At 42.2% G+C, this 57,671-nt stretch carries 56 protein-coding genes, 2 pseudogenes and 1 riboswitch (1 of these 59 running past the window's edge); of the genes and pseudogenes, 18 read left to right on the top strand and 40 right to left on the bottom strand.

Annotated elements, in window-relative coordinates; translation table 11 throughout:
• Positions 1–114 (top strand): pentapeptide repeat-containing protein (locus HUS61_RS21895; protein WP_175092368.1); only part of this gene is annotated, 114 nt, incomplete at its 5' end.
• Positions 115–193: 79 nt separating this feature from the next.
• Here the strand turns inward: HUS61_RS21895 and recA are convergent.
• Together recA and HUS61_RS10635 are read right to left on the bottom strand one after the other, a co-directional pair.
• Entirely contained in the window at positions 194–1,240 is a 1,047-nt protein-coding gene (recA, locus tag HUS61_RS10630; RefSeq protein WP_054560894.1) for a recombinase RecA, read from the bottom strand.
• Positions 1,241–1,298: 58 nt separating this feature from the next.
• The gene (locus HUS61_RS10635) at positions 1,299–1,796 is read right to left on the bottom strand and encodes a CinA family protein (RefSeq protein WP_175082407.1); all 498 of its coding nucleotides are present in this window, start codon (positions 1,794–1,796) and stop codon (positions 1,299–1,301) included.
• Positions 1,797–1,817: 21 nt separating this feature from the next.
• On the opposite strand from HUS61_RS10635, the gene mutS reads away from it, so the two are divergent.
• On the top strand, positions 1,818–4,391 hold the full coding sequence (gene mutS, locus HUS61_RS10640; RefSeq protein ID WP_055021014.1) for a DNA mismatch repair protein MutS: 2,574 nt from the start codon (positions 1,818–1,820) through the stop codon (positions 4,389–4,391).
• 87 nt (positions 4,392–4,478) lie between these two features.
• Here the strand turns inward: mutS and rpoS are convergent, their stop codons facing one another.
• Genes rpoS through HUS61_RS10695 form a run of 11 tightly spaced genes read right to left on the bottom strand, consistent with a single transcriptional unit; the run spans position 4,479 to position 12,055 of the window.
• Entirely contained in the window at positions 4,479–5,462 is a 984-nt protein-coding gene (rpoS, locus tag HUS61_RS10645) for an RNA polymerase sigma factor RpoS (RefSeq protein WP_054551147.1), read from the bottom strand.
• 60 nt (positions 5,463–5,522) lie between these two features.
• Positions 5,523–6,347: a peptidoglycan DD-metalloendopeptidase family protein gene (locus HUS61_RS10650; RefSeq protein WP_175082408.1), complete on the bottom strand. Its 825-nt coding sequence runs from the start codon at positions 6,345–6,347 to the stop codon at positions 5,523–5,525.
• Positions 6,348–6,389: 42 nt separating this feature from the next.
• A complete protein-coding gene (locus HUS61_RS10655; protein ID WP_054551145.1) occupies positions 6,390–6,968 on the bottom strand; it encodes a YqaA family protein in 579 nt (192 codons plus the stop codon).
• Positions 6,969–6,979: 11 nt separating this feature from the next.
• Complete coding sequence (locus HUS61_RS10660; protein WP_054551144.1) at positions 6,980–7,618, bottom strand: protein-L-isoaspartate(D-aspartate) O-methyltransferase; 639 nt, start codon at positions 7,616–7,618, stop codon at positions 6,980–6,982.
• On the bottom strand, positions 7,608–8,372 hold the full coding sequence (gene surE / locus HUS61_RS10665) for a 5'/3'-nucleotidase SurE (protein WP_054560899.1): 765 nt from the start codon (positions 8,370–8,372) through the stop codon (positions 7,608–7,610). The genes HUS61_RS10660 and surE overlap by 11 nt, the downstream gene beginning before the upstream one ends.
• Positions 8,373–9,401: a tRNA pseudouridine(13) synthase TruD gene (gene truD / locus HUS61_RS10670; RefSeq protein ID WP_054551142.1), complete on the bottom strand. Its 1,029-nt coding sequence runs from the start codon at positions 9,399–9,401 to the stop codon at positions 8,373–8,375. It abuts the gene before it with no gap.
• Positions 9,398–9,880, bottom strand: a complete 483-nt coding sequence (gene ispF, locus HUS61_RS10675) for a 2-C-methyl-D-erythritol 2,4-cyclodiphosphate synthase (RefSeq protein WP_175082409.1) — start codon at positions 9,878–9,880, stop codon at positions 9,398–9,400. The genes truD and ispF overlap by 4 nt, the downstream gene beginning before the upstream one ends.
• Positions 9,877–10,578 carry a 2-C-methyl-D-erythritol 4-phosphate cytidylyltransferase gene (gene ispD, locus HUS61_RS10680; RefSeq protein ID WP_063529499.1) on the bottom strand — a complete coding sequence of 234 codons (702 nt, stop codon included), beginning with the start codon at positions 10,576–10,578 and terminating at the stop codon, positions 9,877–9,879. The genes ispF and ispD overlap by 4 nt, the downstream gene beginning before the upstream one ends.
• Positions 10,568–10,858: a cell division protein FtsB gene (gene ftsB, locus HUS61_RS10685; RefSeq protein ID WP_054560903.1), complete on the bottom strand. Its 291-nt coding sequence runs from the start codon at positions 10,856–10,858 to the stop codon at positions 10,568–10,570. Before ftsB ends, ispD begins: the two co-directional genes overlap by 11 nt.
• Positions 10,859–10,880: 22 nt before the next feature.
• Positions 10,881–11,513, bottom strand: a complete 633-nt coding sequence (locus HUS61_RS10690) for a hypothetical protein (RefSeq protein ID WP_175082410.1) — start codon at positions 11,511–11,513, stop codon at positions 10,881–10,883.
• Between the two features lie 59 nt (positions 11,514–11,572).
• On the bottom strand, positions 11,573–12,055 hold the full coding sequence (locus HUS61_RS10695; RefSeq protein WP_054560905.1) for a DUF2947 domain-containing protein: 483 nt from the start codon (positions 12,053–12,055) through the stop codon (positions 11,573–11,575).
• Positions 12,056–12,118: 63 nt separating this feature from the next.
• On the opposite strand from HUS61_RS10695, the gene HUS61_RS10700 reads away from it, so the two are divergent.
• From HUS61_RS10700 to HUS61_RS10710, 3 genes are read left to right on the top strand one after another with little or no spacing between them, the layout of a single operon-like run.
• Entirely contained in the window at positions 12,119–12,352 is a 234-nt protein-coding gene (locus tag HUS61_RS10700) for a DUF1653 domain-containing protein (protein WP_371319660.1), read from the top strand.
• Between the two features lie 52 nt (positions 12,353–12,404).
• Positions 12,405–13,253, top strand: a complete 849-nt coding sequence (locus HUS61_RS10705; RefSeq protein ID WP_058585777.1) for a MoxR family ATPase — start codon at positions 12,405–12,407, stop codon at positions 13,251–13,253.
• Between the two features lies 1 nt (position 13,254).
• Entirely contained in the window at positions 13,255–14,442 is a 1,188-nt protein-coding gene (locus tag HUS61_RS10710; RefSeq protein ID WP_054551134.1) for a VWA domain-containing protein, read from the top strand.
• A gap of 176 nt (positions 14,443–14,618) precedes the next feature.
• Here HUS61_RS10710 and HUS61_RS10715 read toward each other — a convergent pair whose 3' ends face one another.
• The 3 genes from HUS61_RS10715 to HUS61_RS10725 all read right to left on the bottom strand — a co-directional run bounded on the left by HUS61_RS10715 (position 14,619) and on the right by HUS61_RS10725 (position 17,145).
• Complete coding sequence (locus HUS61_RS10715; protein WP_175082411.1) at positions 14,619–15,851, bottom strand: NRAMP family divalent metal transporter; 1,233 nt, start codon at positions 15,849–15,851, stop codon at positions 14,619–14,621.
• A gap of 443 nt (positions 15,852–16,294) precedes the next feature.
• Positions 16,295–16,651, bottom strand: a complete 357-nt coding sequence (gene hpf / locus HUS61_RS10720) for a ribosome hibernation-promoting factor, HPF/YfiA family (protein WP_054551132.1) — start codon at positions 16,649–16,651, stop codon at positions 16,295–16,297.
• 182 nt (positions 16,652–16,833) lie between these two features.
• A complete protein-coding gene (locus HUS61_RS10725) occupies positions 16,834–17,145 on the bottom strand; it encodes a pyrimidine/purine nucleoside phosphorylase (RefSeq protein ID WP_175082412.1) in 312 nt (103 codons plus the stop codon).
• 126 nt (positions 17,146–17,271) lie between these two features.
• Here HUS61_RS10725 and HUS61_RS21900 point away from each other — a divergent pair.
• A pseudogene (locus HUS61_RS21900) lies at positions 17,272–17,343 on the top strand (hypothetical protein); the annotation flags it as partial.
• 235 nt (positions 17,344–17,578) lie between these two features.
• On the opposite strand, the gene tkt reads toward HUS61_RS21900, so the two are convergent.
• Entirely contained in the window at positions 17,579–19,570 is a 1,992-nt protein-coding gene (tkt, locus tag HUS61_RS10730; protein WP_175082413.1) for a transketolase, read from the bottom strand.
• Positions 19,571–19,836: 266 nt separating this feature from the next.
• Between tkt and metK the strand changes: the two genes are divergently transcribed.
• Positions 19,837–20,988, top strand: coding sequence for a methionine adenosyltransferase (metK, locus tag HUS61_RS10735; protein ID WP_054551125.1), 1,152 nt, complete (start codon positions 19,837–19,839; stop codon positions 20,986–20,988).
• A 52-nt stretch (positions 20,989–21,040) separates the two neighbouring features.
• On the opposite strand, the gene HUS61_RS10740 is transcribed toward metK, so the two are convergent.
• The 3 genes from HUS61_RS10740 to HUS61_RS10750 all read right to left on the bottom strand — a co-directional run bounded on the left by HUS61_RS10740 (position 21,041) and on the right by HUS61_RS10750 (position 23,691).
• Positions 21,041–21,445, bottom strand: coding sequence for a diacylglycerol kinase (locus tag HUS61_RS10740; protein WP_175082414.1), 405 nt, complete (start codon positions 21,443–21,445; stop codon positions 21,041–21,043).
• 79 nt (positions 21,446–21,524) lie between these two features.
• Positions 21,525–22,133 carry an START domain-containing protein gene (locus HUS61_RS10745; RefSeq protein WP_175082415.1) on the bottom strand — a complete coding sequence of 203 codons (609 nt, stop codon included), beginning with the start codon at positions 22,131–22,133 and terminating at the stop codon, positions 21,525–21,527.
• Between the two features lie 37 nt (positions 22,134–22,170).
• The gene (locus HUS61_RS10750; RefSeq protein WP_175082416.1) at positions 22,171–23,691 is read right to left on the bottom strand and encodes a CYTH and CHAD domain-containing protein; all 1,521 of its coding nucleotides are present in this window, start codon (positions 23,689–23,691) and stop codon (positions 22,171–22,173) included.
• 213 nt (positions 23,692–23,904) lie between these two features.
• Between HUS61_RS10750 and HUS61_RS10755 the strand changes: the two genes are divergently transcribed.
• Positions 23,905–24,504 carry a TIGR04211 family SH3 domain-containing protein gene (locus HUS61_RS10755; protein WP_175078429.1) on the top strand — a complete coding sequence of 200 codons (600 nt, stop codon included), beginning with the start codon at positions 23,905–23,907 and terminating at the stop codon, positions 24,502–24,504.
• Positions 24,505–24,552: 48 nt separating this feature from the next.
• Here the strand turns inward: HUS61_RS10755 and HUS61_RS10760 are convergent, their stop codons facing one another.
• Complete coding sequence (locus tag HUS61_RS10760; RefSeq protein WP_054551119.1) at positions 24,553–25,035, bottom strand: winged helix-turn-helix transcriptional regulator; 483 nt, start codon at positions 25,033–25,035, stop codon at positions 24,553–24,555.
• Positions 25,036–25,201: 166 nt separating this feature from the next.
• Between HUS61_RS10760 and putA the strand changes: the two genes are divergently transcribed.
• Positions 25,202–29,005, top strand: a complete 3,804-nt coding sequence (gene putA, locus HUS61_RS10765) for a bifunctional proline dehydrogenase/L-glutamate gamma-semialdehyde dehydrogenase PutA (protein ID WP_062566400.1) — start codon at positions 25,202–25,204, stop codon at positions 29,003–29,005.
• Positions 29,006–29,165: 160 nt separating this feature from the next.
• Positions 29,166–30,374 carry an HD-GYP domain-containing protein gene (locus HUS61_RS10770; protein WP_175082417.1) on the top strand — a complete coding sequence of 403 codons (1,209 nt, stop codon included), beginning with the start codon at positions 29,166–29,168 and terminating at the stop codon, positions 30,372–30,374.
• 19 nt (positions 30,375–30,393) lie between these two features.
• Here the strand turns inward: HUS61_RS10770 and HUS61_RS10775 are convergent, their stop codons facing one another.
• Positions 30,394–31,446: a general secretion pathway protein GspB gene (locus HUS61_RS10775; protein ID WP_175082418.1), complete on the bottom strand. Its 1,053-nt coding sequence runs from the start codon at positions 31,444–31,446 to the stop codon at positions 30,394–30,396.
• Between the two features lie 13 nt (positions 31,447–31,459).
• Positions 31,460–32,377, bottom strand: coding sequence for an ExeA family protein (locus HUS61_RS10780; RefSeq protein ID WP_058585795.1), 918 nt, complete (start codon positions 32,375–32,377; stop codon positions 31,460–31,462).
• 125 nt (positions 32,378–32,502) lie between these two features.
• On the opposite strand from HUS61_RS10780, the gene HUS61_RS10785 reads away from it, so the two are divergent.
• Positions 32,503–33,612 (top strand): tRNA nucleotidyltransferase, encoded by a 1,110-nt coding sequence (locus tag HUS61_RS10785; protein ID WP_175082419.1) that lies wholly within the window; start codon positions 32,503–32,505, stop codon positions 33,610–33,612.
• Here the strand turns inward: HUS61_RS10785 and HUS61_RS10790 are convergent.
• From HUS61_RS10790 to HUS61_RS10805, 4 genes are all read right to left on the bottom strand, one after another.
• Complete coding sequence (locus HUS61_RS10790; RefSeq protein ID WP_175082420.1) at positions 33,600–34,121, bottom strand: DUF1566 domain-containing protein; 522 nt, start codon at positions 34,119–34,121, stop codon at positions 33,600–33,602. The genes HUS61_RS10785 and HUS61_RS10790 overlap by 13 nt on opposite strands.
• A 1-nt stretch (position 34,122) precedes the next feature.
• Entirely contained in the window at positions 34,123–35,799 is a 1,677-nt protein-coding gene (locus tag HUS61_RS10795) for a DUF1566 domain-containing protein (protein WP_175082421.1), read from the bottom strand.
• 83 nt (positions 35,800–35,882) lie between these two features.
• Positions 35,883–36,215, bottom strand: coding sequence for a hypothetical protein (locus tag HUS61_RS10800; protein ID WP_054551111.1), 333 nt, complete (start codon positions 36,213–36,215; stop codon positions 35,883–35,885).
• A 33-nt stretch (positions 36,216–36,248) separates the two neighbouring features.
• A complete protein-coding gene (locus tag HUS61_RS10805; protein WP_175082422.1) occupies positions 36,249–36,956 on the bottom strand; it encodes a DUF2982 domain-containing protein in 708 nt (235 codons plus the stop codon).
• A gap of 241 nt (positions 36,957–37,197) precedes the next feature.
• Between HUS61_RS10805 and HUS61_RS10810 the strand changes: the two genes are divergently transcribed.
• The 3 genes from HUS61_RS10810 to msrA all read left to right on the top strand — a co-directional run bounded on the left by HUS61_RS10810 (position 37,198) and on the right by msrA (position 41,970).
• Complete coding sequence (locus HUS61_RS10810; RefSeq protein ID WP_105181361.1) at positions 37,198–38,250, top strand: efflux RND transporter periplasmic adaptor subunit; 1,053 nt, start codon at positions 37,198–37,200, stop codon at positions 38,248–38,250.
• Between the two features lie 3 nt (positions 38,251–38,253).
• On the top strand, positions 38,254–41,352 hold the full coding sequence (locus HUS61_RS10815) for an efflux RND transporter permease subunit (protein ID WP_175082423.1): 3,099 nt from the start codon (positions 38,254–38,256) through the stop codon (positions 41,350–41,352).
• 84 nt (positions 41,353–41,436) lie between these two features.
• Positions 41,437–41,970 carry a peptide-methionine (S)-S-oxide reductase MsrA gene (msrA, locus tag HUS61_RS10820; protein WP_175082424.1) on the top strand — a complete coding sequence of 178 codons (534 nt, stop codon included), beginning with the start codon at positions 41,437–41,439 and terminating at the stop codon, positions 41,968–41,970.
• A gap of 148 nt (positions 41,971–42,118) precedes the next feature.
• Here msrA and HUS61_RS10825 read toward each other — a convergent pair whose 3' ends face one another.
• From HUS61_RS10825 to HUS61_RS10835, 3 genes are all read right to left on the bottom strand, one after another.
• Entirely contained in the window at positions 42,119–43,972 is a 1,854-nt protein-coding gene (locus tag HUS61_RS10825; RefSeq protein WP_175082425.1) for a TonB-dependent receptor domain-containing protein, read from the bottom strand.
• A gap of 33 nt (positions 43,973–44,005) precedes the next feature.
• Positions 44,006–44,160: riboswitch (cobalamin riboswitch) on the bottom strand.
• Between the two features lie 175 nt (positions 44,161–44,335).
• Complete coding sequence (locus HUS61_RS10830) at positions 44,336–44,575, bottom strand: hypothetical protein (RefSeq protein WP_130050669.1); 240 nt, start codon at positions 44,573–44,575, stop codon at positions 44,336–44,338.
• Positions 44,576–44,718: 143 nt separating this feature from the next.
• Positions 44,719–45,201 carry a YajQ family cyclic di-GMP-binding protein gene (locus HUS61_RS10835; protein WP_054551104.1) on the bottom strand — a complete coding sequence of 161 codons (483 nt, stop codon included), beginning with the start codon at positions 45,199–45,201 and terminating at the stop codon, positions 44,719–44,721.
• A 157-nt stretch (positions 45,202–45,358) separates the two neighbouring features.
• On the opposite strand from HUS61_RS10835, the gene HUS61_RS10840 reads away from it, so the two are divergent.
• Positions 45,359–45,709: a VanZ family protein gene (locus tag HUS61_RS10840; protein WP_055021578.1), complete on the top strand. Its 351-nt coding sequence runs from the start codon at positions 45,359–45,361 to the stop codon at positions 45,707–45,709.
• Positions 45,702–46,595 (top strand): ketopantoate reductase family protein, encoded by an 894-nt coding sequence (locus HUS61_RS10845; RefSeq protein ID WP_175082426.1) that lies wholly within the window; start codon positions 45,702–45,704, stop codon positions 46,593–46,595. Before HUS61_RS10840 ends, HUS61_RS10845 begins: the two co-directional genes overlap by 8 nt.
• Positions 46,596–46,686: 91 nt before the next feature.
• Here HUS61_RS10845 and thiI read toward each other — a convergent pair whose 3' ends face one another.
• Both thiI and HUS61_RS10855 read right to left on the bottom strand, forming a co-directional pair.
• Complete coding sequence (gene thiI / locus HUS61_RS10850; protein WP_119852411.1) at positions 46,687–48,144, bottom strand: tRNA uracil 4-sulfurtransferase ThiI; 1,458 nt, start codon at positions 48,142–48,144, stop codon at positions 46,687–46,689.
• A 112-nt stretch (positions 48,145–48,256) separates the two neighbouring features.
• Positions 48,257–48,910 (bottom strand): TetR/AcrR family transcriptional regulator, encoded by a 654-nt coding sequence (locus HUS61_RS10855; protein ID WP_175082427.1) that lies wholly within the window; start codon positions 48,908–48,910, stop codon positions 48,257–48,259.
• A 216-nt stretch (positions 48,911–49,126) separates the two neighbouring features.
• Here HUS61_RS10855 and coaD point away from each other — a divergent pair, with 216 nt between their 5' ends.
• Both coaD and HUS61_RS10865 read left to right on the top strand, forming a co-directional pair.
• A complete protein-coding gene (coaD, locus tag HUS61_RS10860) occupies positions 49,127–49,609 on the top strand; it encodes a pantetheine-phosphate adenylyltransferase (RefSeq protein WP_175082428.1) in 483 nt (160 codons plus the stop codon).
• Entirely contained in the window at positions 49,606–50,982 is a 1,377-nt protein-coding gene (locus HUS61_RS10865) for a capsule assembly Wzi family protein (RefSeq protein WP_175082429.1), read from the top strand. The genes coaD and HUS61_RS10865 overlap by 4 nt, the downstream gene beginning before the upstream one ends.
• A gap of 10 nt (positions 50,983–50,992) precedes the next feature.
• On the opposite strand, the gene HUS61_RS10870 is transcribed toward HUS61_RS10865, so the two are convergent.
• From HUS61_RS10870 to argB, 8 genes and pseudogenes are all read right to left on the bottom strand, one after another.
• Positions 50,993–51,526, bottom strand: a complete 534-nt coding sequence (locus HUS61_RS10870; protein WP_175082430.1) for a hypothetical protein — start codon at positions 51,524–51,526, stop codon at positions 50,993–50,995.
• Entirely contained in the window at positions 51,519–52,025 is a 507-nt protein-coding gene (locus tag HUS61_RS10875) for a hypothetical protein (RefSeq protein WP_175082431.1), read from the bottom strand. The genes HUS61_RS10870 and HUS61_RS10875 overlap by 8 nt, the downstream gene beginning before the upstream one ends.
• Positions 52,026–52,028: 3 nt before the next feature.
• Entirely contained in the window at positions 52,029–52,559 is a 531-nt protein-coding gene (locus tag HUS61_RS10880; protein WP_105174861.1) for a hypothetical protein, read from the bottom strand.
• Positions 52,560–52,572: 13 nt separating this feature from the next.
• Entirely contained in the window at positions 52,573–52,779 is a 207-nt protein-coding gene (locus HUS61_RS10885) for a hypothetical protein (protein WP_063527393.1), read from the bottom strand.
• A gap of 250 nt (positions 52,780–53,029) precedes the next feature.
• Positions 53,030–54,894, bottom strand: a pseudogene (gene argH / locus HUS61_RS10895) (argininosuccinate lyase).
• 53 nt (positions 54,895–54,947) lie between these two features.
• On the bottom strand, positions 54,948–56,150 hold the full coding sequence (locus HUS61_RS10900; RefSeq protein ID WP_175082433.1) for an argininosuccinate synthase: 1,203 nt from the start codon (positions 56,148–56,150) through the stop codon (positions 54,948–54,950).
• Positions 56,151–56,159: 9 nt separating this feature from the next.
• Positions 56,160–57,080: an ornithine carbamoyltransferase gene (locus tag HUS61_RS10905; RefSeq protein ID WP_055198268.1), complete on the bottom strand. Its 921-nt coding sequence runs from the start codon at positions 57,078–57,080 to the stop codon at positions 56,160–56,162.
• Positions 57,081–57,087: 7 nt separating this feature from the next.
• A protein-coding gene (argB, locus tag HUS61_RS10910; RefSeq protein WP_175082434.1) for an acetylglutamate kinase crosses the window boundary here: on the bottom strand, positions 57,088–57,671 show its 3' portion. 178 nt of this gene lie beyond the right edge of the window; 584 of the gene's 762 nt are visible here — the last part of the coding sequence; its start codon lies off the right edge, out of view — the gene reads right to left on this strand; it ends in the stop codon at positions 57,088–57,090.

The following is a 57,671-nucleotide window of genomic DNA, read 5'->3' on the forward strand; positions in this document are numbered from 1 at the left end:
ACTCTCGCTAACTTTACTCTCGCTAACTTTACTCTCGCTAACTTTACTCTCGCTAACTTTACTCTCGCTAACTTTACTCTCGCTAACTTTACCCTTGCTAACTTTCACCCATAAAAAAACCGCTAACTGTGTAGCGGTCTTTTTTGTGTTAAGTGCGGGTCAAATCACGCTTAACTGTACTCTTTTGCGGTGTTTATAGCTCGTCTTCAGCTAATAGGCCTGCATCTTCACCATCTTCTGGTTGTTCTGTTGCCTGAAGTAATAGCATCTCACGTAACTTACCTTCGATCTCATCTGCGATCTCTGGGTTGTCTTTTAAGAACTTAATTGAGTTTGCCTTACCTTGACCAACTTTGCTGCCATTGTAGCTGTACCAAGCACCTGATTTTTCAACAATCTTATGCTTAACACCTAGGTCAATTAACTCGCCTTGTTTAGAAATACCTTCACCATACATGATGATGAACTCAGCTTGTTTAAACGGCGGAGCAACCTTGTTCTTAACAACTTTAACGCGGGTTTCGTTACCTACAACCTCGTCGCCTTCTTTCACAGAACCAATACGACGAATATCGATACGTACTGAAGAGTAGAATTTAAGTGCGTTACCACCTGTTGTTGTTTCAGGGTTACCAAACATAACACCAATTTTCATACGGATTTGGTTGATGAAAATACATAGTGTGTTTGAACGCTTGATGTTACCTGTAAGCTTACGTAAAGCTTGTGACATTAAACGAGCTTGTAGACCCATGTGTGAGTCACCCATGTCACCTTCGATTTCAGCTTTAGGTGTTAAAGCTGCTACCGAGTCAACAATCACAACATCAACGGCACTTGAACGAACTAACATGTCACAGATTTCTAATGCTTGCTCACCAGTATCTGGTTGAGAAACAAGTAAGTCATCAATGTTTACACCCAATTTTTGTGCGTATACAGGATCTAGAGCATGCTCAGCATCTACGAATGCACACGTTTTACCTTGCTTTTGAGCTTCAGCGATAACTTGTAAAGTAAGCGTTGTTTTACCTGATGATTCAGGACCATACACTTCAACAATACGACCCGTAGGTAAACCACCAATACCTAGTGCGATATCGATACCTAGTGAACCTGTTGAGATTGCTTCAATATCTAGGGCTTTATTGTCGCCCAGTTTCATAATTGAGCCTTTACCAAATTGACGCTCAATTTGTGATAAAGCAGCGTCTAAGGCTTTTTGTTTGTTATCGTTCATTCTGTTCTCCAAATCCGGCTAATGCAGACAGTATACTGTATGAAATCACAGTATCAAGCTAATTTTCAGATTTTATCAATTCAATTATATTTTTTAATGAATAAACAATAGCTTGCAGTCTAACTTCAGCTCGATCGCCAGAGAAAACTTGCTGACTTGGGTAGTTTTGACCAGCAAAATGAATGCAAAACCATACTAATCCCACAGGTTTATCCAGTGTTCCACCACCGGGGCCTGCTATCCCCGAAATAGCTATTGCGATATCTGCGTTTGCAGCTTTTGCCGCCCCCGATGCCATTTCAACAACGGTTTGCTCACTCACCGCACCAAAGCTGTTTAAGGTTTGCTTGCTAACGCCAATGAGCTCATGTTTTGCTTGGTTACTATAAGTAACAAACGCTCGGTCAATATAATTAGAACTGCCAGGGGTATCGGTTAGTGCATAACTCACTCCACCACCAGTGCATGATTCTGCGGTAGTGATCCATAAGCGTTTATCCGTTAAAATAGCTCCTAATTTCGCAGCAAGTGTTTTAATCTCTTGATGTAATTCCATATTCAGCCTTTGGGTAAATACATGTCGTTTGATCTTTATGCACCGCACACTATAAAACAACAAACCCCTATGATGCAGCAGTATCTAAAAATAAAAGCCGAGCATCGGGATATTTTATTGTTTTATCGTATGGGCGACTTTTACGAACTTTTCTTTGATGATGCCAAGCGTGCAGCACAACTTCTTGATATTTCTCAAACCCATCGAGGTAAAGCCGGTGGCGACCCCATTCCAATGGCGGGCGTACCCTATCACGCAGTCGAAAACTATTTAGCTCGCCTTGTACAAATGGGTGAGTCAGTAGCTATTTGTGAACAAGTTGGTGACCCAGCGACTAGCAAAGGCCCTGTTGAGCGTAAAGTTGTACGTATTGTTACACCGGGCACAATTTCTGACGAAGCATTATTACAAGAACGCCAAGACAACCTGCTAACCAGTGTATGGCAAAACAAACAAGGCCTATATGGTATTGCTTATTTAGATATTAACTCTGGCCGGTTCAATGTGTTAGAAGTTAATACCGACGAAGCATTTAGCTCAACATTACAGCGTTTAGCCCCTGCTGAGCTACTTTACAGTGAAACATTTGCAAATGTGCACTTAATTGAACATATCAAAGGCGCGCGTCGTCGCCCTGAATGGGAATTTGATCTAGATACTGCGCAGCATTTACTTTGCGACCAATTTGGCACCAAAGATTTAGTTGGTTTTGGAGTAGACAAAGCACACGCAGCTTTAGTCGCTGCAGGCTGCTTAATGCAATACGTAAAAGACACTCAGCGTATTGCCCTGCCGCATATCCGTGCAATCACCCTTGAACAAAACGAACACGCGGTGATCTTAGATGCAGCAACTCGTAAAAACCTTGAACTAACGGTTAATTTATCGGGTGGTTACGAAAACACGCTTGCGCAAGTACTTGATAAAACAGCCACAGCTATGGGTTCACGCTTATTAAAGCGTCGTATTCATACCCCTGTGCGCAGCAAAACAGAGCTCAACTCTCGACTAAACGCAATTAGCGCAATTATCGATGCGCAATTATGTGGTGAGCTACAAGAGTCATTAAAGCAAATTGGCGACATTGAGCGTGTTATCGCCCGTTTAGCGCTTTGCACAGCACGCCCGCGTGATTTAACGCGCCTGCGTAGCGCGCTGCAAGCTCTCGCGCCACTTCACGAACTATTACTAGATGCTAACGATCCGCGTATTAGTCAAATTATTGCTAAGTCGCAACAGTTACCTGAACTACAAGACTTACTAGAGCGTGCTGTAATCGAAACCCCACCGGTGCTTATTCGTGATGGGGGTGTTATTGCACCAGGTTACAACAGCGAGCTTGATGAATGGCGAGCGCTAAGCCAAGGCGCAACCGATATTCTTGAAAAGCTTGAAGAACGTGAGCGTGAACGCACAGGCATTAGCACCTTAAAAATTGGCTATAACAAGGTGCATGGCTTTTTTATTGAGGTAAGCCGCGCGAACTCGCACTTGGTTCCTGCGGATTATATTCGCCGCCAAACGCTAAAAAATAATGAGCGCTATATTATCCCTGAGCTTAAAGAGCACGAAGATAAAGTACTTGGTAGCCAGTCAAAAGCGCTAGCGCTTGAAAAACAGCTTTACGAGCAACTCTTTGAGTTTATTGCTCCGCACATTGAGCAGCTACAAACAATGGCAGCTGTCCTAGCAGATTTAGATGTACTGAACAATTTAGCCGAACGTGCGCAAGCGCTTAATTATGCTAAGCCAACTCTGTGTGATAACGATAATATCAGTATTAAGCAAGGTCGCCACCCGGTAGTAGAGCAGGTAATGAAAGACCCGTTTATAGCTAACCCTGTGGAGCTTAATAACGACCGTAAAATGCTGATTATCACAGGTCCAAATATGGGTGGTAAATCGACCTATATGCGCCAAACTGCACTTATTGTTCTAATGGCTCACATTGGTTGTTACGTTCCTGCTGATAGCGCAGAAATTGGTAATATTGACCGTATTTTTACGCGTATTGGCGCAAGTGATGACCTAGCATCAGGACGCTCAACCTTCATGGTTGAAATGACCGAAACAGCAACTATTTTAAATAACGCCACAGCACAATCACTGGTACTGATGGATGAAATTGGTCGCGGTACTTCGACTTATGATGGCTTATCGCTTGCCTATGCAACGGCTGATTATTTAGCATCAAAAATTGCCGCTAAAACCTTATTTGCAACTCACTATTTTGAGTTAACCGAACTGGCCGAACAAAAAACGGGATTGGTTAATGTGCACCTAGATGCCATTGAACACAACGACACCATTGCCTTTATGCATACCGTGCTTGAAGGCGCAGCAAGCAAGAGCTTTGGCTTACAAGTTGCTGCCTTAGCGGGTGTACCAAAAGCGGTGATCCAACAAGCAAAACAAAAGCTTAAAATGCTTGAGAACCATCAACCTGTTACTGCCCCTATTGAGCAACAACAGCAAACATTAAGTTTTGATGATGAGCCTTCTGAGCTTGAATTAACCTTAAAACAGCTTGATCCAGATAGCTTAACGCCAAGACAAGCACACCAACTACTGTATCAATTAAAAGATTTACTGTAGTGCAATAAAAGAGGCATAAAAAAAGCTGACGTAAACGTCAGCTTTTTTGTGTGTTCTAGACCCGAAGGCCTATGTATTGTTGTCAAATTAGGTGAATTGGTCGAATAGGCTATCTGTACTTAACCCTTCGTGTTGCAAAATGTCTTTTAAGCGACGTAATGCTTCCACTTGTATTTGTCTTACACGTTCACGTGTTAAGCCTATTTCACGACCAACATCTTCAAGGGTTGATGGCTCATAGCCTAGTAAACCAAAACGACGAGCAAGTACTTCACGCTGTTTCGGGTTTAACTCTCCAAGCCAATCAACAATATGCTTGTTGATGTCATTATTTTGTACTTCGCCTTCTGGACCATAGTCTTTTTCATCGGCGATAATATCTAATAACGCTTTGTCATTTTCACCGCCGATAGGTGTATCCACCGAGGTGATTTTTTCGTTTAAACGCAGCATCTTAGTGACATCTTCAACCGGCTTATCTAAGCACTCTGCAATTTCTTCTGCGGTTGGTTCATGGTCAAGTTTCTGCGTTAATTCACGGGCTGTTCTTAAATAAACATTAAGCTCTTTGACCACATGAATAGGTAAACGAATCGTACGTGTTTGGTTCATGATGGCACGTTCAATGGTTTGACGTATCCACCAAGTTGCATAAGTTGAAAAACGAAAGCCACGTTCTGGGTCAAATTTCTCAACGGCTCTGATAAGGCCTAAATTACCTTCTTCAATAAGGTCTAGTAGCGCGAGGCCACGGTTGTTATAGCGGCGGGCAATTTTCACCACTAAACGTAAATTACTTTCAATCATTCGCTTGCGAGAGGCTTCACAGCCTTTCAGTGCTTTTCGAGCAAAATAGACTTCTTCTTCTGCGCTTAACAGCGGAGAAAAACCAATCTCACCAAGATACAGCTGTGTAGCATCTAAATTCTTGGCAACTTCTTCTTTTGCAAAAATTTCATCTTCGTTGTCGACTTCTTCAAGTAATTCAGAAGACTCTTCTTCGACTACCGTGTCATCAAATTTATCGTCAATCGCGTCAGTTTTTTTCTCAAGTTTTGCTGTGTGACCCATAAGCGTCCTCCCGAGCAAATATGTGATTGAGCTAAATCACTTTATCAATACCCTAAATGGCTAAGGTAGATACTTAGCAGGATTGACTGCTTGACCCCGATAACGAATTTCAAATCTCAAAGCCGTAACCGAAGAGTCTGAACTGCCCATTTCTGCTATTTTCTGCCCTGCCTTTACTTCCTGTTTTTCCTTTACAAGCAACTTTGAATTGTGCGCGTAAGCACTTAGATAATCATCATTGTGTTTCAAAATGATTAAATTACCATACCCCCTCAATGCGTTGCCCGCGTATACCACAGTTCCATGTGCAGCAGCTAAAACAGAAGCCCCTTGTTTATTAGTGATCTGTAATCCTTTAAAGCCATTCTCTTTGTTAGAGAAGCGTTTTGTGACTTTACCTTTTGCAGGCCAGCCCCATACAACTTTGGCATTAGAATTACGCTTTTTTTCACTAATTATTTTGTTGGCTTGTTTCTGAACATACTCTCGTTGTTTTGGCTGATCAAGCTCTTTTTTTAATTTTTTGTTATTTTTTTGTATAGAAACAGTAGACTTTTTACTCGAATTCGTATATTTTTTCGTCTTTTTTAATTTTTGTGCCGATTTTGTGAGCGAAATACTCTGCCCAGGGAAGATGGTATAAGGTGCTGGAATATCGTTTATTTTTGCGAGGGTTCGAAAATCTTGCTGAGCGCTAAAAGCAATTGAATACAAAGTATCGCCCTTTTTGACTACATATTTTGAGCCAGAGATATTTACTTTGCGTGTGACGGGTTTAACTTTATTATCTAAACTACTAACCGGTGCAGGTGCTTCGCGAGAAGTACAACCAAAGAGCAAAATACTAAGAAACAAAGTAACATAGACTGTTAACTGCCTGCTCATCGTAAAATGCTCCTTATCGTACTAGTTTAATGGTTTTACGGGTTATCGTAGTAAAAAGTACGCAACCACAACTAAAACAACTAATCCCCAGCCAAGCGCTTCAACATATTGACGTAATTTTTGCTCCATTTTAACGCCGCCCCACTTCATTAAAGCCGACACTAAGAAGAAACGCGCGCCACGACCTATTGCTGAGGCAATTAAAAATGGCAAGAATGCCATTTGCATCAAACCTGCACCTATGGTGAAAACCTTATAAGGTATAGGAGAGAAGCCCGCTAAAAACACCACCCATACACCATAGTTTTCAAACCAACTTAGCGCTGTGTCAAATTTAGCTTGCCAACCCATTTGCGCAATCAGCGGCTCAACTACCGGTTCGAATAACCAAAAGCCAAGTAAATAACCTAAAATACCGCCAATCACTGAAGCAATAGTCGTAAAGCTGGCAAAGCGCCATGCTTTATCTGGTTGGGCTAGCGACATAGGGGCTAGCATGACATCCGGTGGCACCGGAAAAAAAACAGATTCAGCAAAACTCATCCCTGCTAAATAACGCTCCGCATGACGGTGTTTAGCCCATACCAGCGCCATATCATATAACTTAGTAAACAACTTCAAAGTATAACGTCCTATTCAATATCACCAGGTACCAAAGGTACAAATCGTACTGGTGCAACTTTATGTTCTGTAAAAGTGTCGCCATTTCTAACGACCATCATTAATTGCTGATCTTGCTCACCGATAGGTGCAATCATAACCCCCCCATCAGCAAGTTGTGCCAGAAGTCCTTGTGGCATAGTGGCCGCAGCGGCAGTAACAATAATCCCCTCAAATGGAGCTTGCGACTGCCAGCCTTGCCAACCGTCACCGTGTTTCATGGTGACATTATATAAATCAAGCTTATGCAAACGGCGTTTTGCTTGCCATTGCAATGCTTTAATACGCTCTACCGAGCACACTTTAGTGAAGGTTTTTGCCAATATTGCCGTTTGGTAGCCAGACCCGGTGCCAATTTCGAGCACTTTATCACGTACACCCGCTAAGCGGAGCAGCTCAGTCATACGTGCGACAATATATGGCTGCGAAATCGTTTGTCCTTGACCGATTGGCAGTGCAGTATTTTGATAAGCTTTGTGTTGCAAAACATCATCAATAAAAATGTGTCTGGGTGTTGAGGCTATCGCTTCAAGCACAGTACTATCTTCTACACCCTCGCGTTTTAATAGTTCAGCTAATGCCAGTGCACTGCGATTATAATTAGTCAGCACTATTAATCTCCATATTTGCTAACCAGCTATCGACGGCTTGTAAGCTCTCTTTTGCCGTCATATCAACACTAAGCGGAGTCACTGATGCATAACCATTATTAATGGCATAAAAATCAGTGCCTTCACCTGCATCACTTTCAGCACCAAGGGTACCATACCAATAAATGTCACGGCCCCATGGGTCTTGTTGTTTCGTCATGGTTTCAGCTTTATGACGTGAACCTAAACGGGTTACCTTAACTCCTTTAAGCTCTGTAAGCGGAATATCTGGCACGTTTAAGTTGATGATTTGATCTTTCGGTAATGGGTGCGATGCCAACTCTTTGATAATACTCACCGCAACCGCAGCTGCAGTTTCAAAGTGATTTCCTTCTTTAGAGCATAACGACACAGCAATCGCCGGCAGTCCTAAGTGGCGCCCTTCAGTGGCCGCTGCTACTGTACCTGAATACAAGGTATCATCACCTAGGTTGGCGCCGTGGTTTATTCCTGCAACCACTAGATCTGGCTGCTGCTCGACTAATTCATTAACTCCCAAATGCACACAGTCAGTCGGTGTGCCATTAATCGAAATAAAGCCATTATCAAGGGTGGTTGCACGCAATGGGTTCATGAGCGTTAATGAATTACTTGCGCCACTACAATTACGATCTGGCGCTACTAAGGTCACATCTGCTATTTGCGTCAATGCATGATACAAAACCGCAATCCCTTTAGCATGTACGCCATCATCATTGCTCAATAAGATTTTCATTTACGCATCCTTTTGTTTTTGTTCTCTGGGGCTTGCATCTTGATAGTCCACCAGCTCACGCAGCAGGGCGGTAGCAAAACAGCCTTTTGGTAAACCAAAACTTAACTTTAAAGTAGTTTCATCAATCGTTTCAACAGCTAATGAATCAGGAATAAGTCGTAACATTCTACGCTCATTCTTAAGGCCAAGTTCGCTAAGGCCCTCTATCCAAGACTGATAAGGTTCGAGCCACACTTTTTCGGTTTCGGTCAGGCCTTTTTCGCCTTTACCAACCATAGGTGCCGACATCACAATATCGCCAGACGCTAAGCGCGCAATATTGTCATCACTAATATTGTCTTCAAAAAATGCATTACTGCCGCTGAGCATAAACACTTCGCGGTGCATTGTTTTCGCAAGGCCATGCTCGGCAACTCGCATGCTCACGATTTCATTAAACACATAAGAGCGTGCAGCTGAAATAACTAAGCCACGCAATTTTTTGTCGCGGATACGCTCTCCAGCAAACATGCGCTTTGCCATTTCAAGGTTGTGACCACCATGGCCAAAGCGCTGCTCGCCAAAGTAATTAGGCACACCAGCACGCACCGCGTTGATACGGCACAAAATATCCAGCGGCTCAGTGACATTACGTAATGTAATGGTAAAGCGGTTGCCTTTATGGCAGCCAGTTCTGAGCTTACGATTATGGCGCTGTTGCGATATTACAAAAAATTGCTCGTTATTCAGTTCACTAAATTCTATATGCTTTTTAATTGGAACTGGCACGCTAAACCATTGAGTACACACGCCATGGCGGTCTTTTAAGCCTGCATAACTCACATCACGTGGAGATACCCCTGCTTTTTCGGCAATGCGTTTCGCAATAAACTGAGTATTTTCGCCTTTTTTTACAACCTGCAAGCAAACATGTTCGCCAGAACCGGTAAACTCAATACCTAAGTCTTCATCAACCATAAAGTCTTCGGCATGAGTTTTAAAGTCAGCCTTAGAAAGAGGTTTACCGTAAAGGTAGTTTAACTCACTCATGCGCTTTGTTTGCTCATAATCACCACTGCGTGGCTTGAGATACCTTCTTTACGACCTTCAAACCCAAGCTTCTCAGTGGTTGTTGCTTTCACATTAACTTGTGAAATATCAGCTTCAAGGTCTTGGCATAAGTTTTCACGCATAGCTTGAATATATGGCAACATTTTTGGTGCTTGCGCAACAATCGTCACATCGGCATTGCCAAGTACATAACCTTGCTCTTTAGCAAGCCCAACCACGTGGCGTAGTAAAATTCGGCTATCAATATTTTCGTATTCGCTCGCAGTATCAGGGAAATGCTTACCAATATCACCCATTGCCAATGCGCCTAAAATGGCATCACACAATGCGTGAATGGCAACATCACCATCTGAATGAGCTAAAAAGCCTTGTGGGTAATCTATTTTTTCACCACAAATTACCAACGGGCCTTCGCCGCCAAATTTGTGTACATCAAAGCCATGGCCAATTCGAATCATGAAGTACTCTCGTTTTGTTGTTTTTGCAGTAAAAATGCTGCTAAATCTAAATCTTCTGGGGTGGTAATTTTAATGTTGTCACTGCGACCTGCAACCAGCTTAACAGGTTGCTTAGCCCATTCAATTGCCGATGCCTCATCAGTGATAGTCACACCATTTTTAAGGGCACTTGATAGCGCATTAGTCAGCGCTTGATAAGGGAAAAGCTGAGGGGTGAGTGCCTGCCATAAATCATCACGTGGCACCGTTTGCTCACTGTGTGTATGACCGCGCTTAATGGTGTCTTTTACTTTTGACGCTAAAATACCGCCTTCATTGGCAGCAATACATTCAGTCATTAAACGCTGAATATCTGCCAGACACACTAACGGCCTTGCCGCATCGTGAACAAGTACCCAATCAGGTGGGTTGTCAGCAAGTGATAGCAAGGCGTTAAGTACAGAATCAGCGCGCTCTTTACCACCACTCACACGCTCAATACGCTTATCTATGTGTGGTAAATCAGCAAAGTAGCCGTCATCATCGCTAATTGCTACTTTGATGGTGTTTAATTCGTTAAGTTCTGCAAGTTTACTTAGGGTATGTTCTAAAATAGTTTTACCCGCAAGTTCAATATACTGCTTTGGCGCCGAATGCTGCATTCGACTCCCTACTCCCGCAGCGGGAACAATGGCGGTGATAGTTTGCTTAGTGTTCATTTTGCTGTTGACCTGGTAATACGCGAATAAAGGTTTCGCCAGGTTTAATCATTCCTAATTCATTACGCGCCCGCTCTTCGATGCCCTCTTGACCGAGTTTTAAGTCTTCAATATCGGCTTTGAGCACTTTATTGCGCTTTAATAATTTCGCATTGGTGTCTTGATGAGAGGTAACCGCTTGTTTTAAACGAGTGTAATCTTGCACCCCATTATGGCCAAACCATAAGCGGTACTGAATAAATAAAGCCAAACACAACAAGGCGAATTGAAAAACCCGCATTGAACACTCCTTCGCGGTTAAATTAAGTCAAAGGGCGTTTTAAATTACGCCAATTTATATTGCTTGCTAGCAGCATTTCTCTTAATGACAAACGCTTAGGTGTGATGCGTTTATTATATTGCCATTGATGACCGCAACACGCCGCTGCCATCACCGCCTTTGCAGGCTTAAGCAATTGAATATGCGTGTTTTCTAGCGATTCGCCGGAAGTATCAAACCAACCAAGCTCGTTGCAATGTACCTTATTGTCGCTTACTTGATCTAAGCTGTCTATGCGCACGGTTGTACATTGCTCGTCATTAATTAGCACGGGAACAATTAACCCGCGCTTAGCATGTTGACTATAAAAGTCTTTTGAGTCTTTTTTATTATAAACAGGCGGCGTTGTTTTTTGTTTTTCAAGCCAACTGCCATTTTGTGAATCGAGCTTTAGTGGCGCATCACCACTGACAATACGCATAGCTAAACGCTCAATATAGTAAGGCAGGCTTGCTAATAAACGTTTTAGCCTTGCTGTATCAGGTTCATCAACTAAACGCGGGATCTCACGAGCATAAAATGCATTACATAACTGCGCATACAAAGCTCGCTCGGCATCAGTTTGCCAAATTTCGGCTTGTTGCGAGTGTTCGCTCTGTGGAGTTGGTTTAGACAATGCGCGCTCTTATAAAACAATTGCTTGACTGTTTTATAGCATAGAGCGTTTATTGAGCGCTACTTTACTGCGCCTTTTTTACCCAATTTTGCATTACCAGTTTCTAAAAACTGCACCATTGCATCACGCTTTTTACCTAGTAGCAAACTACCATCAGCTAAAAACATAAAGTTTTGCCAACAACGTTTAAAAACAGCAAAGCTGGTTTCAATGATGTTGTCGCGAGCCATGCAAAAATAAACAGTGGTGTTTGCTTCCCACTCTAAGTGGTTAAGGATTTCTTCTGGTAACTGCTCATCGCCCGCTTCCCATGCACTTTCCCAGTTAATGGTCTCTGAAAAGCTGTCGTCTTTGCCGCACCAATCTGTTTTATCAAAAAAGTCAGGGTGATCATGCTCGCGGCTCACCATAGTAGTCCATAAAACCGCAGCGCGTTCAGCGCTCATTGGTTTAATTTGTGCTGCGTCTTCGCTGCTTATCGGCATATCTTTATGACGAAAAACCCAGGCTTTTTTGTATTCATCTAACGAAATATAATTCATAGTTTAGGCAGTTTGTTTCAGCGTAAAATGTGCAAACTGCAATTATACCCAAATGACTCCAAGATGCGAGATAAACACATGACAATCAAACCCGGTATTTACCAACATTACAAAGGTCCAAAATACAAAGTTGAATATGTTGCTACTCATAGCGAAACGAATGAGCCACTGGTAATTTATCAAGCGCTATACGGCGAATTTGGCATGTGGGCACGCCCGCTTAGTATGTTTACAGAAACCGTCACTGTCGAGGGTAAAACGATACCGCGTTTTGCATACCTTTCAGACGCCGACTAACTGTGGCATCATGACGCTATTAATCACTGCTCAGACCAGATAAGGTGACATCGTGCTTTTTAATTCAACCGACAACTACATTGCCAGTAACTCATTAAAACAAGCGGTTAACGCAGCGATCTTGCTCGAAAAGCCGCTGCTAATAAAAGGTGAGCCCGGCACAGGTAAAACCATGCTGGCCGAGGAGCTTGCAAAAAGTTTAGACACCACGCTAATTCAATGGCACATCAAATCAACCACTAAGGCGCAGCAAGGCCTGTATGAATATGATGCGGTATCGCGCCTTCGCGACAGCCAGTTAGGTGATGAGCGTGTGCACGATATCAGCAACTACATTGTAAAGGGGAAATTATGGCAAGCCTTTACCTATGGTGAGCAACATAACAAGCGCCCTGTGCTATTGATTGATGAAATCGACAAAGCCGACATTGAATTTCCCAACGACTTGCTATTAGAGCTCGATAAAATGGAGTTTCATGTTTATGAAACCGGCGAGCGCGTGGTTGCTAAGCAACGTCCGATTGTGATCATCACGTCAAATAACGAAAAAGAGCTGCCAGATGCCTTTTTACGTCGTTGTTTTTTCCATTACATTGATTTTCCAAGTAGTGAAGAAATGGCGCAAATTATCGATGTACATCACCCTCACGTTAAACAAGATTTAGTTCGCCAAGCACTTGAGGTGTTCTTTAATCTACGTGAAGTTAATGGCATTAAGAAAAAACCATCAACCAGCGAATTGCTTGATTGGTTAAAGCTACTGATGGCCGAAGATATAGACGCTAAAACACTCCATGATAAAAGCCAAAAAGGCGGCTTAATGCCCATGTTTGGGGCACTATTAAAGAACGAGCAAGACATTAGCTTAGTCGAAAAACTTGCGTTTATGAGCCGCCGTTAAGATGTTAATTGCGTTTTTCTTTAAGCTTCGCGAATACCGCTTACCTGTTAGTTTGCGAGAGCTACTTGATTTGATCAATGCGCTCAAGCAAGGGGTTATTTTTGCCGATGTTGACGCGTTTTATTACTTAGCGCGTACCATCATGGTCAAGGATGAAACCCACTTTGACCGTTTTGATAAAGCCTTTGCAGATTATTTTAGTGGTGTGGCCGACCTTGATCTGCTCGAAAGTTTAAAACAGCAACATGCCTTGCCCGATGATTGGCTGCGCAAAGAGTTTGAAAAGCATTTAAGCGAAGAAGAAAAAGCGCAATTACAAGCCATGGGCGGCCTTGATAAACTCATGGAAACCCTCAAGCAACGCCTTGAAGAGCAGCAAAAGCGCCATGCAGGGGGCAATAAGTGGGTGGGTACCGGTGGTACTTCGCCATTTGGTGCCTATGGTTATAACCCTGAAGGTGTGCGCATTGGTCAAGACGGTAACCGGCATCGCCGTGCGGTAAAAGTATGGGATAAACGCAGCTACCGAAACCTTGATAGTGACCGTGAAATCGGCTCTCGCACCATTAAACTTGCTCTAAAAAAACTGCGTAAATTTGCCCGTACTGGTGCCAGCGACACTCTCGATTTAACCGAAACCATTCGCGCAACTGCAAAACAAGGCGGCATGCTCGATGTAAAAATGGCACCAGAGCGCCATAATGCGGTAAAAGTATTGATGCTGTTTGATATTGGCGGTTCAATGGATGATTACATTCATACCTGCGAAGAGTTATTTAGCGCCGCCCACAGCGAGTTTAAACACCTTGAGTTTTACTATTTTCATAACTGTTTGTATGAGCATGTTTGGCAAGACAATGAACGTCGTCACTCTAACGTCATTGATACCATGACCTTGATTAACAAGTTCACCAGCGACTACAAGGTGATCTTTGTTGGTGATGCCACCATGGGTCCTTACGAAATAGCCTACCCCGGTGGCAGCGTTGAGCATTGGAATGAAGAGCCCGGCAGCGCTTGGCTAAACCGCATAACCAATCACTTTGATAAAGTCGCTTGGCTCAACCCACAACCCGTTGAACACTGGCGCTATTATCAATCAATTGATTTTATAAAGCAGTTAATGGATAACCGTATGTACCCACTCACGCTAGATGGGATCAGTAATGCGATTAGGGAGTTGAGTTAGAGCCGTCAGCCGTCAGCCGTCAGCCGTCAGCCGTCAGCCGTCAGCCGTCAGCCGTCAGCCGTCAAACAGCATAAAAACTGAGAAATGAATGTAAAGTTACAATTGTTTATAAACGCAAATAACTAAGCACCTTCTCGATCAGCTAAAAACTGACGGCTGAAAGCTGACAGCTCCCATTACATTACCTTCCAAACCAAAAACACTAGCGCAAAGCCCACCAAATAAGCTAAGCCTAGCCAGCTTAGGGTGCGTAATAAAGGTGAGTGATGAATGCTGGGTTCTGAGCGTACTAAACTAAAGTTCAGCCACGCAAATACAGGAGTGGTTACAAAAGCGAGGGTCATAGCAAAAGTAAGCATTGGGCCAAGGGCTGATTTAAAGAATAAAATCACTGCCATACCTGCAAATGCTTGTAGTAATAACCACATATTTAAACTGTGTTTAGATTGTTTAATCGGTAGCAGTTTATGTGACTCATTTAATGTTCTGGCGTAGCCATCAAGCACTGTTAGCGTGGTGCCAAACATACATAAAAAAGCGATACCTGAAACCAGTGGCCTTGCCCACTCGCCCATAGTGAGGGCATACATATCAATTAGCTGCTTTGCAAAAGCGACTCCACCTAATTGCACTGCTTGTGCTTGGCCATATTGCACTAACACACCTAATGAAAAAAACACTAACGCAAGTGCTGCGGTAAGCCAGTAGCCCAAATTAAAATCAAACAAGCCTTGTTGCTTTGTCACGGCTTGTTGATGCTGCTTTTCTTTTAGCCACAGTGAGCTGATTGCTGATATTTCAATGGGTGCAGGCATCCAGCCCATGAGCGCGACCATAAAGCCCAGCATGGCAAGCTCATACGGCGACGGGCCCACATAGTCAACTGGGGCCATTGGGCCATTATTAATTGCCACAACCAACGCAGCCACGGTTGTAACCGTTAGCAGCCCCATAATGAGCTTTGAGACATTATCGAGCGCCTTAAAGTGCCCTAATAATAAAATGAGCAAACACACAGCTAAAATCAGCCAGCATAATAAGGTTACAGAAACAGTGACAGGTAATGCATAGTGCAGCAGACTGGCCGTTAATAATAAAACCCCCGCAGTATTTACTACCGCAGCGACAATATTAAGCGCAATAAAACTATAGAAATACCCCGGCCCTTTTTGCTTGTAGCCCTCAACTAAACTTTGTTTGGTCGCAAGAGTGTACTCCATGCCAAATCGAAAGAATGGGTACTTCAATACGTTTACTACAATGATTAGCCAAAATAGCTGCCAGCCGAATAACGATCCTGCTTGTGTTGATGCTACTAAATGTGAACCACCAATGGCGGCTGTGGCCATTAAAATTCCCGGCCCTAATGCATTTAATTTAGATTGCCAATTTGATACTGCTAATTGCATAAGTTGTGTGTGTTTTATTCTTAGTAACAAGCAACTTACAGCGTTTTGTGTGAGATTGGAAGCAGAGCAAGTTAGCAAGTTAGCAAGTTAGCAAGTTAGCAAGTTAGCAAGTTAGCAAGTTAGCAAGTTAGCAACACTAGACTGCCTACCACTTGTGTCAAGTAACTCGCTACTCGTTGGTTTTTTAACCTGACTTCTAACGACTGATATCTAATATCTCCATTTTTGTTCGGCGTTAAAACGCCTGCTACTTCTCGTATCTCGCAAACTTTCCCCTTTACTCTTTCTAACTCACTAACTTTACTCTTTCCCCTAGCAACTCGCTAACTTTTGAATTTAAATCTGACAGCTAAATATTAAAACCAAAAAAGCCAAGCGTTTCGCAACGGTTGGCTTTTTCAGATTTAGTTTTAAGTCTAGCCGCTTAGGCTAGTGCTCTGTAATTAGCTCAGGTTCATTTCCTGAATGATTTCGTGGGCAATTTCCGGTGTAGTACTGACCGGCTTTTCGTGTAGTTTGGCTTTCATTTGCCCTTTACGATGTTTTAGTGATGCATCAAGTTTTTTTGCAGCACCTGCGATAGCTGGGTACATTACATCATCTTCAGCTTTTACTGATAAACGTGCGCCTTCATAGGTTGTACTAATCTCAGCCTGATACTTATTGTGTTCTTTTGAAAGAATAATATCGAGTGATATTAATGATGGAAAATGGCTAGCAATTTTCGAGAACTTCTCGTTGATATGAGCTCTAACAGCCTCAGTAACGTCAACATGATGACCAGAAATATTAATCTTCATAGGGTATCCTTTTTTCTTGTTACCTCACAGTTAGTATTGGGGGCGAATTGAATTAACACAAGCGAAAATTGCAGATAATTAGTAATTGATTGTAACCACAGATGATTTAGATCATGCGTTGCGGATAAAATATGCAAAAGCCCGCATTACACGGGCTTTTCAGAGAGGTTAACAACTGCTCGTTAACTGTACGAACAACAGTAGTCGGCAAACTCGCTGACCTTTACTAGAAAGGTAACATTTGCATCAACGGTAAATGACTCTCCAGCTTGCATTGTTTGCCATTCGCTCTCACCGGGTAAAAGCACTTGCCAACTGCCACCGTTAAGCTCCATCAACTCTTTTTGGCTTGTTGCAAACTCAAACTCACCCGGTTGCATAAAGCCTAACGTTTTCGTGCTGCCATCAGCAAATACCACAGTACGGCTAGACACTTTACCGTCAAAATACACATTGGCTTTTTTCAGCACACTTACATTATCAAACTGAGACATCCTCACTCCTGTTGTTTTGTTATTAAGCTACAGACAGTGCCAGTTGTCTGTTTAGCATTCAAGGGGGACTGAGTGAGAAATAATCAAGTCGGGTTAGCTGTAAGCTGTCAGTTTTAAGCCGAAGGTGAAAATAGTGGTGTTGCAGATTATCACCTTGATTCGTTTATCAATGAGTTAGATAACGAAGAAAGAAAATGAAACCCTTTCAATTAACTAACAAGGCAAAATCTGATTTTTGGTATTCAACCAAAAAGCATAACTTTCCGCGCGAAATAAATTTCACGCCTACGGTGAGGGGCTTTTAAAACTGATGGCTGACGGCTGAAAGCTGCGAATGTGTTGGGTTTCACTCCGTTCTACCCAACCTACGGGGCATAAAAAAGCCCGCGCTGTGGTTTTACAGGGCGGGCTTTTAAATTTTAGCGACTAAAGCTTAGAACAAGGCGTTTGCTTTGTTTACGATGTTTTCAACAGTGAAACCAAAGTGCTTGAATAACTCGCCTGCAGGTGCTGACTCACCGAAGGTCGTCATGCCAACCACTGCGCCGTTTAGACCTACGTATTTGTACCAGTAGTCTGCGATGCCCGCTTCGATTGCTACGCGGCGTGTAACGCTTGCTGGTAGTACGCTTTCTTTATACGCAGCGTCTTGCTCATCAAATAAATCAGTTGAAGGCATAGATACCACGCGTACTTTTTTACCTTGTGAACGAAGTTCTGCAGCGGCATCTTGTGCAAGCTGTACTTCAGAACCTGTTGCAATAAGGATAAGCTCTGGCTCGCCGTCACAGCTAAGTACATAACCACCTTTTTTCACATCTGCTAACTGCTGTGCAGTACGCGTTTGTTGCTCAAGGCCTTGGCGAGTGAAAATCAGTGATGTTGGGCCATCTTTACGCTCAATTGCTTGTTGCCATGCAATCGCTGACTCAACTTGGTCACATGGGCGCCAGTTCACTAGGTTAGGCGTCAAACGCATGCTTGCGATTTGCTCTACTGGTTGGTGCGTCGGACCATCTTCACCTAAACCAATTGAATCGTGCGTGTAAACGAAGATGCTTGGCTGCTTCATTAATGCCGCCATACGTACTGCATTGCGTGCGTATTCCATAAACATTAAGAAGGTAGCACCGTAAGGAATAAAGCCTTTATGTAGTGCAATACCATTCATGATCGCTGACATACCAAATTCACGTACACCGTAGAAAATGTAGTTACCGCTTGCATCGTTTGCTTCTAGGCCTTTTGAGCCATCCCAAAGTGTTAAGTTAGAACCTGCAAGGTCAGCAGAGCCACCCATGAATTCTGGTAGTAACGGACCAAACGCGTTTAATGCATTTTGTGATGCTTTACGTGTTGCTGGGTTTGCTGGGTTTGCTTGTAGCTCTTCAATGTAGGCTTGTGACTTTTCAGCCCAGTCAGCTGGTAACTCACCATTTGTACGGCGTTTAAACTCAGCAGCAAGTTCTGGGTGTGCACTTTCATAAGCTGCAAACTTTTCGTCCCAGCTTGCTTCTAGTTGCTTACCTTTTTCTTTGCCATCCCACTCGCTGTAGATATCAGCTGGGATTTCAAATGCATCGCCAGTCCAACCTAGGAACTCACGAGATGCTTTGATTTCGTCTTCACCTAGTGGCGCACCGTGACAATCATGGCTACCTGATTTATTAGGTGAACCGTAACCAATCACTGTTTTACAACAGATTAATGATGGCTTATCAGTGATGCTACGCGCTTCTTCGATAGCGGCGCGAATTGCATCAGGGTTATGACCATCAACATCGCTTACTACGTGCCAGCCATATGCTTTGAAGCGCGCTGGTGTGTCATCGCTGAACCAACCTTCTACTTCACCATCAATTGAGATGCCGTTGTCATCCCAAAATGCAACTAGTTTACCTAGGCCTAATGTACCGGCTAATGAACAGGCTTCGTGTGAAATACCTTCCATTAAACAGCCATCGCCCATGAATGCATACGTGAAGTGATCAACAATATCGTGGCCTTCACGGTTAAACTGTGCAGCTAGCGCTTTTTCGGCAATTGCCATGCCCACTGCATTTGTGATCCCTTGACCTAATGGACCCGTAGTAGTCTCAATACCTGGTGCATATCCATACTCTGGGTGACCTGGTGTTTTTGAGTGCATTTGACGGAAGTTTTTAATTTCCTCTAGTGGTAAGTCATAGCCACTTAAGTGCAGTAGAGAATAGATCAGCATTGAACCGTGGCCATTCGAAAGAATAAATCGATCTCGGTCTGCCCACTCTGGATTCGTTGGATTGTGCTTTAGATAATCGCGCCATAGTACTTCTGCGATATCTGCCATGCCCATAGGGGCGCCAGGGTGACCAGATTTGGCCTGTTGTACTGCGTCCATTGATAAGACGCGAATAGCATTTGCAAGTTCTTTGCGTGATGGCATGAATTCTCCTACCTTTATGTATTTGCGCTGGTTGTTTATGAAGCCCCATTCTTACTTATTGTAAGGGTACAGTGCAATTAAAAATCCGCATTAAATGCACCAATTATGGGCGTTTGTTAAGAACAATACGTTATTAGTAATTTTAAATAGACGTCTAGGCGTAAAATTACTATGCAAACATATTTGTTTTAGATAAAATACGCCCCTTAATTTTTTAGCGCTATTACCGACGTTTGTGAAGCGCAATATTTGTGAGCAGAAATACAATGGCAAAACATTTATTTACTTCTGAATCTGTTTCTGAAGGTCATCCGGATAAAATCGCGGACCAAATCTCTGACGCGGTTCTAGATGCTATCCTTGAACAAGATTCTCATGCCCGTGTTGCATGTGAGACTTACGTTAAAACCGGTATGGTGATGGTTGGTGGTGAAATCACAACTAGCGCTTGGGTTGATATCGAAGAAATCACACGTAAAACAGTACGTGAAATCGGTTACACGCACTCAGACATGGGTTTCGATGCTGACTCTTGTGCGATCTTAAACACTATCGGTAAACAATCTCCAGACATCAACCAAGGTGTTGACCGTGCTCGCCCTGAAGAGCAAGGTGCTGGTGACCAAGGTCTAATGTTTGGTTACGCATGTAATGAAACTGACGTTTTAATGCCTGCACCAATCACTTACTCACACCGTCTAGTTCAGCGTCAAGCTGAAGTTCGTAAAAGCGGTGAGCTTAACTGGTTACGCCCAGATGCAAAATCTCAAGTAACGTTTGCATACGAAAATGGCAAGCCTGTTGGTATTGATGCCGTTGTTCTTTCAACTCAACACTGTGATTCAATCTCACAAAACGACTTAGTTGAAGCGGTAATGGAAACGATCATTAAGCCGGTTCTTCCTGCAGAGCTAATCTCAAGCGCAACTAAGTTTTTCATCAACCCAACTGGCCGTTTCGTAATCGGTGGCCCAATGGGTGACTGTGGTCTTACAGGTCGTAAAATCATCGTTGATACATACGGTGGTATGGCTCGTCACGGTGGTGGTGCTTTCTCTGGTAAAGATCCATCAAAAGTTGACCGTTCAGCTGCATATGCTGCTCGTTACGTTGCTAAAAACGTGGTTGCTGCTGGCCTTGCTGACAAATGTGAGCTACAAGTTTCTTACGCTATCGGTGTTGCAGAGCCAACATCTATCAGCATCGAGACATTTGGTACAGGTAAATTAGAAGAAGCGCGTCTAATCGAATTAGTACGTGAGCACTTCGACCTACGCCCTTACGGCTTAATCCAAATGCTTGATCTTGAGCGTCCTATCTATCAACCGACTGCGGCATACGGTCACTTCGGTCGTGATGAGTTCCCTTGGGAGCGTACAGACAAAGCAGACGCACTTCGCGCAGCTGCTGGCCTGTAATAGGTTAGATAAAATGAAAAAAGCGCCATTTGGCGCTTTTTTTGTGTCTGATTTAAAGGTAGGTAACTATCTTTTCGTAAACTGCGACACCCCAAACTAAGGCTAGAATTAGCAAGCTCAATGTCACTGCCGCAGAAGCCATATCTTTAGCTCGTCCCGATAATACATGATACTCAATCCCTACTCGGTCAGTGAGCGCTTCTATCGACGAGTTAAGTAACTCAACAATTAATAATAACAAGTAAGGAATAAACAACATTAACCAATGATTTAATGACTGCGCAAGAACCACTGACAAGGGTAATAAACACACCCCTAAATAGATTTCAGAACGAAATGCCGACTCTTCTTTAAATGCCGCTTTAAAGCCTTTAATAGAACACTTGGTTGCTTTTAAAATACGCCCAAAGCCAATACCATTTGGCTTATTAACTAGGGGAATTTTTGGTTCTTTCATTTTTTACCTACCCGCTCAGAATTAACCTGATCATAATGATAAATTCTTACTCTGTCACCCAAATACGCTTGATTAAAAACTAGCAATCACCTGGAATACTGCTGGTGTTTGCGCGGGAAAACTGATTATTAGTTAATTGTTCTCTCAGTGCTTGTAGCGTTTTATAAACGCTTTTTAGCGATACCTTGTTACTTAACCAATGCGGAATGGAACCACTTGGATCAGCATAGGCTTGATGGCTGACCAACAAATTACTTTGTTGCTGCTCTAAACGCCAATAGGCGGTGAGGTCTTTAATACGCACAACGCCAGAGACTTCGGCTTTTGCATAAGGTTGGCTTTTGATTTGTAACTCGGTTTTGTGCTCATCTAAAGCGTGATAACAAGAGTAACTGACTAAATCTCTATCTGATACCGGCCAAGGCGAATTAAAGTGGGTATAAACAAGGGTTTCTGAAGGGCTTAAGCGCTCCATTAGCGTCACGCTTTTGACATTTTCGAGCCAGTTTGCGGCGTTGTCGGTATCACTGAGCAATGCCATAAAATCACTGGCCTTGGCATTTTTTACCAGCACAGAAGCATTAATTTCTAAAATACCAGTTTCGTGCTTTTTATAGCTAACCTTTATGCCGTTTTGCTGTTTGTAGGTTTGCCATTCAATAGGGTTAGCTACTGCCGCGAGACTCAAACATGCTAACCCTATCCATAGGCACAAGCGCATTTATTTAAAACCAATAAGGGTCTGTATTAAATGACGCGTGGCGACTTTGCTCCATCGCACTAACCAAAAACTCTGACTTTTGATCAAGCCATGATTGAATTTTTGTCAGCTCTAAGTCGTCTTGCCCTGCGCATAACTGCTTTAAGTACTCAAGAGTGCTTAACTCATAAATACCATGGGAGATATCAACCCACGGCATACGGAACTCATTTCTGTCTTCTTTATCGAACAAGGCACCTAAGCAGTTGCCGCTGAGTAATGAGTTTTCAAGACGGGTGCGTAGTGCCAAATAGTCTTTATCTGTAAACACTTGCTGCTCAGGAATAAGCTCGTGCATGTCGTGCCAATCTTTAGCAAATAAACGCTTAGCAATATCGGCAACTGGTTTTTCTGCAGCCTGAAACTCAGCCTGCCCCCATGATTTTCGCCATTGTTTTTCAATTAACCAGGTTGTTAATTGTAATAATAAGCGGTTGTATCGGGTGCTATGAAAAAGAGTTTCGATATCTTCAATACTTGGCTGTAACTCTTTTAAGTCATTAATAACTTGTGTGAGCTCAGGCGCACTGTTGATTTTTTTGTAGTATGCGTGGCGCTTAGATGTGTAGGTTTTTAGCTGAATAGCATTTTCAACCCACGCTAATTCGCTCAATAACCACTTTAACTCTGTTCGCAATGAGTCGGTATCGTCTTTACTAACAATATCGTCAAACAGCCAAAATGTATGGCGAATTAAACGAATACCGTCGGTGACACGCTTAAGGGTTTTTAAGCTTGGTTTTATGAAGTAGCAGGCTTCATGTTTTTGTACAAAGCGAATCGCGTAGTTAATGCTTTCTACTAAAGCTTGTTCTTGGGTTGCACCACGTTTTAGTGGCACAAAGCCAATTGATTTGCTTGCTTTTAATGGTTTGTCATCTGCAAGACGATAACCTCGAGCGGCTTTAGAATAGAGCCCTAAGCGAACGTTGCTTTCACTTACCAGTTTATCTGCCAAAGCAAACAACTCATTGCGACTACCTTCAATCAGTTCGATTTCAAGTTCAGAGATTGGCTCAACCTGACCCGACGCAGCAACTTCACCTTTATCTAATACCACTTCAATTTTTGCGCCATTTTCGGTTTCGAGTAACCAAGTACGGCGTATAAAGTTAGTGCTAAAAATTGGGTATAGGTTTTCTGCAATACCAGTCACTTGCATGCCATGCGGCCAAATAGCAGCATCAAATGCGAGTAAATCGGGGCGGTTACCTGACAGTGGTAAATTGTATTCTGGGCGCTGATGTAAGCCGCCAACCACTTCGCCGGCAAGCTTGATGGTTTGCTCACACTCACCATCGCAACAGCGAGTACGAAGGCCAATATCTAAAGCACGTAGTTCTCGGCTTGGCGTATCGTAATAAGCATTTTGTAAGTTGCGTGACGGTTTATTGGTAACGGTTTTTGCAAATTGGGTAATTAATGCGGGGATCAGTGGAACAACGGCATCTGACACCAAAAACTTCAGTTCTATCTCAGTATCCATTCGCTTTGCGGAGTACATTTAAAATAAATAAGTGATCAAAATAAACAAAGCAGACTGTTAATGCAAATTTTTTCCTGTTTTTTGCGGTTAAGCTCACGCATGGATTACAATATCAGCCTTGCTATTAATAGTTGAAATCCCTACTATCTCTATACATAAAGAAATTATAAATTTAGCCACTTCTAGGCAAGATCACATTAACAAGGTAGATTGATGTTAAAACAGTGTATTTTTGGGTTGCTCCTTGCGGCCACCTCTTTTATTAGCTACGCAGAAGAAGCGCCAAGCAGCGATAACCAAAACACCGCCTACATAGTCGATAACCTGTACACCTTTATGCACTCAGGCCCAAGTAAAAACTACCGCATTTTGGGCTCAGTTGATGCTGGTACGCAAGTTGTGTTGTTGTCAGGTGAAGATAATGGCTACTTTAAAATTCGTGATGATAAAGATCGTGAAGGTTGGGTAGAGTCAAAATTTGTTACTGAAAACGCGGGTATTCAACAACAGTTTCAAGCGCTGAATAACGACATGACGGTAATGCAAGAGCAGCTTCGCCAAGCTGAAATTGAGTTGCCACAACTACAAGAGCAGAACAAATCACTAACAGAGCAAAACCTAGCTCTTAGCAAGCAAATCGAAACACTTAAGAACACCATTGAGTCTGAGCGCAATGCAAAGCAAACAGCTAGTGCTAAAGAGAAGCGTCAGCTACTTACATATGGCGGCGCAATTGCATTTATCGGCTTACTGTTAGGTATTATCTTAACCGTGGTGTTATCTCGCCGTAAACGTTACGACGGCTGGGCATAAGCCACTAATTAGTCAATAAAAAAGCACCTGATGGTGCTTTTTTTGTATCTATATATCGAACCTTAGTCCGGTATCTTGTTTAATTTTTTCGATCACCATATAGGTGTGATGCGTACCTACCCCTGGGATATCAACTAAATCCCCCAGCACTTGGCGGTATTCATCCATATCTGAGACTCGTACTTTTAATAAGTAGTCATAGCCACCAGCAACCATGTCGCATTCAACCACTTGTGGAATATTTAAAATATATTCACGAAAGACTTTAAATACCGATGTATTCGAGGTCACTAACGATACCTGCACATGTGCTAACAAGCTCTGGTTAAGCTTTGCTTCGCTAAGCTTTGCGTAATAGCCTTCGATGTAGCCTTCTTGCTCTAAACGTTTTACACGATCTAGACACGGGCTTGGGCTCAGATTTACCTGTTTTGCGAGGTTTACGTTCGATATTCTGCCATTTTTTTGCAGAGCGTCTAAAATTGCTAAATCGATGCGATCTAACATGCGTAATCTATTCGGACTGGTCATAACAGAATTTTATGCGGCTAAGTTAACGGTATGCCCTGTAAATTATCGTAAATCGAAAAATTTAACCAGCATATTCTGCTGGATTTTAATTAGAATGCACGAATTATATCAATGGTAAGAAATGCAATAAGTTCATTTCTAGACTCCACATACCAGAGGGTTACATATGCTATTTAATGGCGATTTGACAACTGAATGTCCAATTAGACAAAAGATCCGTGATTTCTACCGTATTGACGAAAATGCGGTTATTGATCATATTTTGCCTTTGGCTGAAGTAGGCGTGAAAGCGCGTAGCCGAGCGTGGGAACGTGCTCGTCAAATGGTTTTAAATATCCGTCGCGATCAGGATGGTCAAAGCGGTGTAGATGCACTATTAAATGAATTCTCACTTTCAAGTGAGGAAGGCGTTGTATTAATGTGTCTTGCAGAAGCACTATTACGTGTTCCAGATAAAGCAACGCAAGAGTCACTAATTCGTGACAAACTTGCTAAAGGAGACTGGAGCTCGCATTTAGGTAGCAGCGATTCTTTATTTGTAAACGCCTCTTCTTGGGGTCTGTTAGTAACCGGTAAAATGGTTAACTACAGCGACAAGTCAAAAGAGCAGCAATTCGGTGTTCTTAAGAAAACAATTGGTCGTTTAGGTGAGCCTGTTATTCGTAAATCTGTGAACTTCGCGATGAAGATCATGGGTAAGCAATTCGTTATGGGTCGTACTATCGACGAAGCAATTGAACGTGCAGCCGATAAAGAGCAAAAAGGCTACGTATACTCATACGATATGCTAGGTGAAGGCGCACGCACAATGAAAGATGCAGAGCGTTACTTCAACAGCTACATGACAGCTATCCACGCGATTGGTAAAGCAGCAAATGGCCGTGGTCCAATCAAGAGCCCTGGTATCTCAGTTAAAATTTCTGCGATTCACCCACGTTATGAATTCACACATCGTGAACGTGTTATTGCTGAAATCGTACCTAAGTTAAAAGAACTTGCGCTTGCAGCGAAAAGCTACGATATCGGCTTTACTGTTGATGCTGAAGAAGCTGATCGTTTAGATATCTCTTTAGATGTTATTGAAGCGGTATTCAGTGATGACGATTTAGGTAACTGGAACGGCTTTGGTTTAGCAGTTCAAGCATACCAAAAGCGTGCTATTTTTGTCGTTGAGTGGGTTGCAGAGCTAGCTCGTCGCGTTGGTCGTAAACTAATGGTTCGCCTTGTAAAAGGTGCATACTGGGATACAGAAATCAAAACCACTCAACAAGATGGTTTAGATCATTACCCAGTATTTACACGTAAAGCGACCACTGACGTTTCTTATAAAGCCTGTGCTATCAAATTACTTGAAGCACGTGATGTACTGTACCCGCAATTTGCTACACACAATGCCTACACTGCAGCAACAATCTTAGAAGTTGCAAAAGGTGATAACGAAGGTTTTGAATTCCAACGCCTACACGGTATGGGTGAGTCGTTATTCGACCAAATCGTAACCCAAGAGAAAATTCAATGTCGTGTTTACGCACCAGTGGGTCAACACGAAGACTTACTTGCCTACTTAGTACGTCGTTTATTAGAAAACGGTGCTAACTCATCATTCGTAAATGCGATTGTTGATACCACAAAACCTGTTGAGTCACTATTACCTGACCCTGTAGAAACACTGCAAGGTTTACGTAACAAGTACAACACGCAAATTAAGATGCCTATTGATTTATATGGCGAAGAACGTGCTAACTCAAAAGGCATGGACTTAACTGATATCAATGTAATCACACCATTTAAAGAAAACCTTGATACCTGGTTTGCTGAGCACCGCATTGAATTAAGCGATGTGCCAGAAGGCTCTCTTCCTGTGAAGAACCCTGCAAATCACAAAGAAATCATTGGTCATGTGAAACTACAATCTTCTGACGAAATGACTGCTCTTTTAGAAAATGCAGAAAAAGCATTTGAGTCATGGTCACAAACGCCAGTAAAAGAGCGCGCAAACTTATTACGTCGTGTTGCTGACATCTTAGAGCGTCATCACGATGAGTTAGTGGCACTATGTATCAAAGAAGCAGGTAAAGTAACGCAAGATGGTATCGATGAAGTTCGTGAAGCAGTGGATTTCTGCCGCTACTACGCAGCACGCGCTGAAGAACTTTCTGAAGATGAGCGCTTTGAAGCACGTGGGGTGATCTTATGTATCAGCCCATGGAACTTCCCACTTGCAATCTTCTTAGGTCAAGTAGCTGCAGCAATCGTGACTGGTAACACAGTTATTGCTAAACCTGCTGAGCAAACAAGCTTAATCGCACTTCGTACCATTGAACTGATGCTATCTGTAGGTTTACCAGAGCACGTTGTACAACCTGTTATTGCTCGTGGTAGCGAAGTAGGTAAAACTATCGTTCCTGATGAGCGCATTCAAGCTGTTATGTTCACAGGTTCTACAGAAACAGGTACTGTTATTTCGCAAACACTTGCTGCGCGTAATGATATTCAAGTACCGCTTATCGCTGAAACAGGCGGTCAAAACTGTATGATCGTTGACTCAACCGCTCTACCAGAGCAAGTTGTTGACGATGTGATCAGTTCAGGTTTCCAAAGTGCTGGTCAACGCTGTTCTGCACTGCGTGTATTATTCTTACAAGAAGACGTTGCTGATGGCATCATTGAGATGATCAAAGGTGCTTTAAAAGAGCTTCACGTTGGCGACCCGTCATTGCTTTCAACGGATATCGGTCCTGTTATCGACGAAAAAGCACTGAAAAATTTAAATGACCATGTTGAATACTTAAAAGGTAATGCGACACTTCACTATGAGTGTGCTATTCCTGATAACAATGAAAATGGTGCTTACTTCTTTGCACCTCGTTTATACGAAATCAAAGATTTATCTGTACTTAAGCGCGAAGTATTTGGCCCATGTGTACATATCATCCGCTTTAAAGGCACAGAGCTTGATAACGTGATTGACCAAATCAATGGCACAGGCTTTGGCTTAACAATGGGTGTGCATTCGCGTATCGAAGAGCGCTGTGAATACCTAGCGAAAATGTCACGTGCAGGTAACGTTTACATCAACCGTAATATGATCGGTGCGATTGTTGGCGTACAACCTTTCGGTGGCCGTGGTTTATCTGGTACTGGTCCTAAAGCGGGTGGCCCTAACTACCTACAACGTCTAGTGAAAGAAAAAGCATCACCAGATAACGTACAAATGACAAACCTAACACCTGATGAGTTAGATACTCACCACTATTCAGGTGCAGCTGAGCAGGTTGCTACGCTAATGGATAACTCATTACGCGACGAGAAAATCTGGCGTGCAACACCACTGAACGACCGAGTTTCTGCTGTACGTCAATTACTTGCAAAAGTAGCGACTGTAGAAATTATCGACGAGCTTGCAGATGATTTAGCATTAACGCTAGCTGATGCCCGTGCGCAACTTAACCGTCTTGAAAAACACATGCGTAAGCACACTGTGTTACCTGGACCAACGGGTGAGTCAAACACACTTCACTTAGAGCCTCGTGGCTGTGTGGTTTGTTATGCTGATAAGAGTACGTCATTTAACTTCTGGGCAATTTCGATTATCACAGCACTTGCTGCTGGTAACACAGTAATCACGGTTGCTTCTGAGTTATTCTTTGACGAAGCAGTTGCATTCAGAGACAAGTTTATCTCAACAGGTATCGCTGAAGGTGTATTCCAAGTAGCTAAACCTAATCAGTTACAAGCTATCTTGGCGCACCCTCACCTTGCAGGTGCGGTTGTTGCAGCTCGTTCATCACGCTTAGGCTACTTCAGCCAGCAGCTAGCACAACGTAAAGGTGCAATCCTGCCAGTGATCAGCTCTGAGTACTACGACACGCTAATCAAGCGCTTACTAACTGAGAAAACAATCAGTGTTGATACAACCGCTTCAGGTGGTAACACATCACTAATGACCTTAGTTGAAGACGACGAGTAATCGTATAAGTTAAAGGAAATTAAACTTTCCTGAGCTACTTAAAAGCCCTCGCATTTGCGGGGGCTTTTGATTTTACAGATACCTTTTTATTATTCTTGTTTACCGAGCTACAAATTTTCTGCTAGTTTTATAGTAATGTATTCGACTAGAAGTAAAGGCTTTGAAAACACTCCCTATCAATCAACTTAAGCCCGGCATGTTTGTCCAAAGTGTGACAAAACAAACAGGCAAGATCCGTATAAAAAACCAAGGTTGGGTAAAAACACAGGGAAGTATAGATAAGCTGATCAAGGCTGGCATATTAGAAATAGCTATCGACCCGGACAAAACTCTGACCTTAGACAATGAGAATAAAGTGGTTGAGCAGCAACATAATCCGCAACCTGTTGGCGAGACTAGCGCTTTTGATCCTTGGCACACAACCCATAGTGTGTCGGCAGAAATGGGCAAAGCAAACAGCTTATATAACGAAGCAAGATCATTGCAAAGCAAAGCCTTTGACGATATCCGCGATGGCAACAAAATTGATATTGCCCCTTTCAAAGAACTCGCAAGTGGCTTTATTGATTCGGTTTTTCGTAATCAAGATGCGCTTGCCTGTATCACTCGTATGCGTGAAAAAGATGCTTACCTACTTGAGCATTCTATCAATGTATCAATTTTGATGAGTATTTTTGCTAAGCACTTAGGTATTGAAAAAGCCATTATTGAAGAGCTTGCGACCGGTGCTTTACTTCACGATATTGGCAAGATCAATATTCCCGATGAGATACTCAATAAGCCTGGCAAGTTAACTGACGAAGAGTACCAAGCTATTCAAGATCATGCTCGTTTCAGTAAAGAAATTTTAGAGCAAGCAGGCTTGAGCGGGATTGCTGTTGATATAGCTGGCTTCCATCACGAACGCTTAGATGGCAGTGGCTACCCATTTGGTAAAAGTGGTGAAGAGATAAGCTTGTACGTACGTATGGCCTCGATTGTTGATGTGTATGATGCATTAACCGCTGAGCGGGTCTACAAAGCAGGCATGGAGCCAATTAAGGCCTTTAAAATACTTAAAGATGGTTGCCCAGATAGCTTTGACGGAGACCTAGTCACTAAGTTTATTCAGTGCATCGGTGTTCACCCAGTCGGCACCTTAGTGAAACTTGAAAGCCAAAAATTAGGTGTGGTCACTCACAGTAACCCTACAAGTCCTTTAAAACCTCAAGTTAAAGTGTTTTATAACGCTAAACATGCACGCTATACCGAAGTGCAAGATATTGATTTGGCTAACAGCCGCTGTCACGATAGCTTAGAATCAGCAGTCAGGCCGAGAGACTTTAACATCGACCTGATCCGCTTTTTTAAAAGTGCAATTCTACCTTAGCCCTTAAACTAAAGACTGGCTACTCAGGCCAGTCTTGTAATGCTTTTAACGTAAACTCATAGCCATCGTAGCTTAATAAGCTCTGCTCTGGTGTGATTTCAATGACTGATAACACGCCGATGTTATCTCCTTCGTATAACTCACGCCCATTTAACTTGATCCAGCGCTTCGATGTTTCTGAAGCATAAATATGCGCTTGGTATTTAATGGTAGGAATAAGGCTTTGTAATGCATCAGGCAAGAGCTCAATTGGCTCTGCATAAGACGTATTTTTAGTGCTACGGGTAATATCAACACTGTGTTTGTTATCAACATCTTCAACCGCTTTAGCAAAAGCATCTTTCAATGTATCTGGTACATCTTTGAGCTCATCATTTGTTGATGATTGAGAAGCAGGTTGAGTTGACTGACCATTAAGTGGCTTGCCGAGCACTTTGTATTTACTTAAATCAATGCCATTACTGCTCATTTGCTGCGGATTGATTTGTTGCATTGGCTGCGAAAACTGTGGCTGTGACTGATACACTGGCTGATTTTGATACACAGCTTGTTGCTGGTACTGAGGTTGTACTTGATAACCTTGATTTGCATACACAGGGGCTGAATTTACCGGAACTTGTACCCACTGATATTGCTGACCTTGCACTGGCACCTGCTGCATCATTTGTTGCGGTACAGATTGTTGCACTTGCCCTTGTTGCATCGTTGTTACTTGGGCTGGGTTATTGGTCGCTTGCGGGTTTTGGCTTTGCGCTACTTGCTGTTGCTTAGCGGGTTGCTGTGTTTCAGGACTTGCCTGAACCTCAGTGGCAACGTTTTCTGTGGTTTCATTACTGTTATTAACAAGCTTTGGCTGCTCAGCAACAGGTTTAGTTTGCTGTAACCATTTACCAATCGAAAATCCTGCCATAAGCGTTAATATAGCCGCCAGTAATAGCCCAAATGAAAAAGCTAAGCGTCGATACCGTGTTAATTCTTGCTGTTGTTTGAGCGCAAGTGCGGCTTGGTCATGATCAACGGCAGTTTGTGCGTGCTGATCAGATTGTTTAATTGCATCTAGTAATAATGACATAAATGAACACTCGTTATATTAGGTAGGATAAACCAATACCCATTCCTAATACGGCTAAAAATGAAACTGGGTAAAGCCAAACATAACTCGGCTCTTTATTTGCTACAGCAACAGGAGTGCTGGTTGGCGGCAGTGCTTCTGCGGCTGAGCGCATCACAAGCTCGCTGTCGATACTCAATTTTTGCTGTGAAAAAGCTCCCACTAAACAGCGCTCACATAATAAATTGATCAATCTTGGTACGCCTTGAGTAACCTGATAAATCGCTTTTAACGCATCCCCTGAGAACAATGCTTGCTCTGTGCCCGCTTTAAATAAACGGTGCTTAACATAGGCAAACACTTGCCCTTCTGTCAGTGGTAATAAGTGATAACGCGCAGTAATACGCTGGGCAAGTTGCCTTAATTCAGTACGTTTTAGTAGTTCTTGAAGCTCAGGTTGCCCTACTAATACAATTTGCAGCAGCTTTTTATGATCTGTTTCGATATTGGTTAACAAGCGCAGCTGCTCTAGCACATCAGGTGCGAGTAATTGTGCTTCATCAATAATTAAGATGGTGTGACCGCCCGCTTGATTGTTTGCCTCAAGGTGCTTTTTAATCACATCAGTAAGGGTCTTCAAAGTCGCATTAGTACTGTCATATTCAATCTTTAATTCGTCACAAATACTGGCAAGCAGTTCAAGCTGTGACAAAGCCGGATTATGAATTTGTGCCACTTGGGTGTTTTCAGGTAACTGCTCTTGCAAGCTTCTAGTTAGTGTTGTTTTACCTGTACCCACTTCGCCTGTTAACAAAACGAAGCCACCCGCTTCACCTAATCCATAGGTAAGGTGCGCTAATGCCTCTTTATGGCGTTCACTAAGAAATAAATACTCAGGATTTGGGGCAATCGAAAAGGGTTTTTCTGACAAGCCAAAATAGCTTAAATACACCGTGTTATTCCTTGCGTTTAAAATCACGGTCTATAATGGCAAAAAACATCGCTACTTAAAACCTTGTTTACATTTTATTGGTTAAATAACGTAAAATAGCGAAAAGGCAAAATTATAGGTGTTTTATGCAGGTTTATTTAGTCGGTGGTGCAGTCAGAGACGCCCTACTTGGTCGTGACGTTAAAGAGCGCGACTATGTGGTAGTTGGTGCAACGCCTGAACAACTTATCAACCAAGGCTATCAACAAGTTGGTAAAGATTTTCCGGTATTTTTACACCCACAAAGTAAAGAAGAATATGCGCTAGCGCGCACTGAGCGAAAACAAGGCCAAGGTTACACCGGCTTCATTTGTGATTTCACGCCAGATATCACATTAGAGCAAGACTTAATTCGTCGAGATCTCACCGTAAATGCCATTGCTCAAGCTCAAGATGGCAGCTTAGTCGACCCATTTTCTGGTCAGCAGGATCTTGAAAGTCGTGTATTACGTCATGTCTCCGATGCCTTTAGTGAAGACCCTCTACGCATATTACGCGTGGCGCGTTTTGCTGCTCGTTATCATTACCTCGGCTTTACTATTGCGCCAGAAACCAAGGCGCTTTTAATTGATATGGTCAAAGCCAAAGAGCTAAACACACTAACTGCTGAACGCGTTTGGTTAGAATGCGAAAAATCCCTCAGTGATGGCGCATTTTGCGAGTTTTTAAATGTACTTGATAGTATTGGCGGCCTGCATGTAATTAGCCCTGAGCTTGAAAGTAAATGGTGTGATGAGCTTTACCATACCTTACAAGCTCGCTTTGCCTATGCGAATAAACTGCAAGTTAGTGACACTGCGTTATTATTTAGCCAAGTTACCTTAGCGCTTTCAAGCGACGAGATAAAAGCGATAGCTAGTAATATACGCTTACCTAATGAAGTGCGCGATTTAGCGCTATTTAGCCAAACACATCAAACAACGTTAAGTGCAGAAAAACCATCTAGCGAGGCCGTTTTTGCCTGCTTTAACCAACTTGATTTATGGCGTCGTCCTGAACGTTATGAGCAAGTATTAAAGGTGTTAGAGATAAGCCAGCAACAGCCAGTAGCCCGCTATGACTCTTTAGTAAATGCAGCCACACAAGCACGAGCAGTCAACCCGCAACAGTTTATTGCACAAGGTATTAAAGGCGCAGAAATAAAAACCGCGCTTGAGCAAGCGCGGTTAGAGATTATTAAAGGCTACTTTTCGTAGCGCACTAAACGCAAATAAACATCGGACGTTTTTGCGTGAAGGCTGTTGATGCCTTTATCAAATTGATACACCCAAGCTAGATCAGTGCGACTGATCCCTGAAGTGCTACTCCAGTAGTTTTGCAGCTCAGTCGATAAAAATGCGTTTTCGTTAATGCTAGGCTGCACACAACTATGCTCTAAAATACTTGCTAACTCTTTAACATTTGGTACATGCCAATCGCTGTAATCAGCAAAAGTTGCATTTTCAGCCCCGCGTAAAGCTTCGCCCCACGTAAGTTGCTGGCTCGTGCCCTCGCAAGTATCTGTGTCACTATCATAGCTTTGACCAAACGTACAACGTTGCCACATAAGACCCGTTTCGCTATCACTTACAGTGCCATCTTCATTAATTACAAAACGGCTATCAGGGGTCGTCTCTGTGACGGCGCTGTAACATACTTGCGCAGCAGCAAAACCCGATTGCAGAGCAATACCGGTAATTACTGTGATTAAAGGTAACTTTCGCATATTACTCTCCCGGCGTTCTAACTAAGCGCACAAAGGCGGTATTACTTTTTGGATATGCTAAGTCATTAGCACTACTCATATCGATAATATAAGCTTGCGATAAACTCGTACCATCTGCCGCTGTTTGCGAAGTCCAATAAGGCATAAATGAACTGCTACCGGTACTTAGCTGAGTATCACTTGGTTGATTTGGGAAGAAATCACTATTAAGTAACGTAGACTCACCTTGCTTGGCATAATCTAATAACCCTAATAACTCGGTGTAAGTTGGCACACGCCAATTTGTACCACCGCAAAAATCGTTGCTGTTCACATCATTAATGTAAGTTTGCAGGCCACAGTCGCTGGTGCTTGGGCAAGTAGAGCTCGCAGCCCCTTGCACACTGCCTGTTTGCACACCACTTGAACCATTTAAATACCAAGTATAATGGTTTGTTGCTGCACGATCAGCTGTCGACGGTGGTAATGTTGAACTGGCTTCTTTTACTTCCCAAATAAGGCCCGTCACATTATCTCGAACACAACTAAAGCTGGTCGCATCATCTGGGAGTTCGTCGGCAAATTCATTCATTTTAGTAAAATCAAACGCTAAGTCGCCCTGACCTACTTTATCTAGTTGGTTTGCGACACTATCACGACCTACATCGGCGTCTTGGCTTGGGAAGTCTTCGCTGTCACAATTAATTTTTTGTGAGTTGTTATAGCAATCACTCATGCCTGTATCGTTAATTAAACCAAGTGGTTTTGGGCTAATATCGATAATCACAGTATCAGTGTCGCTTCGCGATTTACTGTCGGTCACGGTAACTTCAAAACTAAGCTCTGAATCGGTATCAACATCAGGGGCTACAAACGTCGTGATACACTGGTTCTGGTTTGCCAAGGTCACAGTTTCGCCTGTTAATTGCTCCCAAAAACATGACTTTGTTGCCGTCACAATTTCACTATTGCTGGCATCAAGGGTAACGGTATCAAACTCGATAACCTGCTGATCTTCGCCTGCATCCGCAATAATTACTTCAACGGTTTTGTTTAAGGTAAACGACGCCTCAGTGCTTGCTGAGCCACCTTCATCATCCGTTACAGTTAAACGCCACGTCATCGCTGTATTTGATTCAAGTAGTGGGTGAGTAAAGCTAATGGTTTGATTGTTGTAGCTGTCAGCCGTTAAATCCGGGCCATCAAGTTGCGTCCACAAGTAACTGTCAACTGAGCCATTTTCATCAATATCAGCAGACTCTTCGCCACTTAATGTAATAACATCATTATATTGCGATGGTAACTCTTCAGGAGCTGTTTGCGTGATCACTGCAACAGGCAGTTGGTTATTTGATGTAATAAAAATACTGACTTGATCGGAAACAAGTTGCCCATCGGTTTGATAATTCACTTTTAAAACAAGTTCAGAGTCGAGTTTAATATCAGGCGCGGTAATGGTTTGTTCAGCGCCCTCTGCAGGGAACCCTTCTAGTGCGGGGCCACTGACTCGCTCCCAAGTAAAGGTGCCATCAGCTGGTGAGCCTTGGGCAGAGACAGTAAATTCACTTTTTTCAATAATTTGCTGATCTGAGCCTGCATTAACTGTTGCTGCCACTGGATTCGAATCACTCGAACCGCCACCGCCGCCACAGGCTGTTAATGTCGTTAATGCAACTAGGGTAAGAGGCACTAATCTCATGTTTACCACCTTAAAATGCAAAGTCGGTCATGGCCGACTGCCAAATAAGCTAATAATAAGCAATTAAAGTGCCAGAGTCGGGGTTATAAATAACTTTCTTGATGAATACGTACGAAGAGCTTAGTGCCTATTTTACTGTAATCAACTTTGTACTCTCTGCCATCTAAGGCTTGGATAAACAACAAACGTTTTTCTTCTGCAAATACATCTGGGCTTGATACATACACCATCTCTAAGTAGCGCTCTTTGGCTTCACGACGGTTTTTTGGCAGGTCTTCTTTAAACGGCTCTAAACCATTTTGAGTAACTTTAATGCGTGGGTGGTTCTCACCATTCACAACCACTAAGTCGAGTTTTTTATCTTTATGTATAATTGTGTTTCGACCGCTTTTAATAAAAGAACGTTCTTGACTCATAGCCTTTTCCTACTACTTACTGCCACCTATAGCTTACTTTTTCTGTAAGCGAGTCTCTATAAACTCACTAGGATTCAGTTTCCAACGATTCAAATCAGCACTAAATTGCCAAATATCAACATCAAGTACATTGGCAGGCAATAATAAATCGTATCCTGTCAACTGCCTTAAATGCTGCGTACGATTGGCAAACATGGCAATCAGTCCTTTGTAAAGCTGACCACTTGGGGCAGTGTAGTCCGTCTCTTCTATTAACCATTTTGATGGGCAATCACCATTTTTGCAATGTTTTTGAATAACTTGCATAAATAGATGACGCTGCTCTATTAGTAATCGTCCGGCAATTCTTGGGTGAATCTGTGTTAAAAATTCATCTATGTTATTGAGTTTAATACCAACTGCATTTAACTCAAGGTATTCTAAGCCCTGTTCCACTTTTGGTATACCACTATGATGAAAATTAGCATGATTTAGCTGCCAATTCCCAACTTTGTGATGATAAATAAGTAAATTCTGAGTAAATGTTAGGCTAAAGTATGGTTCTTGAGTTTTTAAAAAGCCAATAAAAATTGCCGCTATGCAGGTTGTGGCTAAAAAAATCTCAACAATGCTAATTTCACCGGGCCTCAATAGGTTAACTAGCATAATAATGATTAACCCAATACCGCCCACAATTAAAAACTCACTGCCATGGCGGGATGCTTGTGCGCGCACTCTAAGTGCAGGAGGTTTCTTATCCATAAACAGAAAAGTAAAAAATAAACATCACAATTGTGACCAAAACTATCTTTCTAAGCGTTAAACAATAATTACATTTTGGTTCTTTACCCATACTAAAACCTCTCTTTTAGTCACAATAAAGGAACAAATTAGCCGAACTTTTAACTTTTACGCCAAATGCACAAATTTATGAGATACCTGACATACGGGGCACGTACTAATTTTGTACACTACACTCAACTAATTTTCTGGTAACACGATGATGTATTCTACACAATCTGGTAAAGCACTTTTTCCTTTTATTATTACCCTTTTGCTAGGGTTATGTATTTATTTGTATTTACCTTCAAGCCAAGGTGAGCAAAGCAACTTTGGCGACAGAGCAACGCAGGTGACAGCACACACTGTTACAGCCGAAGAAAATGCTGTGCTAATAGAAGCAATTGGTAGTGCTCGTGCTAACCAAGCGATTTATATTCGCAGTGCACAAAACGATTATGTTACCGATATCTTTTTCAATGATGGCGACTTAGTTAGTAAAGGTCAAAAACTGGTTCAATTGCAATCTCAAGAAGAAGAGTTAGCAGTGAAAGAGCTAAGCATTAATTTACGTGAAGAACGCCGTCAACTTGAACGCCTTACTGAGCTATCTCGCTCACAGGCTACGGCTAAATCGTTATTAGAAGAGCAGCTATCTCGCGTTGACGCAACCGAAGCACAACTTGAAAGCGCTAAAACAAAACTTGCCGAAATGACGATTAAAGCACCGTTTTCTGGCTTACTTGGTAAGCGCGAAATTTCAATTGGTACCTATGTTAGCAATACTACAAACATCACCACCCTTGATGATATCAGCATCATTAAAGTCGACTTTAAAGTACCAGAAAAATACCTAGCGCAGTTACAGCTAGGAATGAAAGTAATGACACAAAACGATGCTTACCCAGATAGAACCTTTAACGGTAAAGTGACGCATATTAGCTCGCGTATCGATTCAGTCACTCGTAGCGTTGAAGTGACTGCAAGCTTTATCAATGAAAAAGGTCTATTACGCCCAGGTATGCTGTTAAACACCGCATTAGAGTTAAGCTCAAACCAAGCGCTAATGGTACCAGAGAAAGCCGTCATTCCTCAGCAAGACAAACACTACGTGTTCCAAATTGAAGATGGCGTTGCTAACAAAGTCGAAGTACATGTGGCTGGTCGTCACAATGGCTGGGTAGCAATTGATAAAGGCCTTGAAAATGGTCAGCAAGTTGTGACTGAAGGCATCATTAAGATCCGTACTGGCAGCAAAGTAAGTATCAAGGGCTAAACCATGAAAATTACTGATACTAGCGTTAAACGCCCGGTCTTTGCGATCGTAATAAACCTGTTGTTACTCACCTTTGGTTTGGTGGCTTTTTCTATGCTACCCCTGCGTGAATACCCAGATATTGAAACACCGATTGTCAGCGTTAGCACCGATTACACTGGTGCCAGCGCAGAGATTATTGAAACTAAAATCACCCAAGTACTCGAAAACCGCATTTCGGGTATCGAAGGCATTAAAAGTATTAACTCATCAAGCCGAAATGGCCGCTCAAATATAACCATTGAGTTTAATATCAGCCGCGATATTGATGCTGCATCAAACGATGTACGTGAACGTGTAGCCCGTGCCCTTGATAGCTTGCCAGAGCAAGTTCGCCCACCAGAGGTCTCTAAATCAAACAGTGATGAAAGCCCAATTGCCTGGTTCGTACTAAACAGTACCACTATGGATTCATTGCAGTTATCTGATTACGCACAGCGCTTTATTATTGACCGATTAGCGGTTGTTGATGGTGTCTCTAATGTACGCGTTGGTGGCGAGCGTAAATACGCAATGAAAATCTGGTTAAACCGTAAAGCGATGGCAGCACGCGGTATTACCAGTAGCGATATTGAAAACACCTTACGCACTGAAAACGTTGAATTACCTGCCGGTGAAATCGAATCTATCGACCGTGATTTTACAGTACGTACCGCGCGTAGTTATAAAGATCAGCGAGACTTTCGAAACCTAGTAATCAAACGTGGTGATGATGGCTATTTAGTACGTTTAGGTGAAGTGGCTGATGTTCACTTAGAAGCTGCTGACGACGAAAGCTTATTCCGTGGCAATGGCCGTAATATGATAGGTTTAGGTATCGTCAAGCAAGCCAAAGCCAATACCCTAACCGTGGTTGATAATGCCCGCGCAGAGCTTGAAAAAATTAAGCGTAACCTGCCAGAAGGCACCACCATTCAAGACAGCTATGACTCATCAATTTTCATCAAAGAGTCTATTGATGAAGTGTATAGAACCCTTGGGATTTCAATGGCGCTAGTTGTCTTGGTTATTTACCTATTTTTAGGCAATATCCGCGCAACCCTAGTACCTGCTGTAACCGTACCAGTGGCGTTAGTAGGCAGCTTTATGTTCTTGCTCGCTATGGGTTACTCAATCAACTTGTTAACTCTTCTGGCACTCGTGCTTGCTATCGGTTTAGTGGTAGATGATGCGATTGTAATGCTTGAGAATATTCACCGCCGTATAGAGCTCGGTGAACCACCACTGCTTGCTGCGTTTCGTGGTGCCCGTGAAGTTGGCTTTGCGATTATTGCCACCACACTCGTACTGATTGCGGTGTTCGTACCGCTAGTGTTTATGGATGGTCGTATTGGTGCCCTATTCACAGAATTTGCGATGGCAGTAAGTGCCGCGGTGTTCTTCTCGAGTATTACTGCATTAACCCTTTCTCCGGCGCTTTGTTCTAAAGTATTAAAAGCTTCAGAAAAAGAGAGTAAATTTAGCCAGTGGATGGATAGAACCTTTAACAAAATCGAAAACGCCTATCGTAACTCTCTCGCTTCAAATATGGGCCGTAAGTGGAGCTTACTACTGACTATGATTTTGGCTGGTGTTGCCAGCTTTATGCTGTTTCAAAAAGTGCCTTCAGAGCTTACTCCAAAAGAAGACCGCGGTACTTTCTTTATCATGATGAGTGGCCCAGAGGGCGCAAGTTATGAAAATAACGCTGCAAACATGGCTAAAATTGAAGAACGTTTAATGCCTTACTCTGAGTCTGGTGAATTGAGCCGAGTGCTTGTTCGTGTACCTGGATGGGGCGGCCAAGGTGGTGTTGCTATCATCGGTATGGCCGACTGGGATAAGCGTAAGCGCTCGACCTGGGAAGTAATGGATGAAATCAGCGGTAAAATGACTGAAGTGACCGATGTGCGTGCGTTTGCAATTATGCGCCGTGGTATTGGTGGCGGTGGTTCATCTCGCCCGATTGAATTTGTACTGCAAGGTAACGATTACGACCAGCTAGCCGATTGGCGAGACCGTATTATCAAACGTGCTGAGAAAAACCCGGGCTTGGTAAGAATTGACCACGATTACAAAGAAACATTCCCGCAGTTTTTAATCAACATTGATAAAAACAAAGCCGCTGATTTAGGGGTTTCTGTATCGGATGTGGGCCGCACACTCGAAACCATGTTAGGGCAACGCCGCGTAACAACCTTTATCGATCGTGGTGAAGAATACGATGTGATTTTAAAAGGCACCAAAGAAGACTTTGCTAACCCGACTGATATCTCAAATATCTATTTAAAATCACGTAGTGGCGAATTAGTACCGCTTGATAGCTTAATTAGCTTAAAAGAAGAAGCCACTGCATCGCGTTTAAACCGTTATAACCGTATGCGCGCAATTACGTTAAGTGCGAACTTAGCAGATGGTTATACCCTAGAAGAAGCGCTTAACTTTTTAAATCAAGTGGCAGCGGAAGAAAACGACATCGACGGTGCAATCGACTACAAGGGTGAATCGCAGCTGTTCTATGAAGGTGCATCGGCAATGACCTATGTATTCATACTAGCACTGACTGTGACCTTCTTAGTACTTGCAGCCCAGTTTGAAAGCTTTATTCACCCATTTGTGATCATGCTTACTGTGCCACTTGGTTTAGTGGGTGCGTTATTTGGCTTGTGGTACACCGGACTTACTCTGAATATTTACAGCCAAATTGGTATCGTAATGCTGATAGGCTTGAGTGCGAAAAACGGTATCTTGATTGTTGAGTTTGCAAACCAGCTGCGCGATAAAGGCGTAGAGTTTAACGAAGCGATTAGCCAAGCTGCGACACAACGTTTACGCCCAATTATTATGACCTCATTGACCACAGTAATGAGCTCGGTACCGCTAGTACTTGCAAGTGGCCCAGGTGCAGAAAGTCGCATGGTAATTGGTGTGGTGGTATTTACAGGTGTTATTGTTGCAACCTTACTAACCTTGTTCGTAGTACCTGCAGCATACAGCGCACTTGCCCGAAATACCCAGTCGCCTGAGTACTTACAGAGCAAGTTAGAACAACAAGCAAAAGACAAGCCGTTAGAAGAAATTTAAACGAGTTTGAGCTTTAACAAAACGCCGTCTTTACGGCGTTTTGTTTTTTCGGCTATAGTCAGCAAAACGGTAAGGGAGTGAAATATGGATAACAACATACAAATCGCCACTTTTGGCGGCGGCTGCTTTTGGTGTATTGATGCTGCATTTAGACGTGTAAAAGGCGTGCTTAATGTCAGCTCTGGCTATGCCGGCGGTGAGATTGAAAACCCAAGTTATCAGCAAATTTGTACTGGCTTAACGGGTCATGCTGAAGTGGTTCAGCTCGATTTTGACAGCAGTTTCGTGAGCTATAACACCCTACTTGAAATGTTCTTCACTTTACACGATGCCACACAGTTAAACCGCCAAGGTAATGATGTCGGCACTCAGTATCGAAGTGTTATTTACTATCATGATGGAAAGCAAAAAGCAGAATCTCAAGCCATGATTGATGCCTTACAAAAGCAAATTCGTGAGCCGATTGTCACCGAGCTTAGCCCGCTTACAAACTTTTACCCTGCAGAGCAGTACCATCAAGACTATTACAATGAAAACCCAAATCAAGGTTATTGCAGTATTCTGATTGCCCCTAAGCTTGCAAAGTTCGAACAGTATTACGCAGATAAACTAAAATGAAAAAAGCCCGCTAAGTAGGTAGCGAGCTTTTAGACGCAGAACTAATAATAACGCTGAGCTTATTTTAACTTAAGACTAATGACATCAACGGGCAAATTAATGTCAATTACTAGCTATAAGTAAACAACTCAGCTGACTTTAAGAGTTATTAGAACTGATAGCGGGCACCTACAAACAGGCGTCGCTCGGCCGTGTTGTAGTAATAAAATTCGTCGTTGATGTAATCACCATCTAGGTCTGTACCATAGGCATCAACGGCGTTGTACTCTTTATCGAATAGGTTTTCTACACGTAGTGACACAGTTAAGTTGTCAGTTGCTTGGTAGTGACCAACTAAATTCCATAACGTATACGAAGGTAAGTGCGTTAACTTGCCATCACGATCACCACGGTATTGCATATCGATACCGGCATCAAAATCACCCCATGCTTTGTTTAATGACCAATTCACACTGTGATTTGACACATAGGTTAGTGACTGACCTGTCTCAGTATCTTCCGCTGAAAGGTAGGTAAAGTTAAAGCTGTGATCAAAGCCAAACACTTGGTTTTTAAAGCTAAACTCAACACCTTCGTGGCGAGCTTCGTTTATATTGGTTGGGATCCACTGCCCTGATGCATTTGGTGCCCAAGCGATTTTGTTGTCGATCTCGCTGCGGAAAATCGCAATATCAAGGATGATATCATTCACATTGAGTGATAAGCCAAGCTCTTGGTTATCTGATGTTTCAGGGTTTAACTCTGGGTTACCTGAGCCTGGGTAGTATAAGTCATTAAATGTTGGAGATTTAAAACCCGTACTTTGACTTACGCGGAATGTAGCAATGTCATTTAAGTGATAGCCAACAGCTGCGGTGTAAGTTGTTTCATCACCAAACTGTTGATCATCATCTTGGCGAACGGTTAGGTTTGCCAGCACTTGCTCGTCGTCATAATAAGCACCAACAAACGCAGCGAATACTTCACGGCTGTCTTTTAAGTAAGTACCTGAGTTAGTGTTCACTTCATCTTTATACCAATTCAAACCGCCACTAAGAGTCAGAGCTTGATTGAAAAAGTATTGGCCATTGTAATCGATTTGCTCACGCTCAGTTTCAAACTTATCAACCACCGTTGCACCAGTGTAATCAATACGTGAGTCATCTGAACTATCACTTGATATAGCAATATCAATGGCGTGGCTGTGTTTTTCGAAAGCCTTTTTCCAACCTAGTGAAGCTTGGTAATTTTCGAACTCGCCTTTTTCTACGGTGCTGTCTGCAGGGCTATAAGCGCTATCGTATTTTGCTTCGCCTTCTGAGTATTGTGCTTGCGCTAAAAACTCACCTAACTGCTCATTTTGATAACCAAGATTAAAGCCAAGGTTTTTGTTCTCGTAGCCGTCTTCATCAGGGGCTAAGCCTTGCAAAACATCAAAACCATCTGTTTTTTCATAACCGGCATTAACGGCGACATCAGCACCCGCAAACTGACCACCTGTCGCTACTTGGTACTCTTGGTAAGAGTCTGAGCCAAAAGTAACATCTAAGGTCGTGTTTTGTGCTTTACGGGTAATGATATTAATCACACCTGCTAGCGCATCAGAACCATATACAGCAGCACGTGAGCCTTTAATTACTTCAACACGCTCAATACTGTTTAAAGGAATATTGCTAATACTTTTATAGCCAAGTGTTGCAGAGCCGGTGCGTACACCATCAATTAAAATTAGCGTATGACGAGAACTTGCACCACGTAATGAAACACCTGAGCTTTGCCCAAAACCACCATTGGCATTAATTTGAAAGCCTGCTTGCGTTGCCAGTAAGCTTGGTAAGTCACGCACATAGCTTGCTTCAATATCAGCGCGGTCAATGACAGTAACACTGGCTAATACATCATTAATTGATTGTTCGAATTTATTGGCAGAAACTGTGATGTGCTCGATTGATTGCTCGTCAGCAGATACAGAAAAAGACAACGCAGCAGCAACCGCTACGCCTAACGCAGATTTATTTAGCATGATATCCCCTAGCCTGTGCCCACCGCACATGCGAATAGTAAGTTACTTCAAGGCCGGTCTCCGGACTCTGTACATGCATGGCATTTACATTACCGTTGCGGGGGCAGTGTTGGCATTGTTTTCTCCCTGAAAACGCACCGACTTCCCGATTATCTTGCGACTATTTCACCCTTTGAAATAAAACGTATCTGAAGATACAGCAAGCACCTCGAAAATAGGCCGTTATTGTGATGATTTTGGGGAAGAAAGTCAATGGACGGCTATACCGCTAAAGACAAGTTTTAAGTCTAAAGCTTCAAGCTGCAAGTGGAGACAGATCAAAAAAGCCAATCAGCATGGTGATTGGCTTTTATAAAACAATGATTACCAGAAGTACTCATGAGGTTTTGAGTTTCCTAACGGAAAAACAATTCCTTCTGGGTCAGCACCATTCAGCACAAGCTTGCAAAGAGCTTTATTTAAGCGTCTTCTTGGCTTAGTCATTGTCATTTTCACCCACCAACTTGGTGTTTGTTGGTAAAAATAAGTACTGTGTGGACCTGTGTATTTTCTGTTTATTTTACCGTGTTTATTACGGTCAATTGTTTTGTTTTTTACTGACATAAATATCCTCTAGCTGAAAATAGCTAGAAGATATCTTTTTCTCTGTAACCTAATATTCGTCTCAAAATACGCTCCTTGTAAAGTTCAGAAACTTGCAGGCTTATAGCTTAAAACTGACAGCTTAAAGCTATAAACACAGTGTATTAATCGCGGAAGTTTTTGAACTGGAATGGTTGACCTAAATCAGCAGTACGAACAACTTGCATTGCTTCTTGTAAATCATCACGTTTTTTACCAGTTACACGTAATTCTTCACCTTGAATCGCGGCTTGTACTTTGATCTTTGAGTCTTTGATTAACTTAACGATTTTCTTCGCTACGTCTTTTTCGATACCTTGCTTAAGAGCAACGTCACGCATTACGTATTTACCGCTACGCGACTCATCTTTAAGCTCAAGGCTAGATACATCTAAGCCACGCTTTGAAATTTTCGCAGCAAGAATGTCAAAAAGTTGCATAACTTGTTGTGGTGCTTCTGCTTTTAACTTGATTACTTTGTCACTTAGTTCGATTGATGCATCAACACCACGAAAATCAAAACGCGTCTCTAGTTCACGCTTTGCATTATCTACTGCATTCTGCGCTTCGTTCATTTCTACTTCAGAAACAATATCAAATGAAGGCATGGGGTTCTCCTAACATAGTCTTTTTTAAATTCATTTATGGTTGGCAATTATAACGCTTATTTGTCGATTCTTTCTATTTTTATCCGATTTGTTCAGGTGCGATGCAAAAATTGTTTGATATACTGGCCATTCAATTTCGGCATTTTTAGGGTTTATTGTGACAAGGCGTGTTTACCAAGTTATCTTTTTAGCCAGCATTATTGGCTTTACGATTTTGTTTGCCAAAGAAATTAAAGGGGTGAGCAACCTCTTTCCACACGTAGATAAAGTGGCGCATTTTGGTATTTTCTTTGTACTGGCCATGGTGATGGACAAAGCCTTTAAATTGCCACTTATGGTGCAAATTTTACTGTTAGCCGGATATGGTGCAGCCATAGAGTTTATGCAAGATATGCTGCCTTACCGTCAAGCTTCGGTTGGGGATTTTGTCGCTGATTTTATCGGTGCAGTTAGCTACTTTATCATAAAACTTGGGTTTCATTTAGGTAGTAAACAACGTAATGGCTAACATTTTAATTGTTGGCGACGGTGCAATTGGCTTGTTGTTTAGCCATTTTTTATCTGCACAACATGACATTACATTGCTGACCCGTAAACCGACCCTGACCACGCGTTTTTATCAAGCGAGTAATGGTAAATCACACCCAATTAAAGCTCGCCTTATTCACCACAAAGAGCTAAGTCAATCCGCCCCCTTTGACTTGGTGTTAATCACAGTTAAAGCATTTCAGGTGCAAACTGCCTTTGGACAAGTAAAACCTTACCTCAGTAAAACATGCCAAATCGTTCTTTCTCACAACGGCATGGGGAATGTCGATGAGCTCAATGCCCTGCTTTTAAAAACGCAAGGATTAGCGTTTTTAACAACGCGTCTAGCTGGTTTTAAAACAACACCTTATAGCGTAAACCACACAGGAAATGGTGAAAGTGTGCTAGGCGCATGTAATGCGGCTGCAAGCGAAAGGCTCAACGAGCTTAAGCAGCAGTTTAGTTACTTACCGCATTTTTCTGTGAGCGATGATATTCACTCACTGCGCTGGCAAAAACTACTAGTGAACATTGCCATTAATCCCTTAACGGCAATTCATAACGTTAAAAATGGCCAGTTACGCGCGCCACAATTTAGCACGCGCATTATTAATTTACTTAGTGAGGCGTGTTTGGTAGCCAATAAACAAGGTGTTGATGTAAAACTCAGCGAGGCGTTGGACCAAGCCTATTCTGTGATGACAGCCACCGCTGAAAACTTTTCTTCTATGCAACAAGACATCAGCCATAATCGAGAATCTGAAATTGATGCGATTTGTGGCTATGTGTGTGAGCAAGGTGCTAAGTTAGGGATAAAAACTCCCTATAATCAAGCAATGCTAAGCATGATAAAAATAAAAAGTTAAGCTACAAGGGGAAAGGGGAAAGAGTAAAGTTTCTCGTAATGATTTCAGGCATTAAAAAAGCGCGAACATGTCGCGCTTTTCTCACTATCCCTTATGGGCGATACACTTTTACGTTGCTAAAGCCTTCTTCGTGAAGGATCAGTGCTTGTAGCTGGCTCATCACACCTTTAGCACAATATAAGTAATATTCTTTATCTTTTGGTAAGTCACCAAATTTAGTCGCTAAACGGAAGAAAGGTAAATGTACAACTTCAATACCTTCAAGCTCTAGTGGGTTTGCGTCTTCTTCTTCAGGTGAGCGAATATCAACAACAACCGCTCCTTCAGGTAAATCAGATACAGACTCTGCTTCTTTCACTTCTTGCTTAGCTTCGGTGTCGATATCGCGAATATCCATCACACGTGCATTTTCAACAACTGTATTTAGCACGTCGAAATCAAACTTAGCTTCTTCGGCAAGAATGGTTTTGATTTTAGCTTTAACCGTTGGCTTTTTAGAAATTACACCACAGTATTCAGGCATACTTTCTGCCATCTCAGCCGTACCAATTTTACGCGCAATATCAATAATATCTTGCTTATCGTGTTGGATTAATGGGCGAATGATTAAAGTTTCCGTCACACGGTCAATTACACTTAGATTAGCCAGTGTTTGACTTGATACCTGACCAATACTTTCGCCAGTTACTAACGCTTGTACACCTAGTTTTTCTGCAACTTGGCTACCGGCACGCATCATCATACGCTTAAGTACAACACCCATTTGGCTGTTTTCAACGTTCTCTAAAATCTCAGCAACAACAGGTTCAAAATCAACAGTAACGAACTTCACTTTGTGAGTAGAGCTGAACTGTTTCCAGATATAATAACTCGCCTGCTTAACACCGATTTCGTGCGCAGCCCCACCTAAGTTAAAGAATAAGAAGTGAGTACGTGCACCTTTACGGATCATTTGATAGCTGGCAACACCAGAGTCAAAACCGCCCGACATAAGCGATAATACATCTTCTTGTGTTGGTAACGGGAAGCCCGCCATACCTAAGTGAGTTTGAGTAACGATATATGCTTTATCATCACGCACTTCTAAACGTACTGTTACTTCAGGGTGAGACAATTTAACGCGCGCACCTTCAACATGTTGGTTTAAACCACCACCTACGTAGCGCTCTACGTCGCTCGATGTAAAGTCATGCTTACCAGAACGTTTACAACGTACACAGAATGTTTTACCTGCAATCGTATGGCCAATTAGCTCAAGTGCTTTTTGATAAATATCGTCGATTGAATCGAAGTCTGTTTCTGTAACTTCAATAAACTGTACGATACCTGGGATGCGCTTTAAGCCATCGATAATATCTAAACGAACTTGCTCAGAGTCGAGTAAGCTAACAACAGAGATATTATCCCAGTTGTTTCTTACCTGAACTTTTTCGTCAACACGACGCAAAACGATCTTAATGTTATTTTCTAATAACTTGGTAAAACGCTTACGAACAGATTTACTCTTGATCGCGATTTCAGGGTGTAATTTGACGATAAATTTAAGCATAGTTCGTTCACTCTTAGACTGTGGATTTCACACGCCCTAAGGTTTAGCAACCTCAAGGGCGCGCGATTATAACAAAAATTATAGCGTCTAGGAAATAAACTGCTTTGTAGGATTAGTGGTCGTTTTGCTCTGTTTCAGCAAGGGCTAAATACTTTGCCCTTAATTGATTTACTTGTTCTAAGTGTTGCTCGGTACAGTGGGCTTTTAATAGCAGCAATACCTTTAAAATACCGTTATAAATATCTGCTCTGGCAAGTTCGCCACTTAAGCGACGAGCTTTGATATAAGGCGTCCAAAAGCTCACGGTCATTTTTAGCATATGCGCAAGTTCTGTGACATCTTCGTCTTCAATGCAAATGATACCGCCTTCACGCAATGCAAATAGCACATCTTTCACTTGCTCTAAAAGCTCAGCTTGAAACGCAATGTAGCCTTTTTTCAGCTCTTCATCACGAGATAAAATATCGCCTAAGTTGTCGTAGAAAAACTGAAAACGCCACATAAGTTCAAATAGCGAATCAAGATAGCCCGCTAGGTTTTCTAGTGCGTCGTCACCGGGAGTCAATGGCTTAAAGTGAGTGTGTAAATGATCGCTATACAAAGCAAATATGTGGCGAATAATATCTTCTTTATTTTTAAAGTGATAATACAAGTTACCTGGGCTTATCCCCATATGCGAAGCAATATGGTTAGTTGTTATGGCACGCTCACCATGGCGATTAAATAACTCGATGCTGGTGTGTATGATTTTGTCCTTTGTGCTCATAGCTTATTTACTCTGTTTTTATGATTATTACGGTCCCCAGCCGAGCAGTATAAACAAATGCGCAGCAATTAAATACTACCTTGAAAAATATTAACCTCAATCGGTTTAGTACCTTATATAGGTGAAGGATTCTAATCCGATACGCGTATTTTCGAAGCTGCATCGTCGAGAAAACACTGTTAATATAGCAAGCAAATTTATAAATCGCTGAATGTTATGAACGTTACTGCAATCTATCCGGGCACTTTCGACCCACTTACAAATGGCCATACAGACTTAATTCATCGCGCGGCAAAAATGTTCGATAAAGTGATTGTTGCCATTGCGCATAATCCTAGTAAACAGCCCTGCTTTACCCTTGAAGAGCGCGTTGAGCTTGCTAATAAAATTTTGGCGCATCTTGATAACGTGAATGTAATTGGTTTTTCAGGCTTATTAGCTGATTTAGCTCGCGACCATAATGCCGAAGTGCTTATTCGTGGTATTCGTGCGGTGTCTGACTTCGACTATGAATTTCAGTTAGCGAATATGAATCGTCGCCTAAACCCTGATCTAGAAAGTGTATTTTTAACACCGGCAGAAAAAAACTCATTTATTTCATCAACTCTCGTCAAAGAAGTCGCACGCCACAATGGCGATGTGAGCGAGTTTGTTGACCCTATTGTAGCCAAAGCCTTACAGGATAAAATTCACGGATGAAATTAAAAAAGTTCATTAGCTTAACTGCATTACTAATGATCTCTGCACCAAGTGTTGCTGGGCCATGGATAGAAAGTGACGACCCTTTACTTCGCGCTTCAATCGAAATGCTATTTAACCAAGGCATTATTAAACAGCCTATTAATAGCTACCCATTAATGTGGCAAGGTATCGCACGCGACCTAGACGTTGCCAATACCAGCCAACTAGATGAGCGAAGCTTATTTGCCTACCAGCATGTTAAGCATGCCCTTGATAATGCTAAACAAAAAAGCAGCTCAGGTATTCGCCTAAACTACAACAGCGAACCTCTCGCTCAGCAAGGTTTTGGTAAACGCCACCAGCAAGAAAGCGGTGTAAATAGTTATGGTTCAATCACAGGGAAGCGTGTTAGCGCTAAAGTCAGTGTAAATTACGCCGATGACGCCCTTGATAAGCAGCATGTTACTTACCAAGATAGCTATTTAGCCGTACTCCTGGGTAATTGGTCACTTAGTGCGGAGCAAGTAAGCCATTGGTGGGGGCCAAGTAACGATAACGCCCTACTACTATCAAATAATGCGGCGCCAATGAAAGGCGTGCGCTTTACCAGAGCAAATACACAATATGTAGGCCCAAGTTGGTTGTCGTTTATCGGTAACTGGCAGTTAACAGGTATTTACGCCAAACAAAAACCATATCTAAATAGCTCAGATGACGGTGACTTTTGGGCGCTCCGATTTGCAAGCACCCCATTAACAGGCCTTGAAATAGCAATTAACAGTGCAGGTTCTGATTATTTAACTAACCTAGAAATTGACCCTGTTACACTCGAAAGCAATGAATCAACACACCGTTTAACTAGCTTAGATGTTAAGTACTCAACCACTTTAGCGGCTCAACCTATCGCTTTTTATGCAGAGGTAATGGGTCGAAATGAAAGTGGCTTAGCACCGAGCGAGGCATTATATACGCTAGGTGTTGAAAGCTATTTTGGCTCGAAAGAGAGCCTATTAAAAAGCTACTTTGAATACTCAAATATAGAACAAACTTGTGAGCAAATTAGCGATTGCGTATATGGCTCTGGTAGCTATACACAACGCTCGCGCTTAATTGGCAGCTCAACACCACTACAAAGTAAATCGGCTATCCTTGGCGCCTATTACCACACTCTAAACGGTTATGGTGGCCATGCTAAGCTTCGTTGGATTGAAAGCGAAACCACGCACACTGAACTCACATCAGATATGAATCAGCTGCAGCTAGAACTCGGTTATCAACAATCTGTGTTTAATGGTCTGTGGAAAGTGACGGGGCTTATTTCAAAGGATGAAATTGGTGATGAGTCAGAAACAAACACAGCCCTTAGAACCAGTTGGGAATACCGTTTTTAATTAATTGAGGTCAAGCTGGTTCAGCTTGGCCTCGAACTCGCCTATAAAGCTTCACAAGCCCTAAAAAGTCTTTATTACTGAAAAGTGCGATGAGCATCATTGCATCCATAATATTGACAGTAACCGTATAAAAGCCCCATAACCACCACTCTTCGGTATTCTCAAGTATATTAATATCTATATACATACTGATAAAAAGAGAGCTGTTAATTAATAAACCTAATAATACATAGAGTTTTGCAGGGTAACTATCGATCGATTTACCTTTAGATATCAGCAGTATTGCACCAATACAGGTGAGATCTAGAGCTGTCCAAACTACATAGGCAGTTGCATAACTCATCGACTCTATCTGGAAAGTAGCTGAAGTTAGTGGATCTGAGGCTAAATAAGACAAAAACATTGTTAGCGAAATCCACATTAAAGTTTTATCACCATTGGGAACTATTGATTTACTAACCATGTTATATAGGAAAGCCATCAGAAATCCCCACATAATAAATGTTGCTAGATAAGCACTTACATACTTATGAAACTCAGCCAAAGCTTTTCACCTTTTCTTTTGAAAAATTCATGCATACAACACGATGAAGCTTTAGAAAATCCTTATTAAAAAGCAACACGAGAATCATAGTGACATCTACAGTGTTTACGCCAAATGAGTACAACGTCCAAAGAAACCATTCAGATTTGTTTTCGTATATAAAAATATCGATGTATATCGATAACATTAGGATGGAATTTAGAGTAAGTCCGAAGAGGATATATGTTGTTCCATAAAAGTTAGCTACCTTAGCAAAATACATCCAAGCCAAGATTACAAAAATCGTTAATAAGTCAAAATACAACCAATTCAAATAGCTATAGATGGAAAGCTTAACAAAGCCACTAATGAAGTATGAAACCATCATAATAAAAGATAAAGCAAGAACTCGGCTATCTGTTTTATTGATATTAATAGCTAAGTTAAATAAGAAGGCCATCAAAAAACCCCACTCTATGAAGGCCCCTAATAAGTCCCCCAAAAAAGCATCTATATACATAATTTAAGCTTGAGGGTGGGCAACTTTCTGTTTAAATAAGCTTGAAAGGTATGACTTAAGTTTGACTAAACCTAAGAAATCTCTATCGACAATTAGTGCTACTATCATCACAAAATCTGCGATGTTTACACCAAAAGAGTATATATCCCAAAGAAGCCAAGGCTCTTTTGTGTATTTGATATAGATGTCATAGTAGATAGCAAGAAACAATACTGTATTGACCAACAGCCCTGCAGAAACATAATAAAATGCAGTTGGTTTATGATCTTTTACAAACTTAGCAAAAAAGAGAATCAAAGAGAGGGTGACTAAATCCCAAACAGCCCAGTGGAGGTATGTTTCAGTTGTCGAGAACCAAGAAAAGAAAGAATCACTTGAAAAGTAAGATACAAACATTATGAAAGAAGAAAATAATAAAATGAGATTTTTCTTCGGAGTAGCTGTATATAAAAAGATATTAAAGAAAAAAGCCATCATGAAGCCCCAAACCACTAGGGCTCCTAATGATAAACCGAAATGATCTGTCAAAAACATCGACTATCCATTTTTATTGTGGTCTCTTATCTGGATCAATGATGATACCACCGCCACGTTGAATCTCTGCACCACCTGATAAAGACAGCGCTTCACTTGATAAAGTTACTGTATCAGATTGCAGGGTTTTATTACTAGTAGTTTGTTCCAAAGCAGGCTTTGTTTGTTGCATTTGGCTGTATGCTTGCATTTGCAATTGGCTATTGTTTGAAATTTGCATAAGTTAATTCCTTTAAGTTAATAGTTTTTTCAGTACAGCTTACAATAGCTTGTAAGCTGAGTTAAGCGTTCTCATATTTTTGACGCTTTTTTATACTTCATCGCGACGTTGCCACCGCGCTGATAATAAAAGCAATTAACGATCCAACTTTTATAAATTTTGATCTTTTTGATCATAAAAGTCAGCAAATCTAATTTCAGGCATAAAAAAACGCACAGGGGTAACCGTGCGTTTTTCTCATCCAGGGAATTTAAGCCACGTGTTTACACGGGATCACCGCGCTATTACTTGGCTTTAAAATATATTCCATTGCCACTTCATCGCAGTTCTCTTTACGAAGGCAAAGCTCACAATCTTTGATCACTTTTTCTGGCAAACTGTCTTTGCTACAAAAGCTAAAACCTTGGCTTGCAAAAAACTCTGGCACTCTGGTCAGGACAATTACCCGACTAAGCGCCAAGCTTTTGGCTTTTTTTAGCAGATGTTCAACAAGTTGACGCCCCTGCCCGGCAATTCGTGATTCGGGGTCCACCCCGAGCGAGCGAATTTCAGCAAGACCAGTGTCGTAAATATACAACGAGGCACAGCCTGCAACTTGGTTTTCAACTTCAGTGACAGCAAACTCATTAATTGAGTGAATCATGTCGCTTTTAGCTCGTGGTAGGTTTTCACCTACGGTAGCCCAATGCTGAATTAGCTTAGCGATGGACTCAACATCATTTAAAGTTGCGTCACGTACCGCTATTTGCTGTTTTTTTTTGCGTATTTGATAGCACTTGTTACTTGCTCAACAGAGGTACCACCCTGCGCTTGTCTTGCTTTAATACAGGCGTCTATTTCTAATACAGGATATACATCTGATTCGAAAATGCTATGCACTGACTTAAATTGCTCTAAACTTAAATCTTCTAAGTTACTCCCTTGTGCAATAGCCATTTGCACGAGCGTACCAACAATGTGGTGACCTTCTCTAAATGGAATACCTTTAGCCACTAAATAGTCAGCAAGTTCAGTCGCATTTGAGTGACCACCTTTTGCAGCTGCTAATGTTTTATCTGCATTAACTTTAATGCCTTTGATACACGCTTGCGCCATATGAATACATGCCAGCCAAGTTGGCATCGCATCAAATAAGCCTTCTTTGTCCTCTTGCATATCTTTATTGTAAGCAAGTGGTAGCGCTTTAAGTGTCATCATCATGGCACTGAATGCGCCAAAAACACGGCCCGTTTTACCACGAATTAACTCTAGTGCATCTGGGTTTTTCTTTTGTGGCATTAGTGAAGAGCCTGATGTTACCCCATCAGAAAGCTCAATAAAGCCCGCTTCACCCGAGTTATAGAAAATTAAATCTTCAGCCATGCGCGACAAGTGGATCATCGAAATCGATGCACAGCTTAATAGCTCAACTACAAAATCACGGTCAGATACGGCATCAAGGCTATTGCGTGTAGCACCGGTAAAACCTAACCCTTCGGCAAGAGTTTGCCTATCAATTGGGTACGCAGTCCCGGCTAATGCACCGCTACCAAGTGGGCAATAATTCATACGGTTTTTGGCATCACTTAAACGGCTTTCATCACGTTCAAGCATTTCAACATAGGCCATACACCAATGACTAAATAACACAGGTTGTGCGCGCTGTAAGTGTGTGTAACCCGGTAAAATAGTGCCAAGCTCACGCTCAGCTAAGGCAATAAATTCACCTTTAAGCTCTGCGATTGCTTCAAGAATATGCTCAGCTGTATCACGACACCATAAGCGGAAATCGGTTGCAACTTGGTCATTACGACTACGACCAGTGTGTAACTTTTTAGCAAGGTCGCCCACTTTATCAATTAGTGCTGATTCAACATAAGAATGAATATCTTCATGCCCAGCTACAGCCACTGCTTGTGGGTTTGCTTTAACTTCATCTAACAGCTTATTAAGTGCTGCAACGAGGTCATCGTATTCTTGCTGGTTTAGAACGTTGACTTGTTTTAACGCCCCAGCCCAAGCAACTGAACCAATAATGTCTTGCTCTGCAAGTTGATAATCAAAAGGAAGTGAATCGTTGAATTGTTTAAACGCTTCATCTGGACCCGTAGAAAAACGTCCGCCCCATAGTGCCATTGAACTGTCTCCAAATTCGGCTATTGCCCTGCTAGTGCAGGGCAATAATTAAATTACTTTTTCGTTAGTGCTGAGATTCTGCTTGAAAGCGAGAATAAACGAATGAAGCCTTCTGCATGTGATTGGTCATATACATCATCTTCGCCGAAGGTTGCGAAATCTTCGCTGTATAAGCTATTCGGTGATTTTTTCTGTACCGCAGTGACTTGGCCTTTATAAAGCTTAAGCACTACTTCACCCGTTGCTAACTTAGACAGTGATTCGGCACCTGCAAGAATCGAGTCTTTTAATGGCGTAAACCAACGACCGTCATAGACTAAGTGAGAGAACTCGCCACCAAGTACTTCTTTCCATTTACGGCTTGATTTATCTAGCACTAGCTCGTCAATCGCTTGAAGAGCAGCCATGATCACAGTGCCCCCTGGTGTTTCATAACAGCCACGCGACTTCATACCCACTAAGCGGTTTTCTACGATATCAACACGACCCACACCATGCGGCGCAGCAATGTTATTTAATTTAACTAAACAGTCATATGGTTTAAGCGATTCACCATTTACAGCAACTACTTCACCTTCAACAACGTTTAATGTTACATATTCTGCTTCATTAGGTGCTTGCTCTGGCGAGTTAGTCCAAGTCCATACTTGATCACTTGGTTGGCACCATGGATCTTCAAGCTCACCACCTTCGTGAGAAATGTGCCAAGCATTCGCATCACGGCTATAAATTTTTGTTGCTGATGCAGAACACGGAATATTACGCTCAGCTAAGTAATCAAGTAATGATTCACGGCTTGATAAGTCCCACTCACGCCACGGCGCAATCACTTTTAAATCAGGTGCAAGGGCTGCAAAACATGATTCAAAACGTACTTGGTCGTTACCTTTACCAGTACAACCATGTGAAAGCGCATCAGCACCTACTTTACGGGCAATTTCAACCTGCGCTTTAGCAATGATTGGACGCGCCATAGACGTACCTAATAAATAAGTGCCTTCGTAAATAGAACCCGTTTTTAAAGTTGGGTAAATATAGTCACTGACCATTTCGTCTTTTAAGTCAACGATATGACACTCTGAGGCACCTGAAGCTATGGCTTTTTCTTCAACGCCTTCAAGCTCTTCTGCGCCTTGGCCAACATCAGCAACAAACGCGATTACTTCACAGCCGTAGTTTTCTTTTAACCATGGCACGATTGCCGATGTATCAAGACCACCAGAATAGGCTAGTACGACTTTTTTAATTGAACTCATTGGTGTTCCTTAAACAAAATTTGGATTTAATAATGTGACAAGTAGAGCATTTTGCGCATGCATACGATTCTCTGCTTGTTGAATAATTTTTGATGCTGGGCCATCCATTACCTCAGAGGTAATTTCAAACTCACGATGCGCTGGCTGACAATGCAGTACAGTTTGCGCACCGGTTTTCTCTAGTAGAGCTTGGTTAAGCTGATATGGCATATATTTAGCTTTAACTTGCTCAAGCGGTGTTTTATCACCCATTGAAACCCAGGTATCAGCATAGACTGCATTTGCGCCAACTGCCGCCTCAATTCTGTCACTCACCATAACAGACGCACCATTCATTGCTGCAATTTGCTCTGCTTGCTTAAGAATTTGCGAATCTGGCGAACTGCCTTTAGGACAAACTGCAACAAAATCAGTGCCTAAAGTAGCGGCTAATAACATTAGAGAGTGTGTGACGTTGTTACCTTCACCTAAGTAAGCAAGCTTTAGTTTACTAACATCGCCATGGACTTCTTGCAGCGTTAAAAAGTCAGCAAGCGCTTGGCACGGGTGATATAAGTCACATAAGCTATTAACAACAGGCACCGATGAATATTCAGCAAGTGTGGTCAGTGTTTTGTGTGCATTCACGCGAGCAACAATGCCATCTGCCCAAGTTGAGATATTAAGAGCAAAGTCTTTAACTGATTCACGAGCGCCCATAGCACCATTTTGTGAATCTAAATAAACCGCGTGACCACCCAGTTTATTAATACCAATATCAAATGATAAACGAGTACGTAAACTTGGCTTTTCAAACAATGTAACCACTGATTTGCCCGCTAATGCTTGGCTGAAGTCAGCTGGGTTTGCTTTAATTTTTTGCGCTAAATTTAGTAATTTAAGTGCGCCTTTTTGGTCTAACTCAAGACCATTTAAGAAATTCTTTAACATGAAATACCTATGGTGTAATTTTCGTTCCTACATGTTCGCCTTTTAATAAAGCGACTAAGTTCTCTGGCTTAAGCCAGCTTGAGATATACACACCACGTCGTAAATGTTGGGCAGCAAGAAGGCTGGTCTTTACTTTGACCTCCATCCCGCCCTGAATGACTCCTTCAAGGATAAGTGTTTCGATTTGCTGCGTATTAAGTTGATGTAGAGGCTGCTTATTGGCATCAAGCACAGCTTCTACGTCTGTCATAAAAATAAGTTCAGCATTAAGCTCTTTAGCGATAGCCGCTGCAGCTTCATCTGCATTGACGTTGTACCATTGGCCATCTTCTCCAAAGCCAATAGAGCTCACAAGAGGTAAACGACCTTGTTCAAGCATGCTAGGTAGCACGCTGTCACAACTACCTGAGCACTGACCTACTTGCGCCAATACTTTAAGTTTTTCAGATACCAGTACACCCGCTTCATAAAGGCTTAAACCCACAGGTTTGTGGCCAGCGCTAATTGCTTGGCTAATCAATTGTTTATTGGCACAACCGGCAAGAGCACCAACAATATATGGCATTTGCTCATTTGGGCTGATACGTAAAC

This window comes from Pseudoalteromonas sp. 0802, from assembly GCF_013350085.1.
Taxonomy (GTDB): domain Bacteria; phylum Pseudomonadota; class Gammaproteobacteria; order Enterobacterales; family Alteromonadaceae; genus Pseudoalteromonas.

Excerpts from the sequence above, each read along its gene's own strand:
- recA (WP_054560894.1), bottom strand. The coding sequence starts at position 1,240 with ATGAACGATAACAAACAAAAAGCCTTAGACGCTGCTTTATCACAAATT.
- HUS61_RS10635 (WP_175082407.1), bottom strand. The coding sequence starts at position 1,796 with ATGGAATTACATCAAGAGATTAAAACACTTGCTGCGAAATTAGGAGCT.
- mutS (WP_055021014.1), top strand. The coding sequence starts at position 1,818 with ATGTCGTTTGATCTTTATGCACCGCACACTATAAAACAACAAACCCCT.
- rpoS (WP_054551147.1), bottom strand. The coding sequence starts at position 5,462 with ATGGGTCACACAGCAAAACTTGAGAAAAAAACTGACGCGATTGACGAT.
- HUS61_RS10650 (WP_175082408.1), bottom strand. The coding sequence starts at position 6,347 with ATGAGCAGGCAGTTAACAGTCTATGTTACTTTGTTTCTTAGTATTTTG.
- surE (WP_054560899.1), bottom strand. The coding sequence starts at position 8,372 with ATGAAAATCTTATTGAGCAATGATGATGGCGTACATGCTAAAGGGATT.
- truD (WP_054551142.1), bottom strand. The coding sequence starts at position 9,401 with ATGAGTGAGTTAAACTACCTTTACGGTAAACCTCTTTCTAAGGCTGAC.
- ispF (WP_175082409.1), bottom strand. The coding sequence starts at position 9,880 with ATGATTCGAATTGGCCATGGCTTTGATGTACACAAATTTGGCGGCGAA.
- ispD (WP_063529499.1), bottom strand. The coding sequence starts at position 10,578 with ATGAACACTAAGCAAACTATCACCGCCATTGTTCCCGCTGCGGGAGTA.
- ftsB (WP_054560903.1), bottom strand. The coding sequence starts at position 10,858 with ATGCGGGTTTTTCAATTCGCCTTGTTGTGTTTGGCTTTATTTATTCAG.
- HUS61_RS10695 (WP_054560905.1), bottom strand. The coding sequence starts at position 12,055 with ATGAATTATATTTCGTTAGATGAATACAAAAAAGCCTGGGTTTTTCGT.
- HUS61_RS10700 (WP_371319660.1), top strand. The coding sequence starts at position 12,119 with ATGCGAGATAAACACATGACAATCAAACCCGGTATTTACCAACATTAC.
- HUS61_RS10710 (WP_054551134.1), top strand. The coding sequence starts at position 13,255 with ATGTTAATTGCGTTTTTCTTTAAGCTTCGCGAATACCGCTTACCTGTT.
- HUS61_RS10715 (WP_175082411.1), bottom strand. The coding sequence starts at position 15,851 with ATGCAATTAGCAGTATCAAATTGGCAATCTAAATTAAATGCATTAGGG.
- hpf (WP_054551132.1), bottom strand. The coding sequence starts at position 16,651 with ATGAAGATTAATATTTCTGGTCATCATGTTGACGTTACTGAGGCTGTT.
- HUS61_RS10725 (WP_175082412.1), bottom strand. The coding sequence starts at position 17,145 with ATGTCTCAGTTTGATAATGTAAGTGTGCTGAAAAAAGCCAATGTGTAT.
- tkt (WP_175082413.1), bottom strand. The coding sequence starts at position 19,570 with ATGCCATCACGCAAAGAACTTGCAAATGCTATTCGCGTCTTATCAATG.
- metK (WP_054551125.1), top strand. The coding sequence starts at position 19,837 with ATGGCAAAACATTTATTTACTTCTGAATCTGTTTCTGAAGGTCATCCG.
- HUS61_RS10740 (WP_175082414.1), bottom strand. The coding sequence starts at position 21,445 with ATGAAAGAACCAAAAATTCCCCTAGTTAATAAGCCAAATGGTATTGGC.
- HUS61_RS10750 (WP_175082416.1), bottom strand. The coding sequence starts at position 23,691 with ATGGATACTGAGATAGAACTGAAGTTTTTGGTGTCAGATGCCGTTGTT.
- HUS61_RS10755 (WP_175078429.1), top strand. The coding sequence starts at position 23,905 with ATGTTAAAACAGTGTATTTTTGGGTTGCTCCTTGCGGCCACCTCTTTT.
- HUS61_RS10760 (WP_054551119.1), bottom strand. The coding sequence starts at position 25,035 with ATGACCAGTCCGAATAGATTACGCATGTTAGATCGCATCGATTTAGCA.
- putA (WP_062566400.1), top strand. The coding sequence starts at position 25,202 with ATGCTATTTAATGGCGATTTGACAACTGAATGTCCAATTAGACAAAAG.
- HUS61_RS10775 (WP_175082418.1), bottom strand. The coding sequence starts at position 31,446 with ATGTCATTATTACTAGATGCAATTAAACAATCTGATCAGCACGCACAA.
- HUS61_RS10785 (WP_175082419.1), top strand. The coding sequence starts at position 32,503 with ATGCAGGTTTATTTAGTCGGTGGTGCAGTCAGAGACGCCCTACTTGGT.
- HUS61_RS10790 (WP_175082420.1), bottom strand. The coding sequence starts at position 34,121 with ATGCGAAAGTTACCTTTAATCACAGTAATTACCGGTATTGCTCTGCAA.
- HUS61_RS10795 (WP_175082421.1), bottom strand. The coding sequence starts at position 35,799 with ATGAGATTAGTGCCTCTTACCCTAGTTGCATTAACGACATTAACAGCC.
- HUS61_RS10800 (WP_054551111.1), bottom strand. The coding sequence starts at position 36,215 with ATGAGTCAAGAACGTTCTTTTATTAAAAGCGGTCGAAACACAATTATA.
- HUS61_RS10805 (WP_175082422.1), bottom strand. The coding sequence starts at position 36,956 with ATGGATAAGAAACCTCCTGCACTTAGAGTGCGCGCACAAGCATCCCGC.
- HUS61_RS10810 (WP_105181361.1), top strand. The coding sequence starts at position 37,198 with ATGTATTCTACACAATCTGGTAAAGCACTTTTTCCTTTTATTATTACC.
- HUS61_RS10815 (WP_175082423.1), top strand. The coding sequence starts at position 38,254 with ATGAAAATTACTGATACTAGCGTTAAACGCCCGGTCTTTGCGATCGTA.
- msrA (WP_175082424.1), top strand. The coding sequence starts at position 41,437 with ATGGATAACAACATACAAATCGCCACTTTTGGCGGCGGCTGCTTTTGG.
- HUS61_RS10825 (WP_175082425.1), bottom strand. The coding sequence starts at position 43,972 with ATGCTAAATAAATCTGCGTTAGGCGTAGCGGTTGCTGCTGCGTTGTCT.
- HUS61_RS10830 (WP_130050669.1), bottom strand. The coding sequence starts at position 44,575 with ATGTCAGTAAAAAACAAAACAATTGACCGTAATAAACACGGTAAAATA.
- HUS61_RS10835 (WP_054551104.1), bottom strand. The coding sequence starts at position 45,201 with ATGCCTTCATTTGATATTGTTTCTGAAGTAGAAATGAACGAAGCGCAG.
- HUS61_RS10845 (WP_175082426.1), top strand. The coding sequence starts at position 45,702 with ATGGCTAACATTTTAATTGTTGGCGACGGTGCAATTGGCTTGTTGTTT.
- thiI (WP_119852411.1), bottom strand. The coding sequence starts at position 48,144 with ATGCTTAAATTTATCGTCAAATTACACCCTGAAATCGCGATCAAGAGT.
- HUS61_RS10855 (WP_175082427.1), bottom strand. The coding sequence starts at position 48,910 with ATGAGCACAAAGGACAAAATCATACACACCAGCATCGAGTTATTTAAT.
- coaD (WP_175082428.1), top strand. The coding sequence starts at position 49,127 with ATGAACGTTACTGCAATCTATCCGGGCACTTTCGACCCACTTACAAAT.
- HUS61_RS10865 (WP_175082429.1), top strand. The coding sequence starts at position 49,606 with ATGAAATTAAAAAAGTTCATTAGCTTAACTGCATTACTAATGATCTCT.
- HUS61_RS10875 (WP_175082431.1), bottom strand. The coding sequence starts at position 52,025 with ATGTATATAGATGCTTTTTTGGGGGACTTATTAGGGGCCTTCATAGAG.
- HUS61_RS10880 (WP_105174861.1), bottom strand. The coding sequence starts at position 52,559 with ATGTTTTTGACAGATCATTTCGGTTTATCATTAGGAGCCCTAGTGGTT.
- HUS61_RS10885 (WP_063527393.1), bottom strand. The coding sequence starts at position 52,779 with ATGCAAATTTCAAACAATAGCCAATTGCAAATGCAAGCATACAGCCAA.
- HUS61_RS10900 (WP_175082433.1), bottom strand. The coding sequence starts at position 56,150 with ATGAGTTCAATTAAAAAAGTCGTACTAGCCTATTCTGGTGGTCTTGAT.
- HUS61_RS10905 (WP_055198268.1), bottom strand. The coding sequence starts at position 57,080 with ATGTTAAAGAATTTCTTAAATGGTCTTGAGTTAGACCAAAAAGGCGCA.